Origin of the sequence: Acinetobacter sp. GG2 (assembly GCF_000292385.1) — a bacterium.
GTDB classification, from domain to species: domain Bacteria; phylum Pseudomonadota; class Gammaproteobacteria; order Pseudomonadales; family Moraxellaceae; genus Acinetobacter; species Acinetobacter seifertii.
Genome location: NZ_ALOW01000027.1, coordinates 1 through 57,671, shown reverse-complemented (window position 1 = coordinate 57,671; position 57,671 = coordinate 1). Strand labels below are relative to the sequence as shown.

Genomic DNA, 57,671 nt, shown 5'->3' with positions numbered 1-57,671 from the left:
CAAGTCAGGCCTACGAAAAGCAGGATTTGTTTTATTTACTCAAACTCCAGTTACAGCTTGAACAGAATAAAGGGCTAGGCGCTAAAGAACCATCTGCCGAGCAGTTACGGTTTTATAAACTGGCTTTAGATGCACAAAGTCAGCAGCTCGAAAGCCAAATTGCTGAAATTTTGGATTCTTTTCAGTTAGCCAAGAATGTAAAAGCGGAGCATGTACACATTAGTGATGTGTATAAAGCTGTCGATGCTGATTGTGCTGAGCTAAAGCAGCAGGTGAAGTGGGAAAAGGAGCGTTTAAAGCATATGAAAAAGGTGAGTGGGGTAGAGATGCTGTTGGAGCATGGGGCGCTATAACCTCTCCCTAACCTTCTTCGGATAGGGGGAGAGCTATTGAGAATTAAGTTAGTTCTATAGTTTGATTATTTTCATCAATTTCTCCACTAGTAGATAGCTTATCTGAATCTAATTTTTTATTAGCTATCCCAAAAGGAATATGTACAGAAGCAATGCTATTAGCTGTTTTCTCTAAATGAGTAACTTGATCATCGAAGAAAATATGGGGGTTTAAAATCTCTAAAACTTTACGTTTTTCTATGCCACCCAAGAAAAATGCTTCATTTATTGTATCAATGTCCCATGACCTCAAAGAATTAATAACTCTTTTATGTGCAGGTGCATTTCTTGCTGTGACAATTGAAAGTCTTAATCTACTTTTATAATCAGAATTTTGTGACTGATATTTAATTTCTTCTTTCTGTAGAGCAGAAAGTTCTTTTAATAATTTATGCAAAGGACCTACATTTGCAGGTTGGTTAGCTAAATTTTCCTCATTTTCAATAAATGCCGAAAGCCCACTTCTGTTATACACTTGTTCTGAGGAGTCATCTGCTATCACACCATCGAAATCAAAGGCAATTCGTAGCTCTTCATCATGTTCAATATCAAAGATATTGCCCTTTAGAATTAATCCTGCTGGATAGCCTGCTGTAATTGCTTGGTTTACATCAGTTTCATTAGCAGATAAAAATAAACTGATATTTAAAGCATCAATATATTTATGAGGGGTTCTTCCTTGTAAAAAGATAGCTCTTTTTATACCTAAACCATAATGCTCAATAGAGTTCATGACCCTTAAACCTGTATTTGGATCATTTCTCGATAGTAAAATAACTTCTACAAATGGTTTATCTTTTGGGAAAATACTATTTAAACTTAGAAGACGTTGAATAAAAGGGAACGCTACACCAGGCTCTAAAAGTACATTTTCATTTTTACGTTGGTACTCTCTATATACAAGTTCACCGTGTGTTCTGAATACTTCATCAGATTCTTGTAAATTGAATAAAGCACTTGAAGCTAGACCAATAACGAGTTTTTGTTCTAAACCATAACCACTCATTTACTTACTCCTTTAGCTTCAATTTTTTGACCATTAATTGATAGCTCAATATTAATAGGTTGATTATTGGATAGTTGTTCTAGATCTTTAATATGAATATTTAATGGGATAGCTGTGCTACTAAGTGCTTTATCAGTTGAAAAATATATTTCTTGCTTAGCTGCTTCTTTGTGCGTCGGAAAACCTCTTAAATAAATTTCATTCAAATCTTTATTTTCTAGCCATTTATTTGGGAGCCATAATGTGGAAATAAATAATAGCCCCCACGCTATCATAAAAAATCTCCCAACACGAATGGGAATTTTACTTACAGAAGGTTTATTTAATATTAATTCTCTACTATAAATAACTTTTAAAAAAGTAAAGTAATTTATAAATTTAGAACTCAAGATTAAATGCCAAAAATTGTTTTTTTTACTTGTAAAACTATTTTCTTTAGTGTTTCTATCTAGTTGCTTTATAACATCATTATTTATTTCAGATTGTTCAGTAGAGAATAATTGATAAAACTCAGTTAGATTATTATCTACAGCAAGATTTTTTTCATCTTTTTTATAAAATGTTAAGAGATGCCGTTCTATAGTTTCTAGTTTTTTCTCCCAAAATTCTTGCCAGTATTTAGCTCCAGCTGCAACAGCAGTCTGAGAATACGCAACGTAAAATCCTACTGAGCAAAGAATGAGATGGATGTATGGGACAGTATTACTAGAATAAATTAAGCATGCAAATAAAACACCCTGAAATATCATGAAAAAATTATTTCTTTGAACTAATTGTCCAATTTCTAAGTTTCTTGTTGCTATAGTAATTTCATAAACACTTTTTAATCGACTTAGATGTTCTTCATCTTTAGATTTCTCAAATGGATTATTTTCACTTTCAATTACAATATTATTGTTAACAGTCCTATTATCATTATTAGTAATATTTTTGGTAAAAAAGTCTTGAAAAAAATCTTTCATGAAATTAAATATAAAGCGCTGAATAACTAGCCCTATATATTATAGATTAAATTGTGAACTTTAAAGATTAAAGCACATCAATCTGCTCTATATTTGCTTTAACTTTTTCTAACTGAGCAGAAAACTCAGCAAGCTTCGTTTTTTCGCCTTCAATAACTGCTGCTGGTGCATTAGATATAAAGCCTCCATTTGCAAGTTTTCCTGCGATTTGGTCGGTAGCTTCTGAAATAAGAAATCGTTGAGATTGGATTTTTTATAAAATATAGTGTGGGAATTATAAAAATTAAAAGATCGGATTTATGAATGAAAAATTTATTCAGTTATCAAGAGAACTTAAACATAGACCTATTTTAGAGAAGGCTTTAGGTCATTTTCCTAACTTACCTTTAATTGCTATAGATTGCGGCTGTGGCGCTGGCAATGAATCTGCTTATCTATTATCAAAAGGATTTAATATTCATGCTTTTGATATTTCAATTGATGCGCAAAAAGTCTGTGCTGAGCGATTCAAAGATGACTCTAAATTTATTTTCTATCATGAATCTTTTGAAGACTTTAATTTTCCGTCTGCGAGCTTAATTATTGCCTCATCAAGCTTATTCTTTTGTAATCCAAGCTATTTTTATAGCGTAATTAAACGAATGATAAATGCTCTTTCTGAAGGTGGAATTCTTGTAGTTGATTTATTGGGAATTCATGATGAGTGGGTTATTAGAGAACCTGAAAAATTTATAGGTTTTACTTATCAAGATATAGCCGACTTATTTTTATGTGATTTTAATTTGTTGTTTCATAAAGAAATGAATGAAAATTTACCTTTATTAAATGGTTGCATAAAATCATGGCATCTTCATATGCTGATTCTACAAAAAAATAATTTTTAAATATAGAAAACCCAGAACCTGCTTGCACAGATTCTGGGTTCGTTTAACTAATTAAATTAAAGCGCAGCAATTTGCTCCATATTCGCTTTAACTTTCTCTAACTGAGCAGCAAACTCAGCAAGCTTCGCTTTTTCACCTTCAACCACCGCTGCTGGTGCTTTAGAAACAAAGCCTTCATTTGCAAGTTTGCCCGCGATTTGGTCGTGTTGCTTTTGGATTTTATCCGAGTCTTTTTGCAAACGAGCAAGCTCAGCTTTAGGGTCAATTAAGCCTTTCATTGGTACAAATACCGATGCATGGCTAACAACGCTAGAGCAAGACAAAGGTGGTTCTTGGTCTTTATTCAAGAACTCAATGCTTTCAACTTTAGCCAATGCTTTGAACAATGCTTCAATACGAATGATTTGTTCACGTTCAGCATCAGATGTGTTTTGAAGTAATACTGGCAACAAGCGCGCATTACCTAAGCCCAACTCACCACGAATGTTACGTACCGCACCAATCAAACCTTGAAGCCATTGCATATCTGCTTCAGCTTGTTCGTTGATTTTTGCTTGCTCAGGAATAGGGTATTGAGCAGTCATAATCGTTGGGCCACCTTGACCAAGCATTGGTGCAAGAGTCTGCCAGATTTCTTCTGTCAAATACGGCATAAGCGGATGAGCCAAACGTAATGATGCTTCCATCACTGCAAGCAATACACGGCGTACTTCAGCTTTACGTTCTTCTGAAACTTCTGCATCGTTAAGAACTGGTTTAGTTAACTCAACGTACCAGTCACAGTATTCATTCCAAATAAAGTCGTAAATCGCTTGAGCAGCAAGGTCTAAACGGTAAGTTGCGAACGCTTGGTGTACAGCAGCTTCTGCTTTTTGCAGACGGCTCATAATCCATTGTTCTGGAAGTTCCCATAGATCAGGGCGAGCTTGTTGACCAACGGTTTGACCTTCAACATTCATCAGAACGAAACGCGTTGCGTTCCAGATTTTGTTACAGAAGTTACGGTAACCTTCAACACGTTTTAAGTCGAACTTGATGTCACGACCAGTGTTTGCAAGAGCACAGAACGTGAAACGAACTGCGTCAGTACCATAAGCATTAATGCCTTCTGGGAACTCTTTGCGCGTTGATTTTTCAATCTTCGCTGCATCTTTCGGGTTCATTAGGCCAGTTGTACGTTTTGCAACTAAGCTTTCTAAATCAATACCATCAATCAAGTCTAATGGGTCAAGTACGTTACCTTTAGACTTCGACATTTTTTGACCTTCACCATCACGTACCAAGCCGTGAACGTAAACAGTCTTAAATGGAACTTGCGATGAACCATCTTCATTTTTCATGAAGTGTAGGGTCATCATGATCATGCGGGCAACCCAGAAGAAAATGATGTCAAAACCAGTCACCAACACATCTGTTGGGTGGAAGGTTTTTAAGAAATCATTCGCTGCATCTTTTTGTGCGTCGCCAGTCCAACCTAAAGTTGAGAATGTCCAAAGTGCAGATGAGAACCATGTATCAAGAACGTCTTCGTCTTGTTTAAGTTCAACGTCAGCAGCGATGTTATTTTTAGCGCGGACTTCTTCTTCGTTACGACCTACATAGATGTTGCCATTTGCATCGTACCAAGCTGGAATACGGTGACCCCACCAAAGCTGACGTGAAATACACCAGTCTTGAATGTCACGCATCCACGCCATGTACATGTTGCTATATTGCTCTGGAACAAACTTAATACGGCCATCTTGAACTGCTTCAATTGCAGGTTCAGCAAGCGGAGCAATTTTTACGTACCATTGGTCAGTCAGTAACGGCTCAATGATCACACCTGAACGGTCGCCACGTGGAGCTTTTAAGTCATATGGTTGGATTTGGTCTAACCAGCCTTCAGCTTCAGCTTGAGCAACTAACTTTTTACGTGCTTCAAAACGCTCTAAACCAGCGTATTCGGCAGGTGCAGTAATGGTTTTAGAAATCTGTTCGCCAGCTTTTGCAATATATTCAAACTCAGCCAAAACTTCGGCATTTTTGTTGAAGATATTAATGATTGGCAAGCTATTGCGTTTACCTAAGTCATAGTCATTGAAGTCGTGAGCAGGGGTAATTTTTACACAGCCAGTACCGAAGTCTTTTTCAACGTAGTCGTCGGCAACGATCGGAATTAAACGACCCGTAATTGGCAATACAATGTTTTTACCAACAAGGTGTGCATAACGCTCATCTTCAGGATGAACAGCAACCGCAGTATCACCAAGTAAAGTTTCAGGACGAGTTGTTGCAACAACTAAATAGTCTTTGCCGTCTTGAGTTTTAACTGATTTGTCTTCAAAGAAATATTTAAAGTGCCAAAGTGAGCCTTTTTCTTCTTTGCTTTCCACTTCAAGGTCAGAAAGTGCTGTTTGAAGTTTAGGGTCCCAGTTTACAAGGCGCTTACCACGGTAAATTAAACCGTCTTCGTGCAAACGAACGAATACTTCTTTAACTGCGTTTGATAAACCTTCGTCCATCGTGAAGCGTTCACGTGACCAGTCTACAGATGAACCTAAGCGACGAATTTGTTTCGTAATTGTGCCGCCAGATTGTTCTTTCCATTCCCAAACTTTTTCGATGAACTTATCACGGCCTAAGTCGTGACGAGTTACACCTTGTAAGCCAAGTTGACGCTCAACAACCATTTGAGTTGCAATACCAGCATGGTCAGTACCTGGTTGCCACAACGTGTTTTTACCCATCATGCGGTTATAACGGGTGAGGGCATCCATAATGGCATTGTTAAAGCCATGGCCCATGTGCAAACTACCAGTGACGTTTGGTGGTGGAATCATGATACAGAATGATTCACCGTGACCAGAAGGTTTGAAGTAACCTTGTTCTTCCCACGTTTTGTACCACTTCTTTTCGATCTCGGTTGGATCGTATGTGGTTGCAATATTTTGAGCGGTTTGAGCGTCAGTCATAGTAGCTTAGATCGAATATGCATAAAAAATTGCATCTATTGTAGCAAAAAAATGCCTCGAAATTAATGTGCTGAAAACAGATAAACGGTTTTGTATTTTTTTCAAAAAACGGTAGATTTATGAAGCATGGATCACAATTTAATCGTGTAGCGGCACGGCATAAAAATTACAAAAGAATTGATAAGGGATGCGACTCATGAGCTACAAAGTTTTTTTAAAGATTTCCGACTCGACCTATACGCAATTTGCTGCGATTCGAGAGAAATTACACGCTGGCGTAAGAGAAAGCCAGTCCAAAGTATTAGGTAGTGTTCTTTCCGATTTATCTTGCGAAATTATTGAGCAAGTGTTCTCCGTATTGTTACAAGGAGAGCAAGGCAACTCGACTATGACTGAAAAGCAGCGCCAAGAGTCTGAGAAAGTTCTTCAACAAATTTTAGATACTTTCCGAAAGTATATGCCTTGGTCAGTTTCTTTTTTTGGTAATGATCGACTATTACCTTTGGTTGATTATATGACCTCACTCATGAAAGAACGTGAGCAAGATGTTTATATTACGTACCCGATCACACCTCAACTTGTGCAACAAGCCCAAACACTGACCGAACAAATACGCGCGGGCAATATGCAAAGCGTAGAAGAAGCTTTTCAAACCTTGATTCAAATTGTGGATTTAGGCGTAACAAGCCTAGTACGTGAACCTAAAAAACGTTTAAAATTTAATTTAGTTGTCGATAAAACCCTAAATGGGGTCATTAATATGACAACGCATTTGGGCTATAAACGTTTGGAAAAATTGGGGACGCAGGTTGATCAGACCACAGCAACTCACTATATCAACCACTTTTTGGCCTTCATGCATCAAGCAGCATAATTTAAAAAGATAATAGGAATTTAAAGCATGGCCAAACTTGATACTTTGCAAAATAAAGTGGTGTGGATTACTGGAGCATCTTCTGGTTTAGGGAAAGCTTTAGCTGGTGAGTTTGCTCTGCAAGGTGCTCAAGTGATTTTAACTTCACGCCGCTTTGAAGAATTAGAAGAAGTTCGCGTTGGTTTACTCCATCCAGACCAGCATTTGTCGGTAGTTGCAGACATTACCAATCAACAGCAAGTTCAAGAAGCGTATGAGCAGATTTTAAAAGCCAAAGGCCGAATCGACTGGCTTATTAATAATGCAGGTTTAAGTCAACGTGCTTTGATTCAGGACACCACAATGGAAACTGAAAGAGCCATTATGGAAGTCGATTATTTCTCACAAGTGGCATTAACCAAAACTGTGCTGCCGACGATGCTCAAACAAAAGTCTGGCCGAGTTGTATTTGTCTCTAGTGTAGCAGGGCTATTAGGTACGCAGTATCGTGCAAGTTATTCGGCTGCTAAAGCTGCAATTCACATGTGGGCTAACAGTTTACGTGCTGAAGTTTCAGATCAGGGCGTTGAAGTTTCTGTGATTTTCCCAGGCTTTGTAAAAACCAATGTTTCATTTAATGCGTTAAATGGTGCAGGGCAGCCTCAAGGCCATCAAGACGAAGCAATTGAAAATGGATTAGAAGCAGATGTTTTTGCAGAACAGTCAGTTAAGGCGTTAATGCAAGGGCAAGAGTATATAGTAGTGGGCGGAACTAAAGAAAAATTAGGTGTTATGGTTTCCCGTATGTCCCCGAAATTACTCTATAAAATGATTCGAAAAACAAAAGTGAAATAAAAAAGAGATTTCGCCGTGCTAAATTGATGGGAAAACCCACATAGAAGGTTCACCATGGATCAAGACTACCATCGTATCTTAGACGTTGTAACGCGTTTTCAATTGGTCTTTGACCAGAAAAATTGGGATGCGTTTGATGAGTTATTGGCCGATCAACTTGAGGTGGACTATTTCCAGTTTAGAGGAGAACCTTTATGTGTGGTGTCTTGTCATGAATATAAAGGTTCACGGCAACAAGCTTTGTCACATTTGCGATTACAGCACAATTTGAGTAATCCTCTTATTCGGATTGAACAAGACCAAGCATGGCTAGAGTGTAATTATCAAATTTATCGTTTTTCGGAAAATGATTATTTTCATTCTTTTGGTCGCTATTATTTTACGTTGGCGAAACAACAGGACAAATGGAAAATTACCGGAATTTGCCAACATTTAACTAAAAATATTGGCAATCCGCGTATACATTTTTCTGCTATGGGGCAGTGCTAGTCTTTGACTGCTGTACCATAAGCAAAAACTTCAACCATTCCACCTTGCATACCGAGTTCGGTTGTACTCAGCCGAACTCCCATAATATGGTTAGCACCTATACTATGTGCTTGTTGTTTTAAACGAATAATCGCTTCGCGACGAGCACGCTCAACAATACTTTCATAACTGCTAAGACGTCCACCTAATACGTTTTTTATAGAAGCCAATACATATTTAAAATAGTCATGTGAAATGACTACATTACTGCTAATAAAATGACCTAACTGATCACTTGTTGCAAAACGGTTGGTATCAATTCTGATATGGGCAAATTGTTGCTCTTTTTCTAGAAGTTCATTCAAATGTTTTTGTTCAATATGGCGGCCAAAAGCCCACCCAATGCTAAAAAGAATGAGGAAAACAACAAGCTGAAAAATAAGATCGTCCATTTTCTACCTATACTTTAAATGGGTCTGGTAGATGTGGAGTTTGAGGTTGCACAACGACTGCTGTGCCATATACAAATAGCTCGGAAGCGCCTTGGGCAATGTTTGAAGTTGAAAAACGAATACCAACAATTGCATTCGCACCAAGCTGTTGGGCTTTTGCAATCATACGATCCATAGCTTCTTGGCGGGATTCTTCTAAAAGTTCGGTGTATCCTGTAAGTTCACCACCCACAATATTTTTTAAACTTGCCATGAGGTCACGGCCTACATGTTTGCTACGAACAGTGCTTCCATACACAACATCGAGTTGTTTTAAAATTTGATGGCCTGGAACGCTTTCTAAATTACTTAATAACATTGTTCTTTATCAATCGATATTTCTTAAAGACTCAAGATAGAAAATATTCAGATGAGTTGCAATAAAAAAGCCCACCGAAGTGAGCTTTTATGAAAATCAGATTTAAAGCTTATTGCTTTTTCAGTTCAGCACTTGATGGTTGATGTACCACTGTATCTGAAGAGTTTGATTTTAAACCACCACCTAGAGTTTTATATAACTCGATTTGGTTGTTTAAGTTTGCTTGTTGAAGCAATAACAAACCTTGTTCTGCTGAATAAGATGAACGCTGTGCATCAAGAACAGTCAGGTAACTATCAATACCAGCACGGAAGCGAGCATTTGAAAGTGTGTAGTTGCGGTTAGTTGCTTCTACCAAACGTTGTTGTGCTGTTAAACGGTCACCAATGTTGGCACGTGTAGCAAGTGCATCATTCACTTCGCGGAACGCAGATTGAACTGATTTTTCATAATTAGACAATGCAATTTTCTGATCAGTTTCAGAAATTTTTACATTGGCACGACGAGTGCCCCAGTCAAAGATTGGTAAATCTAAACTTGGGCCAATTGACCATGCAAAACCACCAGACTTAAATAGATCACTTAAGTCAGTTGATGCATAACCAGCTGAACCCGTTAAGCTAATGGTTGGGAATAAACGTGCTTTTGCAGCACCAATATTCGCACCTGCAGCGCTCAAGTTATATTCAGCCGCTTTTACATCTGGACGGTTGTTTAACAAGTCACTTGGTAAACCAGCAGTGAATACATTTTGCTGAGCAACACGTTTTACTGGTTGTGTAGGCAACAAGTTTTGTGCAACTGGTTGACCCACAAGTAAGTTCAACAAGTTTTGTGCTTGGGCAATCTGTGTTTTGTAGTTCGCTACGTCATTACGTGCAGTTTCTACAGAAATCTGTGCCTGACGTAATGGAACTTCACTGTCGATACCTACATCAAAACGTTTTTTGTTGAGATTGTAAGAGTCTTGCTGTGCTTTAAGTGTTTGCTCTGCAAGTCGTAAGTTTGCTGTTGCAAACGAATAATTTAACCATGCTTGAGCAACTTCGCTAATAAGACTGATTTGAGTCGAATCGCGAGCACTTTGAGTTGAAAGATAACTATCTAAAGCAGCATCTTTTAAACTACGAACACGACCCCAAAAATCAAGCTCGTAAGCAGTTACACCCAAACCTACTTGATAAGTAGAGTAGGGGTTATTTGGATTACTGCTTGGAGTAACTTGACGAATCGCACTAGCGCTTGCACCAATAGTTGGAAGCTGATTGTTCTTTGTAATCTGATATTGCTCTTGAGCACGTTCAATATTGAGCGTTGCTGTACGCAAGTCACGGTTGTTGGCAAGAGCCAAGTCAATCACTTCGAGCAAACGAGGATCAGCAAAGAACTGCTTATAACCTTGTTCAGCAATAGACGTACCAGAAGCGCTGTTATATGCATAGCTTTGTGGTATATCGGTTTTCACGACTGGTTCTGGGCCGCGCATGCTTTGACAAGCTGCCAAAGCAAGCGCAAGTGCAGATACCGCAATGCTACGACCTGAAATAGACCATACTTTTTGCATCACGATTTATGCTCCTGAGTGTTTATGGTTTTTGGTTTGTACTTAAAGATACTACGAATCCACACATAGAATACAGGGATAAAGAAGATACCTAAGAACGTTGCACTGAGTACGCCACCAAGTACACCAAAGCCTACCGAGTGTTGACTTCCTGCACCAGCACCTGTTGAAAGAGCAAGTGGAAGTACACCGAAACCGAAGGCAAGGGTCGTCATGATAATTGGGCGTAAACGCATTTTTGCAGCATGTAAAGTTGCATCAAGCAAGTCTTCACCTTTCTCTTGCAGCTCTTTTGCGAACTCGACAATCAAGATCGCATTTTTTGCAGAAAGACCGATCACCGCAATAATTGCTACTTGGAAGTAAATGTTATTTGAGAGATTTGGATCTCCTTTAATAATCATACCCAAGTAAGTCAATACGATTGCACCAATGACACCAAGTGGTACCACCAGTAAAACCGAGAATGGAATTGACCAGCTTTCATAAAGTGCTGCTAAGCAAAGGAATACGATTAACAATGAAAGCGCATATAAGAATGGAGCTTGAGCACCAGACTCACGTTCTTCAAGTGATAAACCTGTCCATTCATAGTCGAAACCTTGTAAGCCCATAGATGGTAACTTACCAATAATTTCTTCCATTGCTTTCATGGCATCACCAGAGCTCACGCCAGTTGCAGGAGTACCTTGAATGTTAACCGATGATACGCCGTTATAACGTTCAAGACGAGGAGAACCATAAGTCCATTCACCAGTAGCAAATGCAGAGAATGGAACCATTTCACCTTTGTTATTACGTACATACCACTTGTTTAAGTCTTCAGGCATCATACGGCTACCCGCATCACCTTGAACATAAACTTTTTTCACACGACCACGGTCAACGAAGTCGTTAATGTATGAACCACCCCATGCAATACGCATTGTATTGTTGATGTCAGCAATGCTCACACCCATTGCGCCAGCTTGAGCCTGATCTACATTAATTTGATACTGAGGTGTATCTTCCTGACCATTTGGACGTACACCCATAAGGCGTTTATCTTGTGATGCAAGACCTAAAATCGTGTTACGAGCGGCGATCAGTTTCTCATGGCCTTGACCACTTGAATCTTTAAGCTGTAAGTTAAATCCGGCAGTTACACCCAATTCAGGCATCGCTGGTAGTTGTAATGGCATGATATAAGATGCGTCTTTAACGATCATATTTAATGCCATACCACGTTTAATTAATGCACCGATTTGAGTTTCTGGTGATGTACGCTTGCTCCAGTCTTTTAACTTAATAAATCCAATACCAGCATTTTGACCCACACCTGTGAATGAGAAACCAGAAACGGCAAAGACAGACTCAACAGTGTCTTTTTCATTCATGAAGAAGTTTGTCATGGTATCAATCACTTTACCTGTGCGGTCAAGCGTTGCATTTGGAGGTAGTTGAACAAGTGTCATTACAACGCCCTGATCTTCTTCTGGTAAGAATGAAGATGGGAGTTTTTGGAACAAGAATACTAAAAGGGCAACTACAACAGCATAAAGAACGCCAGAGAAGATTTTGCCTTTAAGCATGCGACTAACACCATTTTGGTAGCTATGCGACATGCGGTCAAAACCATTGTTAAAGCTTCTAAAGAAACGAGCAAAGATATTATTGCTTGGTTCTTTGTTCGGATCATGCTGTTTTAAAATAGTTGCACAAAGTGCAGGGGTGAATGTTAACGCTACAATTAGCGATAGAACCATTGCTGTTACAAGGGTAATCGAGAATTGACGGTAAATTACACCTGTTGTACCACCAAAGAAGGCCATTGGTACGAATACCGCTGTCAATACACTGGTAATACCAACTAACGCACCAGAAATCTGCTGCATTGAACGAGAAGTTGCCGTAACCGGATCGGTATGGTCTTCGCTCATTACACGTTCAACGTTTTCGACTACAACAATGGCGTCATCGACCAGAAGACCGATTGCCAATACCATAGCAAACATGGTTAAAGTGTTAATCGAGAAACCGAAGATATTAATAACAGCAAATGTTCCTAATACAACTACTGGAACTGCAAGCGTTGGAATAATCGTTGCGCGCCAGTTTTGTAAAAATAGGAACATGACGATGAATACCAAAATCACAGCTTCAATTAATGTGTGTACTACACTTTCAATTGAAAGACGGATGAATGGAGTCGTGTCATAAGCTAATTTATCAGCAAGACCTGCTGGATAGTTCTTACGTAATTCAGATAAACGTTGTTCAACAGCAGCAGCTGTATCTAGTGCGTTCGCACCTGTTGCAATTTTAATTGCAAGACCGCCTGCTGGTTTACCATTAAATTTTGAGTCGAACTGGTAGTTATCAGAACCTAACTCTACGCGAGCAACATCTTTTAAACGAACTTCAGCACCAGATGCTGTGTTCTTTAAGAAGATATTTTTAAACTGCTCAGGAGTCTGTAACAAGCTTTGTGCGTTTACTGTTGCGTTAAGTACTTGACCTTGTACGGCAGGTGCGCCACCTAATTGACCTACAGCAACTTGCGAGTTTTGTGCTTGTAACGCAGTCGCAATGTCACTTGGAGTGAGTTGATAACTTGTTAATTTGGCCGGATCAAGCCAAATACGCATTGCGTATGAACCACCAAATACTTGTACCTCACCAACACCAGCAACACGGCTAAGCGGTTCTTTAATTGTCGAGTTTACATAGTCTTTAATGTCTGAGTCTGAAAGGCTGTTATCTGGTGAGTAAAATGCAATAACTTGCAAGAAGCTTGCACCAGATTTAGTAACAGTTACACCTTGACGTTGTACATCTTCAGGTAGAAGAGCAGTTGCAGATTGCAATTTGTTTTGAACCTGAACTTGTGCAATATCAGGGTCAACCCCTTGCTCAAAGTTTAACTGAATAGATGCCTGACCATTACCAGCACTGTTAGATGAAATATAGCGTAAGCCATCAAGACCATTCATTTGTTGTTCAATGATCTGGGTTACGGTATTTTCAACGGTTTCAGCCGATGCACCAGGGTAAGTCGCAGCAATTGTGACTGTCGGTGGTGCAATCGTTGGATACTGTGCAATAGGCATTTTTGTTAGCGTGAGAATACCCGCCAACATAATGACTAATGCAATCACCCACGCAAAGATGGGGCGATGAATAAAAAATTGTGCCATTCAATCTACCCCTTATGCATTTGAAGCTGCTTTCTGTTCTGCTTGAGGTTTACCTGATTGAGCCGGTTTAGCAGCATTTGGTGCTGCACCTTGAGGATTTGCTGGTTGAGCTTGATAAGGTTTTGCCGATACTTCTTGCCCTTCTTTAACTTTGGCAACACCATCAACAATGACTTTATCACCGGCTTTTAAGCCGTTTGTCACAATCCAGTTTTGTCCTTGAACACCTGAGGTTTCAACAGGACGACTCTCAACAGCCCCTTTAGCATTAACAAGCATTGCTACAGCTTGACCTGTAGGTAGACGTGTAATGGCTGCTTGTGGGATCAGATAAGCATTTGGAACAACACCCTGAACAATTTGTGCAGTGGTATACATACCCGGAAGCAATAAATGATTCGGGTTAGAGAATACGGCACGTAATGTAATTGTTCCTGTATCTTGGTTTACAGAAGCATCAGAGAAAGCAAGCTGGCCTTCGATCGGGTAGGTAGAACCATCTTCAAGCTTTAATTTTACTTTCGTGTTGTTACTATTATTCAGACTGCCTTTACTCAATTGTTGACGTAAACGCAATAATTCAGCACTAGACTGATTAATATCAACATAGATTGGATCTAACTGTTGAATTGTCACTAACGGATCAGTCTGATTTGCAGTAACCAAAGCACCAGCTGTTACTGTCGAACGTCCAGATTGCCCAGAAATAGGAGAGCGAATTGTAGAATAACCAAGATCTACATTTGCATTTGTTACTTGAGCCTTAGCTGCAGCAACTTGTGCTTCTGCAACATTGACTTGACCAAGTAAATCATCATATTCCTGTTTAGACACAGCATTACTAGAAACAAGTTGCTTATAGCGATTTAACTTGGTACGTAGTGAAGCTAGATTTGCCTGTTGTTGTAGGAGAGATGCTTTTGCATTTTCTAACGTTGCGCGGTTCGTTCTAGAGTCAAGCTCATAAAGTGCCTGACCTTCACGAACGTAGCTTCCTTCAGCAAATAAACGTTTTAAAATCACGCCACTTGTTTGAGGGCGAACTTCAGAAATTTGATATGCTGAAGTACGGCCTGAAAGCTCAACGCTTTGTTCAACACTTTGCGGTTGAGCAACAATAACACCTACTTCTGCAGGCGGCATTTTCTGAGCAGCAGCAGCTTGCTGTTTCTCATCGGAGCCTTTGCTACAACCAACAAGTGCGATACTTGTTGCTAATGCGCAAGCAGTAAGGGCTGGTGCCCAAAGCTTAGCCGACATCATTGTTCCACCTCGTTTAGATAAAATCTAAAAATATATTTGTTTTCTACTTAACCTACTTTGTGTTTGTAATAACCAGAGCCAAAGCAGTGCAATCCAAATAAAACCAATGCCCCAACCAGCGAGTACATCTGTTGGGAAATGAACTCCTGCATATATTCTTGAAAGCCCCATACACACAAACCAAAGACAGGAGATCAAAACAATATAAGGAGAGTTAGTGTTGTGCTTATGGCATAACATAATCATTGCCAGACAAGCCAGTGTTGATGCATAAACACTGTGTGCACTTGGGAACGATGCACCGTAACTTTCAACAATATGATATGCCGCAGGAGGTCTAGGCCGGTTAACACACCATTTGAGCAGCCAACCAATGGTGATACTGCCGATAACTCCCAAGCTAATGAAAATAACAGTAATAAATTTTTTATACCATGCTAAATATACACATACTAGAAAGGATAAAAAACATACAAAAGGCATGCCGCCTACGCGTGCAAGAAAGGTAGTTATACTATTAAGATAATCTAAACGATGATGACTCAATGTTTGAACGGTGAGCAAGTCCAAAGATTGAAGACTTGGTACAAAAAGACCAAGAACACCTAATCCTAAAAAAACACAACCAATACAAAGCAATAGATAGGGCATAAACACACCTTTGCTCATTCATATAGTTTTTTCACTATTGAACGCCGTTGAAAGTGTACTTGCCAGTACACTTTTTTTCAAGCCTGATAGATCATCGTAAATTCATTTTGAAATTTTTTTAACATTTGGAAAAACAATCACAACAAAATTGACGAAATTCACATTTTATGTACAAAGCAAAACTCAGTGTTCTGCTTTTTTACCGCTACTGGCTTGTGTATTTTCTTCGAGTTCTAGTGGCTGTTTGGGTGGCCAAAAGAAATCGCTTGGACGTGTAAGAAAATGGGTCATGACCAGTTTGGCTAAAGGTTTCCATTGTTCAAAGCGAACTCGGCGTGCGCGTAGGGCTACAATAATCGTTAAGGTGAAACTTACGAATAAGTTGGTGAGGCCGATACATAGCACACCTAAAAACGAAACTATAATCAAACCAATATCAGGGCTACCATTAATGGTCATTAAACCTTGTATGAAGTTCGCTGAAGCAAAGGCAATATGTCGAATATCAAGAGGTAGACCAAGGATGAAACCTATGGTTCCCATACTTCCTAGCATGACACCAAATAGAAAGTTACCCGCAAGAGCGCCTAAGTTACGTTCAATATATTCAGCAAAACGATTAAGACGTTCTTGTCCAAATAAGTTCCTTAAACGTCGGTGTGCTTTTAAACGCGGCCCTACTTTTCTATAAACAGCCATATTATCGAAATAGCCTGCGATAAGCCCTGACAAGAACAAACACACACCTGCGATTGCTGCATGTGGAACTGCTAACGACGTAAAAGGATTTAAGCTATGTAATAAATAGGTTGCTTTGGTGTGGGTTAATAAAGGCTCATCTAGGTAAAACTGCCAAGCAAAAGTAATCAGGGCAGCAGTGGGAATCGCAATTGAGATGTTACCCAAAATAGCAATAAACTGAGTTCGAATAATATTGATAATAAGTGCTGCTAATTCTGCAATTTGTGCAGTTTTAGAGCCTTTACGCTGCTGTACAGTTGCAGCGAGTGCAGCAGCGGTCATTGCTGGCTGTTTTGTTGCAACTGTAAAGTGCAGTACGTGAATTAGAATAAAGCCAAGTGAATAGTTCATACTGAACGTAAAGGCTTGCATGAGCGGTGCCATTGTCATTCGTGCAGCAAGAATCTTTAATGTTGCCATGCAGGCAATAATGACACCTGCACCAGCAGCAGCTTTGTACATTCCCCAAAAGCCTTTAGTGTCTGTACTTACATAATGTTCACCGGTACGGCTCGCATTTTCTGTAACCTGAAACGCGATGAGTTCACTGGTGGTGCTTAATAAAGAGCGAACACTTTTTTCACTATAATGAGCTTTAGTTAAGTCCGAAATTAGGTTTCCTAAAGAAACGTAGCGTCCTTCACTGTCGTCTACAACTAGATAAAGTAATAATTCAATTCGATCTAAACATTGCTCAAGCAAAGACAACAAATAAGTCAAACTTAAACTAACACCGATTCTTTTGGTGGCCCGACGTATTTTTAAAACAACATCTCGACATTGTTCTAACATTACAAAGGCTTGAGAAGCATCTGGAGGCACTGTTACGACAGTGTCATGTTGAGAAATATCTTGTTTTTTATATTTTTCGATAAACTCAATGATTTCGCGGTTTTGTACCAAAAAAGGTGATTCGTATTCAGTTAGTTCTGGTTGAGCATTAATAAACTCGGGATAAAGCCCAATACCGCTAATCCGATAAGACAAGACGGTAATAGCCTTAATCATCTCTCGTTGAATAGCGTGTTTTTCATCGACGTTACTATTACTTTGTCCAATAAGTCCGAATAATGTTGCCCAATTTTTATCATCAATATGATTCAACCAGATTGAATCACTTTCTAAATAGAAAATTTTCCCAATCAAAATTTTGAGTTGACTTGAATCTTCAATAAGTGGCAGGAAATGACCACCGAGTCTTTGCCCAAGCTGATTCCAGAAACCATCTAAAGACAGAATTCCGCTATCTGCATATAAGCTCACTTGCTTATATTGATTAATTAAACGTAATAAAAAGGATTGTAAGAGAGCTGACGCGGTAGGTGTAAGTAAAAGGCTGTCAATAAATGCTTGTATTTTTTGTTGTATCTCCTCCGTATCGTGAGGATCGGATGGCCGTAAAGCATTGACTAAATCAATAAGTATATTTTCATCAATAACAGCTTGAGGATTTTCAAGCTGTTTCTGGATTTTTAAAAAATGATCTGAAAAATTTATATGCATAGGCAAAATAGTATCTACTGTATTCGATGTAATGCAAGCCGAGTTAAATTCATCAATGCCTGACGATAAGGTGTATCAGGTAAGATGGATAAGGCTTGCAGTGCTGCTTCTGTTTCTTCTTGGGCACGACGCTGGCAATAATCTAAAGCGCCAGACTTTTGTACAATTTCAATGACTTTTGATAATTGGTCAACCCCACCAGTCGCAATACTACGACGAATAATGGCGTGTTCTTCACCTGTTGAATGTGCTAATGCTGAAATTAACGGTAAAGTCGGTTTACCTTCCATCAAATCATCACCAATATTTTTACCTAATGTTTCAGCATCCGACGTGTAGTCTAAAATATCGTCAATAATTTGGAAGGCATTTCCAAAATGACCTGCAAATAATCTTAAAGGTTCACGATAGGCTTCTTGGCCCGCCAAAATAGCAGCACCTTCAGTTGCAAGTTCAAATAAGCGAGAAGTTTTACCGTGAATAATTTTTAAATATGTTTCTTCAGTTGTATCTGGTTGATGCTGAGATTGAAGCTGTAATACTTCACCTTCTGCAATTTCACATGTACCTGTTGAGAAGTCTTTTAATAAGGTCATGTTGTTTAAGTCGACCAATAGGTCAAAAGCCCGAGCAATAAGGAAATCACCCACTAACACGGCAGTTTGGTTGTTCCAAGTTGCATTGGCAGTAGGACGGCCACGGCGAAGCCCCGATTCATCGACCACATCATCATGCACTAAAGTTGCTGTATGGAGCATTTCAATAATGGCTGCTAGACGCTGTGCATTTGCCATGTTCTCTAAACCACAAGCACGTGCTGCAAGTAAACACATGATTGGGCGCATACGTTTGCCACCAGCTTCAACAACATGTTTACTTACCGACATGACCAAGCCGACTTTTGAGCTAATTCCTTCATTAATCAAGTGATCCATCGCAGCAAAGTCTGTAGCAACAGGAGCGAGAATGTCTTGCTTAAAATCGATGACCATATGAAGAAAAACCCCGTATAGGTAATAATTGGCGTTAGTGTATCAATTAAAAGTGCATTAAACAGGGAAACAAGCAATTGATATTCATCATTGTATATTCATGAAGAGTTCTTTGTTCTTTATTTCGGCAAAACGATGTGTTTCCGACAAAACAATAAATTTTAATAACGTCAACATGAATACAGCTTGTTCTTGTTGCAAGTTGTGATTGGAACTTTATTTTAAATTCTATTCAGAATCAATGAAAAGTACCAAATTCGAATCGAAGCTGTTTTTATTGTGTAAGAATAACCCCTTCTAGTTGTATAGATAAAGATAAAGCACTTGTCGTTTGATCAAATTTCACTTAAAATCTGTCGCCTTGTATAACCCCAGTGGCGTTCGTTTTAAGATCGATATATCCCTTTATCGACACGACGACACGGGCTGATTGGAGTACATTATGTACGCAGTAATCCAAAGCGGTGGTAAACAGCACCGTGTAGTTGAGGGTGAAACCCTTAAAGTTGAATTATTGAAAGCTGAGTCTGGCGCAACTATTACATTTGATGATGTATTAATGGTTGTAAATGGTGACAGCATTCAAATCGGTGCTCCAGTTGTAGCTGGCGCTAAAGTAACTGCAGAAGTGATTGGTCATGGTCGTCACGACAAAATCCGCATTATCAAAATGCGTCGTCGTAAACACTACCGTAAGCAACAAGGTCACCGTCAATGGTTCACTGAGTTGAAAATTACTGGTATTTCAGGCTAATCACGAGGAGTAAGAGACATGGCAACTAAAAAAGCCGGTGGATCGACGAAGAACGGTCGTGATTCAAACCCAAAAATGTTAGGTGTTAAAGTTTACGGTGGTCAAACTGTAACTGCTGGTAACATCATCGTTCGTCAACGTGGTACTGAATTCCACGCTGGTGCAAATGTTGGTATGGGCCGTGACCATACTTTATTTGCTACTGCTGACGGCGTAGTAAAATTCGAAGTGAAAGGTCAATTTGGCCGTCGCTACGTAAAAGTTGAAGCTGTTTAAGTTTTAGCTTTAAAAAAAAGCCCACATTTTGTGGGCTTTTTTTATGGAACTTCATTAATTTTATCTTCATCATGATGAATGAAATTCTACAAACAATATGAATAACATAACAAAATATCTTATTTTCTCAATGATTAGCACTGAGTTTGTCGGTTAATATGGGTCATGAAATGAAGAGCTTATTCTGCTTGTTCTAATCAAAGCTTAATAGGTTATCTTACAGCAACTAAAAAGGTGATGACATGAATATGCTTCGTAAAACCATGTGTGCTATTACACTCAGCGCGTCAGTGCTTGCTCCTGTAATGAGTACTACAGCGTTCGCTGCACCAGTAGCAGCACCGGAGCAACAGGCAATTGGTAACTTGGTAAATCAGTTGTCAGGATTACAACGTTTAACTGCCGATTTTGAGCAAACAACGAAATCTAATACAAAAACTGTGGTACAGAAAAAAGGTTTAGGTGCTCAGCATATGAACCAGACGTTTAAGGGGTCTATGAAGGTTGAACGTCCAGGGAAATTTTATTGGGAAACTGTGAGCCCGTCTAAACAGACTATTGTAACTAGTGGTAAAACAGTCTGGATTTATGATCCTGATTTACAACAAGCCGTACGTCAAAGTTTAGATTCACAAGTAGCCGATACGCCAGCTTTATTGCTTTCAGGTAATACCAATCAAATCATGAAGTCTTACCGAGTGACTCAGCCAGATAAGTCTAAGTTATACTTCACTTTATTTCCTAAAAAAGAAGATGGCGCTTTTCAAAGTTTAACGATTAGTTTTGGTGCAAACAAAGCACCGACGTTAATGGTGCTACAAGATTCTTTAGGTCAAACCACTTACGTGAAATTTAATAATGTGAAAGTGAATGTTTCAATTCCAGCTTCTACTTTTAATTTTACGCCTCCTAAAGGCACCGATATTATTGACCAATAATTATTCTGACTCTTTAAGAAAGCCACCATTTCAGGTGGCTTTCTTTTTATATATCAACCCTAGATACATTTTTTAACCCCGTCTTATTCTTACGCTTTGTATAGTGATAAAAGAGAATATACGGGGATTAACATGCGACTTTACGATAAGAAAATTATTTTCATTCTTCCTATGGTAGCTGCCATGGTGGCAGTAAGTGGTTGTCAGCCAAAATCTGCAGCTAAAGATGAGCAACCTGCATCTAGTGCTTCCGTAAAAGAGCAAAAACAAGTTGAAGTTCCTGTTATTCAGGCAAAAGTAATTCCAGTAAAATTACCAAAGTCTAAAGTTTGCCTTGAAGATGGTTGTACTGAATATGATTTCCAGACAGTACAAACGAATCAAAAATGGATTAATGATTATTTTACGAACCGTATAAAAAAAGCTGATCCGAATGCTTTTGCAAACTTGGCTGATAAACCTGTTGAAGTACCAGAGGGAGAGCCTCGTTCAAGTCAAAGTGCAATTTATGTTCGTTATTTAGGACAAAATTATAATCTTGCAACCTTTGCCTTACAGACATACTCATACTCCGCAGGTGCAGCACATGGCATGTCACATCAAGAATTTGTAAATTTCGATTTATTAAATAAAAAGCACATTACTGTGGCTGAGCTTATTAAGCCAGATGTAGAAAAACAACTTGTTGATGCACTTTTTGATGCGAATACCAACTGGCTTCAAGACCACAATATTACCCGTGAAAAACTGCAGTTAAGTGATAATTACTACTATGGTGCCAATGGGATTGTTTTTGTTTATCCAGTCTATGAGTTAGCTTCTTATGCAGAGGGTATGACTGAATTAACACTGCCGTATTTTGAGGCAGCTAAGTTCATTAAACCTGAGTATTTACCAAGTGTGCCAAATTACAACATGTAAAATATGTGGTCTCTTCTTAGAATTGTGTGAAAGCTATTCGATATGAAGATGATCACTATATTTTTTAGTGCTAAGGGCTTACACTATAGCCAGTTTTTTACCCATATTATGATTAATTATGATCGACCCTAAGTTACTCAGAAATAATATTGAAGTCGTTAATGCAGCTTTAGCAAAACGTGGTGTTCAGCTAGATGTCCAAGAATGGGCATCTTTAGAAACTCGCCGTAAAGACTTGCAATCAAAAACTGAAAAGTTACAGGCAGAGCGAAATGCCGGTGCTAAACAAGTGGGTCAGATTAAAAAATCCGGTGGCGATGCTTCTGAAATCATGGCACGTATGCAGGCCATTGGTGATGAGATTAAAGCTGCTGAAGTTGCTTTATCAGAACTACAAAACGAGATTGAGCAAAAAGCACTAAGCATTCCAAACTTACCAGATGAGTCTGTTCCAGTTGGTAAGGATGAAAGTGATAACGTTGAAATCTCAAAATGGGGTACACCTCGTCAGTTCGATTTTGAAATCAAAGATCATACTGATTTAGGCGAGTGGATGGGCGGCCTAGAGTTTGAAACTGCGACCAAACTTACTGGTTCACGTTTCAGCGTGTTGAAGGGGCCTTTAGCGCGTCTACAACGTGCTTTAACTCAGTTCATGCTTGATACCCATACTTTAAAGAATGGGTATACTGAAGCTTACGTGCCTTATTTGGTTAATGCTGACTCACTTCGTGGGACAGGACAATTACCAAAATTTGAAGAAGATTTATTTAAACTTCAAGGCGAAAAAGAATACTACCTTATTCCTACAGCTGAAGTTCCTGTCACAAATTTTGTTCGCGACGAAATCATTGATGCAGACCGTTTACCACTAAAATATGCAGCGCATACACCATGTTTCCGTAGTGAAGCTGGTTCTTATGGACGTGATACACGTGGCTTAATCCGTCAGCACCAATTTGATAAAGTTGAAATGGTGCAAATCGTTAAACCTGAAACATCTATGCAGGCACTTGAAGAACTCACTGCACATGCCGAGGGCATTTTGCAGGCACTTGGTTTGCCATACCGCAAAATTTTGCTCTGTGGTGGTGATATGGGCTTTGGTGCGATGAAAACTTACGATTTAGAAGTGTGGGTTCCAAGCCAAAATACATATCGTGAGATTTCAAGCTGCTCTAATATGGGTGATTTCCAAGCACGTCGCATGAAAGCGCGCTTCCGTATGGATCAGAAGAAGACTGAATTAGTGCATACGCTAAACGGCTCAGGTCTTGCAGTAGGGCGTACTTTGCTTGCGGTAATGGAAAATTACCAACGTGAAGACGGCTCAATCGAGATTCCAGAAGTATTACGCCCATATATGGGTGGTGTAACGTTTATTGACTAAACTTTGCATCTAAATTGTGCACGTTTTTTGCTTAAACATAATCAGATGATTGATGTAGAGGTTTAAGGTGGATATTTTTCCAATCTCTTTAAAGTTGCAGCAGCAACGTTGTCTGATTGTGGGCGGAGGGCATATTGCTTTACGCAAGGCAACCTTATTAGTTAAGGCGGGGGCAATAATTGATATTGTTGCTCCTGAAATTGAAGAACAGCTTCTGCAATTAGTAACAACAACAAATGGTCAGCATTTTGTTGAAGTTTTCTCTGAGAAGTTTTTAAGTACACCATATCGACTCGTCATTGCCGCGACCAATGATCCGCAAGTCAATAAAACAGTTTTCGAGCAATGCGAAGTACGTAATTTACTCGTAAATAGTGTTGACGATATTCCACATTGCCGCTTTATGGTTCCTGCGATTATTGACCGTTCACCTTTAGTGATTTCGGTTGCTTCAAATGGGACATCTCCTGTTTTATCTCGTCAAATCCGTACACAGTTAGAGACATCCATTCCGCATGGAATGGGGAAGTTAGCTGAGTTTTCAGGAAAATGGCGAAATCAGGTTAAAGAAAAAATTTCTAATCCCGATGAACGCCGTATTTTTTGGGAAAACTTGTATGCAAGTCCCTTAAAAGAGCAGGTTTTTAACGATAATCTAGATATTGCGGATAGCATGCTTGAACAAGCATTGCAGGAGTGGAAAGCACCTAAAGGTGAAGTTTATTTAGTGGGTGCAGGTCCTGGTGATCCTGAACTGCTTACCTTAAAAGCTTTACGTTTAATGCAGCAAGCTGATGTGGTCATTTATGATCGTTTGGTATCTCAACCTATTTTAGAGTTATGCCGTCGAGACGCGACAAAAATATATGTCGGAAAAGCTCGCTCAAATCATTCGGTTCCCCAAGATGGGATCAATGCTTTACTCGTTGAATATGCTCAACAAGGAAAGCGTGTTTGTCGTTTAAAAGGCGGTGATCCGTTTATTTTTGGGCGTGGTGGTGAAGAGATCCAAGAATTATTCCAAGCTGGTGTGCCATTTCAGGTGGTTCCGGGTATTACAGCAGCATCTGGCTGTTCAGCTTATGCGGGTATTCCGCTCACTCATCGTGATTATGCGCAGAGTGTACGTTTTCTAACTGGCCATTTAAAAGAAGGCTCTCCTGAGCTTCCTTGGAATGAGCTGGTATATGAGAACCAGACTTTAGTTCTCTATATGGGCTTAGTAGGCTTGGAACGTATTTGTGAGCAATTAATCGCTCACGGACAGCGCCCAGATATGCCAGTTGCATTAATTTCAAAGGGTACAACCCCTGAACAAAAGGTTGTGGTGGGGTCACTTGCTGATATCGCATCTAAAGTGACAGAACATCAAATTCATGCGCCGACTCTCACGATTATTGGTGAGGTCGTACGTCTGCGTGAACAGTTACAGTGGAACTAGTGGGCTAATAATTATCTTCGATTAAGTTAATGATTGCCTGAGCTAACCAACAAGTAATTTAAGTGAGTAATTAAGTGATTCATGTTGTTCTATACGAGCCTGAGATTCCTGCAAACACAGGAAATATTATTCGACTATGTGCGAATACAGGGGCTCAATTGCATTTGGTTAAGCCTTTAGGTTTTGAGCTTGATGATAAAAAGCTTAAACGTGCAGGGCTTGATTATCATGAATGGGCAAGAATGCAGATTTGGGACAATATTGAAGCATGCCTCGCAGACTTAAAGTCAAAAGGTGTTGAGCATGTCTTTCCTCTAACGACGAAGGGTTCTGCAACTCCGCATACAGTTGATTTGAATCGACCTGTGGCTTTACTGATGGGGCCAGAAACACGCGGCTTGCCTGAGCATGTTCGTTTGATGTTCCCTCAAGAGCAGTGGATTCGCTTGCCAATGGCTGAAAACTCTAGAAGTTTGAATTTGTCTAACGCAACGGCTGTAATTGTTTACGAAGCATGGCGTCAGCAAGGTTTTAAAAATTTAGGTTAGTTTCCTAAATACAAAAAAACAAGGCCCTTGGTGGCCTTATTTTTTTGATCTAATTTTAATTTAAGCTTGTTCTAGTACTTTTTCATCATAGGTGATTTGTGCTGCTAAAACTTGCTCAATGTTTGTTTCAGCCCATTCCTTTAATTGGAATGCCATTGAAGCTACATTTTGCCCTAAAGCAGTAAGTGAGTAATCAACACGGATAGGTGAGGTATCTTGAATTTTACGTTCGATAAAGCCATCTCTTTCTAGCATTTTTAACTTTTGTGACAAGACTTTAGGTGAAATACCCTGAATATTCTTTTTGAGTAAATTGAAGTGCTGCGTTTCTTCCTCAAGAATATTTAAGATGAGTAAAACCCACTTATCTGCAATTTTTTCAAAAAATAAACGAGCAGGGCAATGTTGTTGAAAAATATTGTATTTTAGACATTCATTCATACCATTTACCTACTTATTTCTAAAAAAATATACTAGTTACCAAGTGGTAACTAATTGACACCTAGTTTCTAAAATATATCATAAAATGGAATTTAATAAAACACAGGTTTCTCCCATGTCTAATTCTAATATTGCGGTTGTATATTTCTCTGGTTATGGCCACACGAAAGTAGTTGCTGAAACTTTTGCTAATGAAATTAATGCTCAACTTATCCAGATTGATCAGGAAGGTAATATTACTGAGCAAGATTGGGAAACATTAAACAATGCAAAAGGTATTGTTTTTGGTGCTCCGACTTATATGGGTACGGCACCATGGCAGTTTAAAAAATTTGCTGATGCAACTTCAAAAGTTTGGTTTACACGTGGTTGGGAAGATAAAGTATTTGCAGGCTTTACCAACAGTGCAAGTCTAAATGGTGATAAGCAAGTTACGCTTATTCAATTACAAACTTTAGCATCACAACATGGTGGTATTTGGGTGAGTCTTGGATTGCCGCCATCAAATACAAAAAGTGCAACACGTGAAGATGTAAATAACCTAGGCGGTTCAGTAGGTCTACTTGTTCAGTCGCCATCAGACGCAAGCGTTGATGAGATTCCAACAGGGGACTTGGAAACAGCAAAACTTTATGCAAAACGCGTACAAGGTATTGTAAATAAAATATTTGGATAATAAGTCCATAAAAAAGGCGCTTTAAGCGCCTTTTTTATTATTCATGCTCGTTGTGTTGAGGAGCATTGTATTTAAAGCCTTTGGTCTTGTAAGCAAGATAACCTACACCAACCACTGCCCAAGCCAAGCCAATTTGTAAAGCAAGCTTGTCAATTTCTAACCACATTAGGAACACACTGGCAAAGCCAAGCGTCGGTACAATAATGTAATTAATAATATCTTTAACAGATTTGTTTTTACCATCTCTAAGCGCATAGCGCGAAATTACAGAGAAGTTCACAAAACTAAAAGCAGTTAAGGCCCCGAAACTAATTAAGTTAACAATATGTTCAAGGTCTAAAAAGCCAGCAGACAGCGCAACTACACCAACAATAAGAATGTTGTAAGTTGGAGTATGTAGTCTTGGGCTAATATGACCAAACAACTTTTTATTGATAACGCCATCACGTCCCATAACATACATTAAGCGAGATACACCAGCATGTGCTGAAATACCCGATGCCATTACTGCAACCACGGCAAAGTATAAAACTAATGTTTTAAATGCGATGCTACCAATTGCTGCAACCATCACAGGTTGTGATTCATCTAAAGGCTTAAAGTACGTATTAGGGTTGCTCGGGAAATACAGCTGGATAAAGTAAGTGCTTATGATAAAAATGACACCAGCAAGAAGTGCTGTTGAAAAAATCGCTTTTGGAAGGGTTTTTTCTGCATCTTTTGTTTCTTCAGCAAGTGAAGATAAAGCATCAAAACCTGTAAAAGAAAAGCACAGTACTGTTGCACCACCAATCAAAGCACTAATAGAGGTCATATCATTCCAAAAAGGAGTGAGTGACCATAATTCAGCTTTATCCGGATTTAACGTACCGTCAGCATATACACCTTGGGTCAGCAAGGTATACACTTGATAAACAAAGTAAAAGATTACACCAAGTTGAATAACTACAATTGTGCTGTTAAAGCGAGCAACAAAACGTGCGCCGAATAAGTTAATAACAGTCATTAGTGCAGTTAAGCCAATAACCCATAACCAATTATTTACTTCCGGAAACAATGCTCTTAAATAAATATCGGCCAAAATGATATTGACGAGTGGTGAAAGTAAATAATCTAGCCAAGATGACCAACCCACCATAAAACCAACATTAGGGTGAATTGACTTTTGGGCATAGGTATATGCTGATCCTGAAGAAGGATAGCGTTTGATCATGTGTCCATAACTGATTGACGTCAATAAAATCGCAACTAACGCAAAAATATAAGAAGTAGGTACATGACCACCACTTCGTTCTGATACTAAACCAAAAGTATCAAATAAAGTTAATGGTTGAATATAAGCTAAACCAATAATAATGATGTGCCATAGCACAAGATTCTTTTGGAGCTTAGCTGTTGGTTTAGTCCCAGATAAGTTTGTCAACGGCGTTATCCTCATAATCGTTGATCAAGGATCAGCTTGGTGTTAAGGATCGTTTGAGACGAACGATCCCCCCTACATAAAAGATAAAGTGCGCCAATCTATCCTAAATTGATGCAAATTGTCAGTACTTTCGTGGAATTTTTAGCAAATTTTTTGCCATATTTCCAAAGAAAATGATGAATAAAAATTCATAGATATAAAAAAGGTCTGATTTGTCATAAAAATCAGACCTTTAAGTTTTACTTTAAATATCTAAAACTTAAGTTACCAAGCTTTTTGTAAGATCTCGCGTATGTCTTTTAAGCTTGCTTCCTTAGGATTATAAATAATAGAGCCATCATTTAGTGCTTTTTCAGCAACTTCATCAAGTTGAGCTTCAGTAACCTTACCAGTTTCGCGCAAGGTACGAGGTAACTTGGTTAGGCTAAACAAGTGATCACGCATTGCTAGAATAGTCGTAATTGCTCTATCTGCACGTTGGGTTGCTGGAGTTTGGGCATAAATATCTGCACCAGCTAGAGGTAATAGTAACTCACCAATTTTCTGACCATTTACTTGTTTGTTGTATTCAAGCACATAAGGTAAGAATAGGTTCATACATAAACCGTGGGGCAGGTGAGCGACCGCACCTAATGCATGTCCTAAAGAGTGTACAAGACCTACCATCGAATTGGAAAATGCGATACCTGCCATTGTGGAAGCTTGTGCAAGCTCTAAACGACCTTGTGAGTCATTTGGATTTTCTAAAACGTTAAATAGATTTTCGCTAATCTTTTTAATACCTGCACTCGCATAAGCATCGCTGAGTGGATTGGCTGCCATACATGTATATGCTTCCACACAGTGTGTTAATGCATCCATACCAGTCATTGCCGTCAAGTGAGGTGGCAATGTTAATGTCATGCGTGGATCTAAGATTGCAGCATGTGGCATTAAATAGTATGAAGCAAATGCCAATTTAACATTCTTTTGTGTGTCGGAAACCACCGCAACCATAGTCACTTCTGAACCAGTACCTGAAGTGGTCGGGATCACAAAAAATGGCTTTAATGGTTTTGGTAGGTTATGAGCGCCAGAATATTGAAGAAGGTCATTTCCACCTTCTGAGACTAAAATATTGGTTGCTTTGGAGGTGTCAATAACAGAGCCACCACCAACAGCAATAATCGCATCACATTTATTTGTGCGATAAGCTTCAGCAGCAAGACGAACTACTTCAAGACTTGAGTCTGGTGGAACATCATCAAAAACATGACCAATCACAGCATCAGTCGTGCTAAATGCAGCTTCAATAGGGTTGAGTAAGCCATTTGCGCGAACGCCTTTATCTGTAATGATAAGCGGACGCTTTGCACCTAAAGTTGCAAGTTCAAACGGAATATGTTCTAAAGCAGCATTACCGGCAATGACTTTTACAGGACAAAAGAATTCGTAATATGGTTTAGCCATGTTATGCGCTCCGCTTGAAGTAAGACTTAGCTACTTTTAAGTAAATATTTGCAGCTTCGTTGAATTTTTCTTTTAGGGTGAGTTCGGTTGGATATTCTTTAACTGCAAGTGACGCTACCAATTTCGGTAAAATGAGAGATTCCATTTTATTTAGGCAGCGCACTAAACGAATTGCTGCGGATACATCGCCATCAGCAATCATGCGGTCATTTGCAAATGCTTGAGCGGTACTTTCCTGAAAAGAGAACACCAAAAAAGCATGAGTTACATGCTTAAACGTAATGGTTAAATCAGGCTTTTTTTCCGCTCTTTTCAGCAGTTCTAATTGTTTATCTTCTGTCACTCGTGCAAAAAATGCTGGTCCATTTGGGAAAACATTCATTGAAAGTACAAAGTGAACAGGAAATTTAGACACTTCCTCTTGTATTTCACTATCTACCTGACTTGCCATGACTAAGCCTCGACCAACAACGTCCATCATGAGCTTAACGTAGGCAAGTTGCAGAGTGGGCTTTACAGCTTTTGTCGAAATCACTTGCTATCCCTTCTTAAAATTATGCAAAAGCAAATTTAGAGTAATTACTCTAATATATTTTTATTCCATCTCAAAATCATTTATTCAATTTTGACTTCAGGGTCATTAAAGTGACCAGATGTCTTAATATACTCAATAAAGTCCTGACAAAGTTGTTCAAATGATGGATATGGAGTCACCAAATCTTGTATGCGAACCATTTCCAAACCAGCATAACCGCATGGGTTAATGGTTTGAAAACCAGTTAATGCGCAGTCTAGGTTTAAGGCTAGACCATGATAACTACGACCACGACGAATTTTGAAACCTAAGGAACCTATTTTTCTGTCATTTACGTATACACCTGGAGCATCAGGTTTTGCATATGCTTCAATATTATATTTCTTTAAAACATCTATCATAAATTGTTCAGCAAAACTGACTAATGTACGCACATTCCACTTCAGACGATTAAGATCAAACATGAAGTAAGCAACGAGTTGACCAGGTCCATGCCATGTCACTTGCCCACCACGGTCAGTTTGAACCACAGGAATGTTAGATGGAATTAGAATATGCTCAGGTTTTCCTGCCTGACCTTGAGTTAGAACTTCGTGATGCTGGAGTAACCACAGCTCGTCGGGTGTATTTTCATCACGTTGATTGGTCAGGTTTTTCATCAATTCGAATTTGCTTTGATAATCTTGTAAATCGTTCCACTGACGAATAATCAAAGTGGGTTTATCAAGGCTCATTAAACATTTTCCTGTGCGATGTACTTAACAGAAGAGCAACTTCACTTTTAGGTTGTGAAAATATGCTCTTGATGAGTTTAAAGTATTTTGCTTAAACGATTCTAAATATTTGTAATTATTTATAATAAGCTTGATAGAAATAAAAATGCCATGACACGAAATTTGTCATGGCATCTTAAAATTAAAGTGCAGTTCTGATCTGCGGGCAAGCAGCCAAGTCTGCATACAAAGCATGAACTTGTTCCAATTCATCAAAACGTAATTGTGCGGTTAATGAATGGTATTTGCCTGTACGAGATTCTTGTACTTTTAACGTTGATTGGTCAAAGTCAGGAAAATGTTTCACTAGAATATCAACTACAGCTATACGTAATTCTTCACCCGCATCGCCAATCAGTTTAATTGGATAGTCCATTGGAAATACCCAAAGGTCTTCACGGAGTTCGCGAGATGGAGTGCGGTCTAACATAAGTAACCTCATCATGTGAAACGCCTGCATCATCGCAGGCGTTTGTAGCTCTTTCTATTAAATGGGGACTAGTGCCGAAATTTCAAGATTTCAGAACTTAGTCATTCTCTAAGAAAGAACGCAAGTGTTCAGAACGAGAAGGGTGACGTAATTTACGTAATGCTTTCGCCTCGATTTGACGAATACGTTCACGCGTTACATCAAACTGTTTACCAACTTCTTCTAAAGTATGGTCAGTTGGCATATCGATACCAAAACGCATTTTCAATACTTTAGCTTCACGTTCAGTTAAGTTTTCTAGAACTTCACGAGTTGCTTCTTTTAAGCCTTCTGAAGTCGCAGCATCAATTGGAGAAGTGATGTTCTGGTCTTCAATAAAGTCCCCAAGATGCGAATCTTCATCATCACCAATTGGAGTTTCCATTGAAATAGGTTCTTTAGCAATTTTAAGAACCTTACGAACTTTAACTTCATCCATTTCCAAACGTTCACCTAACTCTTCTGGAGTAGGTTCACGGCCCATTTCCTGCAATAACTGACGAGAAACACGGTTAATCTTGTTAATCGTTTCAATCATATGTACAGGAATACGAATTGTACGTGCTTGGTCTGCGATAGAACGGGTAATCGCCTGACGAATCCACCAAGTTGCGTAAGTCGAGAATTTATAACCGCGACGGTATTCAAACTTGTCTACAGCTTTCATCAAGCCAATGTTCCCTTCTTGAATCAAGTCAAGGAACTGTAAACCACGGTTGGTGTATTTCTTCGCAATCGAAATTACCAAACGAAGGTTAGCTTCTACCATTTCTTTTTTAGCACGACGAGCTTTGGCTTCACCAATCGCCATACGTTTAGAAATATCTTTAATTTCAGCAACGCTTAAATTAAGTTCTTTCTCAATATCTGCAATCTTTTGCTGGAATGCTAGAACATCTGGACGAACTTTTTCTAAATGCGCCTTAATTTCAGCAGGAGCTTTAGCAATTTGTTCATCTAACCAAGCTGGATTAGATTCTTGTTTTGGGAAAGATGTACGGAATTGAGTACGATCCATACGACCACGACGTACTGCATAACGCATAATTTCACGTTCATTAGCACGGATTTGTTCGTGAGTGCCACGAATCATTTCTGAAATGATGTCAAATAAACGTGGAGTAAATTTAAACATCATGAATACAGTTGCCAAAGACTCAAGTGCTTCATTTGCTTCACGGCTATTACGGCCATGTTTTTCAATAATAGCTTTTGTTTGAGTCCATGCTGCTTCTAATTCAGTAAAACGAACTTTTGCAACTTCTGGGTCAGGACCTGAATCACCTTCAGAGTCATCATCACCTTCAGATTCTTCTTCCTCATCGTCATCATCAAGCTTAACTTCTTTTGTTGATTTTGAAGATGATTCGTCTTCTTCCTCAAGTTCCTCAACGTCTTCCAAAACTTCAGGAATATCTTCATCAGTTTCAGGATCGAGATAACCAGATAAAATATCTGCAAGACGACGTTCGCCAGTTAAAAAATCATTATATTCTTTTAATACAACTTCAACCGCATTTGGCCAGTAAGCAATTGAATTCAGGACATCACGAATCCCTTCTTCAATACGTTTGGCAATGCTGATTTCACCTTCACGGGTTAATAGTTCTACTGTACCCATTTCACGCATGTACATACGTACAGGGTCTGTCGTACGTCCAGGCTCATTTTCAACCGATGCAAGTACGGCAGCAGCTTCTTCTTCAGCAACTTCATCTGCTGTGTCAGTTGACTCACCGAACATAGTATCGTCAGATTCAGGTGCACGCTCGTGTACAGGAATACCAACGTCTTGAAGCATCTGAATAATGTCTTCAATCTGTTCGCTTTCAGTAATCGAGTCCGGCAGATGATCGTTAACCTCAGCGTAAGTTAAGTAACCTTGTTCTTTGCCTCGGCTAATCAGAGCCGCTACTTGAGAAGTAGGGGAATGCATATCGCTCATCTTTGCTTACTCTTTGTTGAATCTGTGGCAGTGAAAAACCGTGCATGATAGCACAATTTGCTTGAAATGTTTTGGCTTTGATCGATGACCGTTAAATAAAAAATATCTTTGAATTCACGACTATTTTTTGAATATTGGGCTAAAATCATTTTTTTCAAGTTTAAATCATGGAAAAATTTATATAAATCTTCGCTTATCGAAAGATTATGGTGTTTTATAAATACACAATTTTTTGGGTGAAAAACAGTACAAATGAGCAATTAAATGAAAAAAATATAAATAAAACTTGACAAGGAAAAGTAAGAAAGATAAATAGCGGCTAGACCCATTCACATTTTTTCATTATGAGGTAGTTTTAGTGTCTTCTACAGATTTTGAACTAGATGATAACTACGGCGATGATGATGATGTCGGTTTTGATGAGTCATCAGGCAAAATCAGTGCAAAAGAATCGTTGGAAAAACGTAGATTAATTGATGATCTATTGGCACAGCGTCGTTTAGAGCGTGAGTTAAAAGATTTCGATTATGATTTAGACGATGATGATCTTGATGATGAAGACTGATCAAAACTAAATAGGGCATCGTCGGCTTAAGTGCTATGCTATCGTCAATTTCTTTTAAAGTCAGGTAACACAATGAGTGCATTAGATTTAGACCAGTTAAGTGAATATCTAGATGGAGACCACAATGAGTATGGTCTAGACTTTGCTGCAACTCATGGTTTTTTGTGTGCAATTGCAGTAGGTCCTCAATTTGACCGTTGGTTAGATGAATTATTTGATAGTAACCATAAAAAGGTTCCTGCAGAGATCATTCAGCAAATCAAACTTTGGTTAGAGTCGATTCGTCAAGATTTAGCAAATGAAAATGGAATTGAATTTCCATTTGAAGTTGAGGAAGCGGATGTTGAGTCAAGTCTAGGCGATTGGAGTGTTGGGTTTGTTGATGCAATGTTCTTAAACGAAGAAGCATGGTTTGCTCCTGAGTATGAAGAACAATTGGTTGATTTAACTTTACCGATCATGGTTTTTAGCGGAATTGATGAAGAAGATCCACAGATGGAATCTTTCCGTCGCAATGGACAGTTAATGGATGAACTGGCAGAAGAAATTCCAGATAATTTGAATGAATTATATTTGATGTATCACACTCCAAATTAATTTATTAGAAGAAATAATAAATAACGTCCTTTCTAGGGCGTTTTTTATGTTTTAATTACTTTTAATACATAATTAAATATAATATTTTGACATTAATTTTATTTCTATATAATCACGTGCAAATTTTTTGATATCAATTTCTTAATCAAAAAATTAATTTATTTCGCCATGAATATTTTTATTGGTGATATGAAAATCTTTAATGCTTTAATAACGTGATTTAATATGAAAATAATTTTTAAAATTACTGGCGTACTCTCAGTAATATTACTTGTAGCCTGTGGTAATGAAAATAGCAAAAGTGTCAGTGAAGAAAAAATTGCACAATCAACCCAAAATCAAGTTGCTTATAAAGTAATCTCTGGTACTGCATTTTCAACTTCTGCTTTAAATGGGGCAAATGTAACAGCAATTTGTAAAGATGGGTTTGGTTTTAAAGATAATGTAATTGTTAATGCACAAGGACAATGGCAAGGAGAAATAGACACCAGTAAATTTCCTTGTCGTCTAGAGGTGAAAGCTAATGGGCAAACTTATCATAGTTATATCGACCATGAGGGAAGTGTAAATATTAACCCGCTTACGGATATGGTTGTTGCCTATGCAAGTAACCAGGTTCCTGTAATGTGGTATCAATCTGGAAGCATAACTAAAGAAAAGTTAAATTCGGCAAATTCTGCTTTGGTAGCTGAACTTATTAAAAAGGGATACGGTATTAATAATGATATAGATCTATTTAATGCTGAGATGAAAGCAAATAAGCCTACTCCTCAAGCTATTCAAGAGTTGTTGGAAACTATTAAGAATAATGGAAGTATTAAAGACTATGATGCACTGTTAATGTTAATTAAAGATGGAAATTTATCTCAAATACCTGAGAAAATAGAATTTCTAAATAATAGTGTAGCAAAAGTTTTTAGCTTTAATAAAGATGCTTGCCAAGCACTTCCGAAAAAAGAAAATATGGAACAATATAATAAATGCTCTGAGAAGGTTATTGATGATTTTTCAGAAAGTAATTTAGTTGCTACTGATTCTGATGAAAAATGTATTTTAGTTAAACAAGGCAATAAAGTAAGTTTAACTAAAGGGAATCAAACAGTATCAGCATTATTAGATAAAGAACAAGAGGATGGCATGGACTTCACTTTTGATGAAGGTGAACTAGAAATTGTAGATCTTATAATTAATACAGGGCCTTACACAGATATAAATACTTATAGTCAGATTGGATTAGACTTTTCTGGTGATGGGAAGTTGAGGGGTGTTGTTGGAAAGTCTCCAACAGTGCCTTCAATGAATTGTGCTAGCCCAGAGTTTAAAAAGCTAATGGAGCTTTATAAGTAAATTAAAAAAAGGGCATCATTTGATGCCCTTTTCTAAATTATAAGCGTTTGCGTTTAGCTGCGGCAATTTGTGATTGGCGCATGCGGAAGCCAGCTTTTTGTTTTTCAGTTGTTTTGTCGATGCAATACACGCATGAAACACCATGTTCATAGCTTGGTAGAGCAGACTCTTCTGGAGTTAAAGGCCAGCCACAAGCATGACATTTAATGTTTGCACCTTCTTCAACACCATGAGTTACAGCAGTACGTCCATCAAATACGAAACATTCACCTTCCCAAAGGCTTTCATCTGCTGGAGTTTCTTCTAAGTATTTAAGAATACCGCCTTTTAAGTGGTAAACCTCTGTAAATCCTTCTTGAAGAAGTAAAGATGTTGATTTCTCACAACGAATACCGCCAGTACAGAACATCGCAATTTTTTTGTCTTTGTGTTGTTCTAGCTCTTTTTTAACGTATTCTGGAAACTCACGGAATGTTTCTGTTTTAGGGTCAATCGCACCTTTAAAGGTACCAGCCTTATATTCATAATCATTACGTGTATCGATTAGAATAACATCATCACGTGCAATTAAATCATTCCATTCTTTAGGATCAAGATAGTGACCAACTAAATCGCGAGGTTTTACTTCTACCCCTAAAGTTACAATTTCTTTTTTTAGTTTAATTTTCATTTTACGGAACGGTTTGTCGGAGCTATGGGACTCTTTATATTCCATCGCTTTAAAACCTTCGTTTAACAAAAATTGATGAATTTTATCAATTGCCTCACGGTCCCCAGCCACGGTACCATTAATTCCTTCGCCTGCTACAATTAGAGTTCCACAAAGGTTGATTGTTTTCACTAAGTCTAAAAGACGTTGTTGAAGATCGGCAGGATCTTGAACTTCTTTAAATTGATATAGTGCTGCAACAACCCAACCCGCGGTCGCTTGCTGTTCTACAGGTGCAAGCTGTTCTACAGTAGCGTTCATGGAAAACTCCAAATGTATTAAGATAGAAATTTAAGGCGCATATTTTAGCGCGAAAATGAGTAATAAGCGAGAAAACCATAAAAAGTATATGGTTTATTTAAGGAGTTTGTTTTGAGTAATGATCATCGAACGCTCTCTCTCACCCCATGTGCAGGGCGTTGTTCAACAGTTTTTGGTGATCAGGTATGTCGTGGTTGTCGCCGTTTTAACCATGAAGTCATTCAATGGAATACTTATACAGCAGAGCAGCGTTTGGCTGTCTGGAAACGCTTAGATGATCAATTGAACCAAATCTTGGTACCTATGCTGCCTCATGCAAATCTCCAGCATGTCGAGGGTTTTATTCTAAGTAAACGTGTTCGTTTGATGGAAGGGGCGAGTAAAGGTCGTAAGCTTTATCATGCCTTAAAAATCTGTGAGAAAAATAAACATCTTGCCTCAGAAAGTGGTTTGGGTATTTTAGATTCTCAAGTTAAGACAATTTGGGATGAATTTGAAAGACGCGTCTTGGCTTTGGCTAAAGCAAGTTATGAATTGGCTTGGTTAAGAGCTGATGGTATTAGTCATCACTTGTTAAATATGTTTGAAGAAGAATAATTTTTAAAAAACTTATTTATAAAAAAAGCTGCCAAGAGGCAGCTTTTTTACATTAATGTTCTTTCGAATATTAACGCTTGATGTCACGTTGTACTTCACCAGTGTAAAGCTGACGTGGACGACCAATTTTGTAAGGGCCGCTGTGCATTTCTAACCAGTGGCTGATCCAACCAACTGTACGTGCAAGAGCGAAGATTACAGTAAACATTTCTGTTGGAATACCAATCGCTTTAAGGATGATACCAGAGTAGAAGTCTACGTTAGGGTAAAGTTTACGCTCAACAAAGTACGGGTCGTTTAGTGCAATGCGCTCAAGTTCCATAGCAAGTGCTAATTGAGGATCATTGATACCTAAAGCTTCAAGTACTTCGTCACAAGTTTGTTTCATGACTTTAGCACGTGGGTCGAAGTTTTTGTAAACGCGGTGACCGAAGCCCATAAGTTTAACTTCTTTACGCTTAACTTTTTCCATGAATTCTGCAACGTTTTCAACGCTACCGATTTCATCAAGCATTTTAAGAACTGCTTCGTTTGCACCACCGTGAGCAGGTCCCCAAAGAGCAGAGATACCAGCAGAGATACATGCATACGGGTTTGCACCAGTAGAACCAGCAAGACGAACTGTAGAAGTAGACGCGTTTTGTTCATGGTCAGCATGAAGCGTGAAAATACGATCCATTGCACGAGCAAGAACAGGATTAACTTTGTAATCACGGTCAGCAGGGGTAGCAAACATCATGTGTAAGAAGTTTTCCGCATAACTTAAATCGTTACGTGGATAGATGAATGGTTGACCTACTGTGTATTTATAACTCCAAGCAGCAAGTGTTGGAATTTTTGCAATTAAACGAATTGCAGTGATTTCACGGTGGTTAATGTCTTCGATGTCAAGATTGTTGTGATAGAACGCAGATAATGCACCAACAACACCAACCATGATTGCCATAGGGTGAGCATCACGACGGAAACCATTGAAGAAACGGCTAACTTGATCGTGAACCATAGTGTGAGCACGAACTTTCGTATCAAACTCAACTTTTTGTTCAGCAGTTGGGAGCTCGCCATTTAATAATAAATAACAAGTTTCAAGATAGTCTGCTTGAGTTGCTAGTTGGTCAATCGGGTAACCACGGTGTAATAAAATACCTTTGTCACCATCAATGAAAGTAATTTTAGATTCGCATGCGGCTGTCGCCATAAAACCAGGATCGAAAGTAAAATGACCTTCTTTCAGTATGCTGCTCACATCAATTACATCTGGACCTAAAGTGCCACTGTAGATTGGTAATCCAATTTCTTTGCCATCAAGATGTAATACGGCTTTTTTGCCATTTGCTTCAGACATTCAATAGATCTCCTGTCCTGGTGAATGATTATCTGACTCGAAATCCTAATTTTCTCATGTGCGAATCAGACGGTGTCAAAATTTGCTATAAGATTAGTGAGTACTGAAATTTTGTCAATTATACTTATGGATAAAAAATGACGTTCCCACAGAGAGTTAGTCATTAAGACCCGAGCAAAAAAGTCAGTAAAATCACTGCATCGGGATGGTATCATAAGTCAATTCAATAAGAACGTGCAGAAAAAAAATGAAGGGTGAGTACAATTGTAAGCAAATTTATAAATAAAAAATTAGAATCAGAACTGGTTATAAAATGCCAATTCGCTTAAAAAAATCATAAAACTCAGTCTGTAATTTTAAATTGTGATTCAAAAACAACCTAATTATCACCATTTGATAATTCCAAAAGTTGTACTTTTTTTAAGTTTGATTGTTTAAAAAATAGCTTGTTGATCATGTTGGACAAATTAAAACTCACTTTTTGTAAAAATAGTGCTCATTGTTAAGAGTCAAGTGGCTCTTTATTGCTTTTAATATAAAAAGGGTGTTAATTTTTTTAAAATAAAGTCATTAAAATTAGGGTGTAAGCGCAATTTTGGTTTATCCTTTTGATTAGACTTGATGAATTATTAACTTTATCTTTAGTCTAAAACGCACTTATTTTAAATAAAGCAGTAGAAAAGATTTTTTTTGTAAAAGATGAGATTAAACAAGCACATGTTTTGTTTAATTTTAACTTTTGTACAGGGAGGAGTGCTGTTTAGCTGTGTGAATGATTCTTATTTAATGGGTTTTTGCGGAAAAGGCAAAGTGGATTGTTTGTATTTTGATATTTCGCGTTTTATAATTCAGTGTCGTTTATAGGTTAGGCATGAGCTGTGCTTGCCTAACAATGCCAGCTTTCCTTGGAATTAATTCAACAAACTCCGGTCGGAGTTTCTACCTACAGGATGCCCGCTGTGAAAAGCAACAGACCTGTCAATTTGTCCATGGGTCAGGTGTTAGCGGTAAATTTACGCTCACCCGTGGCTATTGCATCAATTTTACACCGTTTATCAGGTGTCATCGTTTTCTTATTAGTACCAGTTCTATTATGGATTTTAGATAAATCATTATCTTCACCAGAAGGATTTGACTACGTTAAAAATGTCGTGTTTGGGAATATCCTTGTACGTTTTATCGTTTGGGTATTTGTAGCCGGCTTATTATTCCACTTTATTGCTGGAGTAAAGCACTTACTTGCAGATTTAGGTTTTGCTGAAGAACTGCAAAGTGGTCGTATTGCAGCGACAATTTCATTGATCTTATCTGTGGTAGCCATTATCGCAGCCTTTGTATGGATTATGTTCTAATGAAAAGTGCTACAGGTTTAACAGGTTCAGGTTCTCGTGATTGGTTTATCCAGCGTGTAAGTGCTGTAGTCTTGGCAGCTTATACTGTTGTTCTTTTTGGTTGGATTCTCTGCAAAGGCGGATTTGACTATCAACAATGGGCTGGCTTCATGATGACATTACCAATGAAGATTTTTTCTTTATTGGCAATTTTGTCGCTTATCGCACACGCATGGATTGGTATGTGGCAGGTTTTCACTGACTATGTCACTACTCGTCAAATGGGTCCTTCAGCGAAAGGTTTACGCCTTGTACTGACGACGGCTGTCATTATTGCAGTGTTTGTGTACGCAATCTGGGGTATCCAGATTTTCTGGGCGAATTGATAGGAAGATATCATGGGCGCGATAACCCCTAAAGAAGATTATTCAAATATTCAAAACCTCACTTTCGATGCTGTTATCGTTGGTGGTGGTGGTTCTGGTATGCGTGCATCTTACCAACTCGCTCAAGCGGGTTTAAAGGTTGCAGTACTTACTAAAGTTTTCCCGACACGTTCGCACACTGTAGCTGCTCAAGGTGGTATCGGTGCGTCGTTAGGTAATATGCAAGAAGATAACTGGCATTTCCACTTTTACGACACAGTAAAAGGTTCTGACTGGTTAGGTGACCAAGACGCAATTGAGTTTATGTGTCGTGAAGCACCAAAAGTTGTATATGAACTAGAACACATGGGTATGCCGTTTGACCGTAACGCCGATGGTACAATTTACCAACGTCCGTTTGGTGGTCACTCTGCGAACTATGGTGATAAACCAGTTCCACGTGCTTGTGCTGCTGCTGACCGTACTGGTCACGCATTATTACACACGCTTTATCAAAGCAACGTGAAAATGGGTACTCAATTCTTCGTTGAATGGATCGCGCTTGACTTGATCCGTAATGAAGCAGGTGATGTGTTAGGTGTAACTGCAATTGACCAAGAAACTGGCAACATTGCAGTATTCCAAGCCAAAGCAACATTGTTTGCAACAGGTGGTGCTGGTCGTGTTTACCGTGCATCAACGAACGCGTATATCAACACTGGTGACGGTCTTGGTATGGCTGCTCGTGCTGGTATTCCATTACAAGATATGGAATTCTGGCAGTTCCACCCTACAGGTGTTGCGGGCGCAGGCGTATTGTTAACTGAAGGTTGTCGTGGTGAAGGTGCGATCCTTCGTAACAAAGACGGCGAACCGTTCATGGAACGTTATGCACCGACTTTAAAAGACTTGGCTCCACGTGACTTCGTATCACGCTCTATGGACCAAGAAATTAAAGAAGGTCGTGGTTGTGGTCCAAAAGGCGATTATATCTTACTTGATATGACTCACTTAGGTGCTGACACAATCATGAAGCGTTTACCATCTGTATTTGAGATTGGTAAAAAATTCGCGAACGTTGACATTACTAAAGAACCAATTCCAGTAGTACCAACAATCCATTACCAAATGGGTGGTATTCCTACGAATATGCATGGTCAAGTGTGCTTACCAGAATCTGGTACAGACAACTACACTAAACCTGTAAAAGGTTTCTATGCAATTGGTGAATGTTCTTGCGTATCAGTACATGGTGCAAACCGTTTAGGTACTAACTCACTTCTTGACTTGGTTGTATTTGGTAAAGCTGCTGGTGAGCACATTATCGACTACGTAACTAAGCACCATGGTGATGAATATGCACCGCTTCCAACAAACGTATTAGAGCAAACTTTAGAGCGCGTGCGTAAGTTGGATGACTCAACTACTGGTGAAAACGCTCAAGAAGTTGCTGATGCAATTCGTGATATCGTTCAAGATCACGCGGGTGTATTCCGTACTCAAGCTTTACTTGATAAAGGTGTTAAAGAGATTCTTGCTCTTGAGCCACGTGTACGTAACATCCACTTGAAAGATAAATCTAAAGTATTTAACACTGCGCGTGTTGAAGCGCTTGAAGTTGAAAACTTATATGAAGTTGCAAAAGCTACATTAATTTCAGCTGCTGCGCGTAAAGAATGTCGTGGTGCGCATACGGTAGTTGATTATGAATTACCAGCTGATCACCCAACTTATTCATACGGTCGCCGTGATGATGAGTGGATGAAACATACTTTATGGTATTCATCAGATAACCGTTTGGAATATAAGCCAGTGCGCTTCAAGCCGTTAACTGTTGATGCAATTCCACCAGCACCACGTACATTCTAATCGGGAGTATAAAGATGAGTAGAGGTACTCGTACATTCGAAATCTACCGCTATGATCCTGATAAGGATAAAGCGCCGTACATGCAAACTTTCAAACTTGAATTGACTGATAAGCACCGTATGTTGCTTGATGCATTGCTTGCTTTGAAAGTTCAAGACGAAACGTTAACATTCCGTCGTTCATGCCGTGAAGGTATTTGTGGTTCGGATGGTGTGAACATCAATGGTAAAAATGGTTTGGCTTGTTTATGGAATTTAAACGACCTACCTGAGAAAATTGTAATTCGTCCATTGCCAGGTTTGCCGGTTATTAAAGATTTGGTTGTTGATATGAACCAATTCTATGATCAATATGACAAAATTCAGCCATTCTTGATCAATAACCAACCAGCTCCACCTAAAGAGCGTTTACAGTCTCCTGAAGAGCGTGAACACTTAAATGGTTTGTATGAATGTATTCTTTGTGCATGTTGTTCAACTTCATGTCCATCATTCTGGTGGAACCCTGATAAATTCTTGGGTCCTTCAGCATTGTTGAATGCATACCGTTTTATTATCGACTCTCGTGATACTGCAACAGCAGATCGTTTGGCTCGTCTTGACGATCCATTCAGCTTATTCCGCTGTAAAGGTATTATGAACTGTGTGTCAGTATGTCCTAAAGGTTTGAATCCAACAAAAGCAATCGGTCATATCCGTAACATGTTGTTAGATCAAGCGGGTTAATTCTGCGCAAATAGGAAACGCACATCCTTGATGTGCGTTTTTTTTTAACTTTATAATACGCACCTTATACTTTAGTCGGTAAAATAGGGGTTTTTATATAAAGCACCATATATTAATAGATAAAATTGGATATGTATTTCGCCAATTTATAGATGGTATGTGTCAAAAAAATCAATCGTTCGTTAAGAACATGATACGATTTGCCACAAAGTTATAGGTGAAAAAAGCGTATACTAGTGAAATTAAATTAAGTGGCACGATCTTAGATCAGTGCTTAATTTTTATGGTCAAAGTCATTTTAGAAAAGTTAATTGTATAGTTAATTTTTCTAAAAAGATTTGCAAAAAATTGCTCGGTTTTAATCGAGTATAAGGTGAGTGATGATGCCATTGAGGGCGTTGTGATTCATTAATTACCTATGGAGTTTTCTCTCTAGGTAGTATGACGCCCCATGGTCGTAAAGACCTGTTGGGTAAGTAGTGTCATTTTTACCGATTTGACATTATGCATCATGGGTGTGCTTAAAAGGCAGCCTGTAATATTTTTTGCAATAGGAAATGGGTCCACAAATGCAAGAAGTTGCTGACGCATTGCGTCTTGACACTGAACTTTCCGCTGATAGTGCAGCGTATATTGAAGAACTTTACGAGCAGTACCTGACTTCCCCAACCTCTGTAGCTGAGGACTGGCGCCAATATTTCGATAAATATCCAAAAGGTGACCAACCACACAGCGCTGTGCGTGAGCAATTCCTATTACTAGGACGTAATGCTAACCGTGTTCAACCTGTTGTACAAAGTACTGTAAGTACTGAGCATGAGCGTCGTCAAATTGGCGTTTTACAACTTATTGCTGCTTATCGCAATCGCGGACATCAAAAAGCTAAATTAGATCCATTAGGTCTTGCTAAGCGTGAAGATATTCCTGATTTAGATCTTTCAGCACATGGTTTAACCAAATCAGATTTAGACACAGTATTCAACACAGGCAATCTTGAGATTGGTAAGAGTGAAGCAACTCTTGCTGAAATGATTGAAGCAATGGAAGCGATCTATTGTGGTTCAATCGGTGTTGAATACATGCATATCGTGGACACAAAAGAAAAGCGTTGGATTCAACAACGTCTTGAAAGTGCCCGTGGTAAGTTCAATTACTCAAATGATCAAAAGAAAGGCTTCTTAGAGCGTTTAACTGCTGCTGAGGGTCTAGAAAAATATCTTGGTAATAAATACGTCGGCGCTAAACGCTTTGGTGTTGAAGGCGGCGAATCTTTTATTCCTATGGTAAACGAGATTATCCAGCGTGCTGGTGCTGTAGGTTGTAAAGAAGTTGTTATCGGTATGCCACACCGTGGCCGTTTGAACCTTCTTGTTAATATTATGGGTAAAAATCCTGCGGACTTATTTGGTGAGTTCGAAGGTAAATCAATTCATAAAAAAGGTTCAGGTGACGTTAAATACCACCAAGGTTTCTCAAGTAATGTAATGACTCCAGGTGGCGAAGTTCACTTGGCATTGGCATTTAACCCATCTCACTTGGAAATTGTTGGTCCTGTAGTTGAAGGTTCTGTACGTGCACGTCAAGTACGTCGTAGAGACATCGGCGGTGATGACGTATTACCAGTTATTGTTCATGGTGATGCTGCATTTGCAGGTCAAGGCGTGAACATGGAAACCTTCCAAATGTCACAAACTCGTGGCTATACGGTTGGTGGTACGGTTCATATCATTGTGAACAACCAAGTTGGTTTCACAACTTCTGATCCGCGTGATGCGCGTTCTACAGAGTACTGTACAGACGTTGCTAAAATGATTCAGGCGCCGATTTTCCATGTAAATGGCGATGATCCTGAAGCAGTTATCTTTGCTACTCAATTAGCACATGATTTCCGTCACGAATTCCGTAAAGATGTTGTTATCGATTTGTTCTGTTATCGCCGTCGCGGCCATAACGAAGCAGATGAGCCATCTGGTACACAACCATTGATGTATCAAGTAATTGCGAAGAAAGCAACTACTCGTACACTTTATGCTGATCAACTTGTACAACAGAAAGTACTTGATCGTGCTGAAGCGGATCAAATGATTGAAGATTACCGTTCTGACTTAGAAGCGGGTAATCATGTAGCAAACGCATTGATTCTTGAACCAAATACCAAAATGTTTGTTGATTGGACTCCATATTTGGGCCATGACTACACAGACGATTGGGATACTTCATTCGACTTGAACCGCCTTAAAGAATTAGGCGAGGGCATGAGCAAACTTCCTGAAGGGTTTGTAATGCAGCGTCAAGTTCAAAAAGTAATTGAAGATCGCGTGAAAATGCAAACTGGTGAAACTCCTTTGAACTGGGGTGCAGCAGAAACTTTAGCTTATGCAACTTTATTAGATGAAGACTATTTAGTTCGTATTACTGGTGAAGACGTGGGTCGTGGTACTTTCTCACACCGTCATGCGAAATTGCATAACCAAGCTGATGGTTCAACTTACATTCCACTTTGTCATGTTAAAGAGAACCAACCACGTTTTGCGATTTACGATTCTTTATTATCTGAAGAAGCAGTTCTTGCATTCGAATATGGTTACGCAACTACAATTCCTAAGAGCTTGATTATTTGGGAAGCACAATTTGGTGACTTCGTAAACTGTGCTCAAGTTGTGATTGACCAGTTTATTGCTTCTGGTGAGACTAAGTGGGAACGTGTTTGTGGTTTAACAATGTTGTTACCACATGGTTTCGAAGGTCAAGGTCCAGAGCATTCTTCAGCTCGTTTAGAACGTTTCTTACAGTTATGTGCTGAAGATAACATGCAAGTGATCACTCCAACGACACCTGCACAGATTTTCCATGCATTACGTCGTCAAGCTGTACGCCCAATTCGTAAGCCATTGATCGTAATGTCACCAAAATCTTTACTTCGTCATAAACTTGCAACTTCTACTTTAGAAGAACTTGCAAATGGTTCATTCCAAACTGTAATTGACGAAATCGATCAAATTAACAAGTCAGATGTAACTCGTCTTGTACTTTGTGGCGGTAAAGTTTATTACGACTTACTCGAAAAACGTCGTGAACAAAACTTAACTAATGTTGCAATCGTACGTATTGAACAGTTGTATCCATACCCAGAGCAACGTCTTGCGGAAATCTTGGCTGCTTATCCAAATGTGAAAGAACTCGTTTGGGCACAAGAAGAGCCGAAGAACCAAGGCGCATGGTTGTTTATTGCACCGCGTTTATATGACGATATCTTAAAATCTGGCAAACAAATCCGTATCAGTTTTGCAGGTCGTGAAGCTTCTGCTGCACCAGCTTGTGGCTCACCGTACTTGCATGCAAAACAACAAGCTCAGCTAATTAATGATGCATTGGCAATCGAAGCTGAACAATCAGGAGATTCTCAATAATGGCAACCGAAATTAAAGCACCGGTATTCCCAGAGTCTGTTGCAGATGGCACCATCGCAACTTGGCATAAAAAGGTGGGTGAACCTGTATCACGTGATGAAGTAATCTGTGATATTGAAACCGACAAAGTTGTTTTAGAAGTTGTTGCTCCTGCAGATGGTAGCTTGGTTGCAATCATTAAAGGTGAAGGCGATACAGTTCTTTCTGACGAAGTTATTGCTCAATTCGAAGCTGGTGCTGGTGCAGCGGCTGCTGCTCCTGCTGCGGTAGAACAAGCAGTTGCTCAAACTCAAGCTGGTGCAGCTCCTGTTGTTGAACGTACAGAAACTGTATCTGATCAAGCTCCTGCGGTTCGTAAAGCTTTAACTGAATCTGGTATTGCTGCTGCTGACGTACAAGGTACTGGCCGTGGTGGTCGTATCACTAAAGAAGATGTTGCAAACCATCAAACTAAACCAGCTGCTAACGTTACTCCGTTAAGTGTTGCTGTTGGTGAGCGTATCGAAAAACGTGTTCCAATGACTCGTTTACGTAAGCGTGTTGCTGAGCGTCTTCTTGCTGCAACTCAAGAAACTGCAATGTTAACTACATTTAACGAAGTTAACATGAAGCCAATCATGGAATTGCGTAAGCAATATAAAGATGCTTTCGAAAAGCGTCATGGTGCTCGTTTAGGCTTCATGTCATTCTTCGTTAAAGCAGCAACCGAAGCGCTTAAACGCTACCCAGCTGTAAATGCTTCAATTGATGGCGACGATATCGTTTATCACGGTTACTATGACATCGGTGTTGCAGTATCTTCTGATCGTGGTCTTGTTGTTCCAGTATTACGTGATACTGACCGTATGAGCTATGCAGAAGTTGAAGCAGGTATTGCTGCTTATGCTGGTAAAGCACGTGACGGTAAATTATCTATCGAAGAAATGACTGGTGGTACTTTCACAATCACTAACGGTGGTACTTTCGGTTCATTGCTTTCAACTCCTATTTTGAATCAACCGCAAACTGGTATCTTGGGTATGCACAAAATCCAAGAGCGTCCTATGGCGGTAAATGGTCAAGTTGAAATCTTGCCAATGATGTACTTAGCGCTTTCTTATGACCACCGTATGATCGATGGTAAAGAAGCTGTAGGTTTCTTAGTAGCAATCAAAGAATTGTTAGAAGAGCCAGCTAAACTCATCCTTGATCTTTAATTTCTTCGAATAAATACCTACCAGGATAGAGCGATCCTCTATCCTGGTTTATGGAGATAAAAATGTCTCAACAATTTGATCTTGTTGTCATCGGCGGTGGTCCTGGTGGTTATGAAGCTGCGATTCGTGCTGCTCAACTAGGTTTCAAAGTCGCTTGTATTGAAAAACGTATTCACAACGGTAAGCCTTCTTTAGGTGGTACTTGCTTAAACGTAGGTTGTATCCCTTCTAAAGCTTTGCTTGATTCTTCTCATCGTTATGAAGATACAGTGCATCACTTAGCTGATCACGGTATTACAACTGGTGAAGTGAATTTCGATCTTGCAAAACTTCTTGCTCGTAAAGACAAAATTGTTGACCAATTAACTGGCGGTATCGATCAATTGCTTAAAGGCAACGGTATTGAGTGGTTAAAAGGTACAGGTAAATTACTTGCTGGTAAAAAAGTTGAGTTCGTTTCTCATGAGGGTGAAACTCAAGTTTTAGAACCTAAATACGTAATTCTTGCGTCTGGTTCTGTGCCTGTAAATATTCCTGTAGCTCCTGTAGATCAAGACATTATTGTTGATTCAACTGGTGCATTAAACTTCCCAGAAGTACCTAAGCGTTTAGGTGTGATCGGTGCTGGTGTAATCGGTTTAGAGCTTGGTTCAGTATGGCGTCGTCTTGGTGCTGAAGTTGTTGTATTTGAAGCAATGGATGCATTCTTGCCAATGGCTGATAAAGCTTTGGCAAAAGAGTACCAAAAGCTTTTAACTAAGCAAGGTCTTGATATTCGCGTTGGTGCTAAAGTTTCTGGCACTGAAGTTAATGGTCGTGAAGTGACTGTTAAATACACTCAAGGTGGCGAAGAAAAAACTCAAACTTTTGACAAATTAATCGTTTGTGTTGGCCGTAAAGCATATGCAGAAGGTTTATTGGCTGAAGATTCAGGCATTAAATTAACTGAACGTGGTTTAGTTGAAGTAAATGATCACTGTGCAACTTCTGTAGAAGGTGTATACGCGATTGGTGACTTGGTTCGCGGTCCAATGCTTGCTCATAAAGCAATGGAAGAAGGTGTAATGGCTGTTGAGCGTATTCACGGTCACGCAGCTCAAGTGAACTATGACACAATCATTTCTGTTATCTATACACACCCTGAAGCGGCGTGGGTAGGTTTAACTGAAGAGCAAGCTAAAGAAAAAGGTCATGAAGTAAAAACTGGTCAATTCGGTTTTGCTGTAAATGGTCGTGCTTTAGCGGCTGGTGAAGGCGCAGGTTTTGTTAAGTTCGTTGCTGATGCAAAAACTGACCGTTTATTAGGTATGCATGTCATTGGACCTGCAGCATCTGATATCGTTCACCAAGGTATGATCGCTCTTGAATTTGTATCTTCAGTTGAAGATCTTCAGTTGATGACTTTTGGTCACCCAACATTCTCTGAAGTTGTTCATGAAGCTGCACTTGCTGTAGATGGTCGTGCAATTCACGCGATTCAACGTAAGCGTAAATAAAATTAAAGAGCGGTTCTCCGCTCTTTTTCACATTCGATGGTGTGATTAAAAAATCATCAAGTTGATAGACGTAGACAGCAATTTGCATATACAACATGAGAATGTTGCGCAAATTGAAGACAACAAACAAAGTTAAGTAGGTAACTAAATGAACTTACATGAGTATCAAGCTAAAGCGTTATTGAAAGAATATGGTATGCCGGTACAAGAAGGTATCTTGGCAACCAATGCAGACGAAGCAGTTGCTGCATTTGAACAGCTTGGTGGTAAATTCGCTGTAATGAAGGCGCAAGTTCATGCTGGTGGTCGTGGTAAGGCTGGTGGCGTTAAAGTTGCAAAATCTAAAGAAGATGTTATCGAATTTGCAAACAATATCATTGGTACTCGTCTTGTAACGTATCAAACTGATGCAAATGGTCAGCCAGTAAACAGCATCATTGTTGCTGAAGACGTATATCCAGTTGAGCGTGAGCTTTACTTGGGCGCGGTTGTAGACCGTTCTAGCCGTCGTATTACTTTCATGGCTTCTACAGAAGGTGGTGTAGAAATCGAGAAAGTTGCTGAAGAAACTCCAGAAAAAATTATCAAAGTTGAAGTTGATCCATTAGTTGGCTTACAACCATTCCAAGCACGTGAAGTTGCGTTTGCTTTAGGTTTGAAAGACAAACAAATCGGTCAATTCGTAAAAATCATGACAGCTGCTTACCAAGCATTTGTTGAAAACGATTTTGCTTTATTTGAAATTAACCCACTTTCAGTTCGTGAAAATGGCGAAATTTTATGTGTAGACGCGAAAGTAGGTATCGACTCTAACGCGCTTTACCGTTTACCTAAAGTTGCTGCTTTACGTGACAAATCTCAAGAGAATGAGCGTGAATTAAAAGCATCTGAATTTGATCTTAACTATGTTGCTTTAGAAGGTAACATTGGTTGTATGGTTAACGGTGCTGGTCTTGCAATGGCAACTATGGACATCATTAAACTTTATGGTGGTCAGCCTGCAAACTTCCTTGACGTTGGTGGCGGTGCAACTAAAGAGCGCGTAATCGAAGCGTTCAAAATCATCCTTGCTGATACATCTGTACAAGGTGTTTTAATCAACATCTTCGGTGGTATCGTACGTTGTGACATGATTGCTGAAGCAATTATTGCAGCGGTTCAAGAAGTAAACGTAACTGTTCCAGTTGTTGTTCGTTTAGAAGGTAACAACGCTGAGTTAGGTGCTAAATTACTTGATGAATCTGGTTTGAAATTAATTTCTGCGAACGGTTTGTCTGATGCCGCAGAAAAAGTTGTAGCTGCAGTTAAAGCGTAAGGGGAGTATCAATCATGAGCGTATTAATTAATAAAGACACTAAAGTATTGGTACAAGGTTTTACTGGTAAAAACGGTACTTTCCACTCTGCACAAGCTTTAGACTACGGTACAAAAGTTGTTGGTGGTGTTACTCCAGGTAAAGGTGGTACAACTCACCTTGACTTACCAGTATTCAACACAATGAAAGAAGCTGTACGTGAAACAAATGCAGATGCATCTGTAATCTATGTACCAGCTCCATTCGTTTTAGACTCAATCGTTGAAGCGGTTGATTCAGGTGTTGGCCTAATCGTTGTGATCACTGAAGGTGTTCCAACAATCGACATGCTTAAAGCAAAACGTTATTTAGAAACTAACGGTAACGGTACTCGTTTAGTTGGTCCTAACTGCCCAGGCGTGATCACTCCAGGTGAATGTAAGATCGGTATTATGCCTGGTCACATCCACCAACCAGGTCGTATTGGTATTATCTCACGTTCAGGTACATTGACTTATGAAGCGGTTGCTCAAACAACTAAGCTTGGTTTAGGTCAGTCTACTTGTATCGGTATTGGTGGTGACCCAATCCCAGGTATGAACCAAATTGAAGCTCTTCAATTGTTCCAAGACGATCCAGATACTGATGCAATCATCATGATCGGTGAGATCGGTGGTACAGCGGAAGAAGAAGCTGCTGAATTCATCAAATCTAACGTGACTAAGCCTGTAGTAGGTTACATCGCTGGTGTAACTGCTCCTAAAGGTAAGCGTATGGGTCACGCTGGTGCGATCATTTCTGGTGGTCAAGGTACTGCTGAAGAGAAATTTGCTGCATTTGAAAAAGCAGGTATGGCTTACACTCGTAGCCCAGCTGAGCTTGGTTCAACTATGTTGCAAGTATTAAAAGAGAAAGGTTTAGCTTAATAGCTTCCTTAAATCTTTAAAAAAATACCGCATCTGAAAAATGATGCGGTATTTTTTGCATCATTGAAAAGTAGCATAAAATGAAATAAGAAATAATAAGGCTAAAAAAAGACAAAAAAATACGCAATGATTGGGGTGATCACTGCGTAGAACAACGAATCTGTTAAAAACAGTTTCGGCTTAAGGAGAAATGTCGTGAGGTTCGTATCAACCTACTTGAGCTATATTAGTTAAGGTTTAATATTTCTTCATTAAGGTTCGCGTTAATTAGTGTTACTTCACGTTAAAAGGGTAAGTGCATGTGAATCATTATAAATATATTAACAATGTAAAATTTTAAACTATTGAATCTTAATGTAATTATAAAAAAAAGCCCCGTAGGGCTTTTTACTTATATGTTTACTCTAGAGTTAAAACTTAAATAAGCCTAAGCCATCTTTAACTTCATCTAAAGTTTGTTGAGTAATGATTCGGCATTTGTCAGTACCTTGACGTAAAACATCCATAATGTAATCAGGATCTTTAGCAAGTTCTTCACGGCGTTCACGAATAGGTGTAATTAATTCTTTTAACACACCTTCAAGACGTTTTTTAACAGTACCGTCACCAAGACCACCGCGGCGATAATGCGCTTTTAATTCTTCAACTTCTTCTTTATTTGGATCAAATGCATCTAAATAAGTAAATACAATGTTTCCTTCAACTTGACCTGGATCTTCAATACGAAGATGATTTGGGTCTGTGTACATCGCATTTACAGCTTTCTTAATGTCTTTGTCAGAAGCATTTAAAACAATGGTATTGCCTAATGACTTAGACATTTTCGCTTTACCATCAAAACCTGGTAAACGAGCCATATTAGAAAGTAAGGCTTTACATTCAGGTAAAAGGTCTTGACCAATTTGGCGATTCACACGACGGACCACTTCATTGGTTTGTTCAATCATTGGAATCTGATCTTCACCCACTGGTACTACAGTTGCTTTAAAAGCCGTAATATCAGCAGCCTGTGCAACAGGGTAGCAAAGGAAACCAGCAGGAATGTCACGTTCAAAACCACGCATTTGAATTTCAGATTTGATGGTTGGGTTACGTTCTAAACGAGCTACAGTTACAAAGTTAAGATATAACATTGTAAGCTCATTCAATGCTGGTAAACATGACTGTACGCAAATCGTGGTCTTAGTTGGATCAATACCAACTGCTAAATAATCTAGAGCAACTTCCAAAATATTGCGACGTACTTTATCTGGGTTATCTGCATTGTCAGTTAGGGCTTGTGCATCTGCTAATAAGAGATGTTGATGATGGCTATCCTGTAAACCTACACGTGAACGCAAAGAACCGACAAAATGCCCAAGATGAAGTTGTCCGGTTGGGCGGTCGCCTGTCAAAATAATTGGACGCTGATCAACATTACTCATTATTTATTCCACTATCGTATTGGCTTAATCAGGGATAGTAAGCCCTGTAATATAAAGATTGGCATTATTGTACGGGAAATAAAATTTTTTCGTCAGCGATTGGTTAAACTTTCTTAAAATAATATTGTGAATTTATTCAGTAAAATTACAGAAATTAGAATATTTCATCTTACAATAGTCAGATAAATACAAACTTGGATAAGAAATGGCAAGTGGCTTACTTTTATTACTAGATGATATTGCAACAATTTTAGATGATGTCGCTTTAATGAGCAAAATGGCAGCAAAGAAAACTGCTGGTGTTTTAGGAGATGATTTGGCTTTAAATGCACAACAGGTAACAGGTGTGCGCGCTGATCGTGAACTGCCTATTGTGTGGAAAGTCGCTAAAGGTTCATTAGTTAATAAGCTTATTTTAGTACCTTTGGCTTTATTAATTAGTGTGATTGCTCCTTGGCTGATTAACCCGCTATTGATGCTAGGTGGCTTATTTTTATGTTATGAAGGTGTTGAAAAGGTTCTTCATACCATCATGCATAAAAAAGCTTCGACCTCTGAAGAAGCAGAAAAAGAGTTTAATAATGAAGAGTTGGATTTAGAAGCTTTTGAAAAAGAGAAAGTAAAAGGAGCTATTCGAACTGACTTTATTTTATCTGCTGAAATTGTTGTTATTTCTTTAGGTACGGTTGCTACTGCTGCTTTAATGACAAAAATAAGTGTACTTAGCATTATTGCTGTCGTGATGACGCTAGGTGTTTATGGCTTGGTTGGTGTGATTGTTAAAATTGATGATTTAGGATTATATTTAACCAAACAAGCTGCTTCTTTCAAACAAACATTAGGGCGTGGATTACTTGCTTTTGCTCCTCTTTTGATGAAGTTACTTTCTATTGTTGGAACTATTGCAATGTTTTTAGTAGGTGGAGGGATTATTAACCATACGATTCCTTTACTTCATCATATTACTGAAGATACGGTCGATCATTTAGAAACTATACCTGCGGTCGGAAATATTATTGGTGCTTTAACACCAACATTGATGAACTTTGTGATAGGAATGATTGCTGGTGCAGTTGTATTACTTATCGTAAGTTTAATACAAAAAATTTGGCCTAAAAAAGCATCGAACTCTTGATGCCATTCTAAAATAAGAGGGAAATTATGCGTTGGAGAGATCGTAGAGTCAGTACCAATGTTGAGGACCGTCGAGGTGGGGGCGGTGTTAAAGCAGGTGGTATTAGTATTATTGGTTTGGTCGTAGCATTTGTTGCATGGAAATTTTTTGGCGTTGATCCACAAATGGCCTATCAGGCAACGCAGCAGGTTACTGCTTCACAACAATCAAATGAAACTGCACCGCAAACTTTGACACCTGAGCAAAAAGAAGCTTCAGATTTTGTTGGAACAGTATTAGCTGATACAGAAGATACCTGGACACCTATATTTAAACAGTTAGGTAAAACTTATACGCCACCAAAGTTGGTTTTATTTAGTGGAATGACTCGTTCAGGTTGTGGCACTGCTCAATCTGCTATGGGGCCCTTTTATTGTCCGGCTGACCAGAAAGTTTATATTGATACTGAATTTTTTAAAGATATGCGTGAGCAAATGGGTATCTCGGGTGAGCAAAATAAATCAGAGCTATCTCGCCAAGATCAGGCAGGTGATTTTGCACAAGCCTATGTTGTTGCGCATGAAGTGGGCCATCATGTTCAAACCTTGCTTGGTATTTCTTCGCAAGTGCAACAAGCTCGTTCGCAAGTCAGTCAGAAAGAAGGTAATCAGTTATCTGTTCGTCAAGAGTTACAAGCTGACTGTTTAGCAGGTATATGGGCAAATCATAATCAACAGCGTACTCAGTTTTTAGAGGCAGGCGATGTTGAAGAAGCAATGGATGCTGCTCAAAAAATTGGTGATGACTATTTACAAAAACGTGCAACAGGTCAAGTTGTGCCTGATAGTTTTACCCATGGCACCAGTGAGCAAAGGATGCATTGGTTTCAAGTGGGCTTAAAGTCAGGTGATATTAATCAATGCGATACTTTTAATAACGCTATTTGAACTACAAAGATGAGTTTGCCATAGGTTCAGGTGAACTCATTTTTTATAATCTCTCTGATTCATAATTAATGTTAAGAAATTTAACTGATTGCTATAGTACTTAGCGTAATTCGTTAAACTTATATTCTAACTTTTAACTGCTTGGGCACACATGTAGTGCCCATTTTTTCGCTCTGTTCAGTTTAGCTGTCTAGGTTTTTATTTGGTCATTGACCCAGAAGAAGGGTGTTCATGGGTAATTTTTTCTTATTACAAGCATTTACGGTTGTATTTGCCTTATCAATTGCAACCACTATATTCAATAAGCGTATTTTAGGCTTTCCTCAAGCGATTGGCGTACCTCTTGTTTCTGCAATTTTTGTCTTCATTTTGCAATGGGGCGCCAGTCTCTTAAATGGTAATCAGTTCATTAGCATTAATATTCATAATATTGAAAATGCAGTTCGAAATATTGATTTCTATGACTTTTTAATTAATGGTGTTATTTGTTTTATTCTGACATCTTCAGCACTTAAATTTAAAATTTCAGATTTAAGAAGTTATTGGAAACAGATTAGTATTTTAGCAACGATTGCACTCGTTATCTGCGCAGTATTGTTTGGTGGTTTACTTTATGGTTTCCAATTGTTGATTGGCCATCATGTACCAATATTGGTTCTTCTATTGTTAGGTGCTGCCTTGGGTGCAACAGACCCCATTGGTATTAAGGGCGTTTTAAGTTCGATTCGGGCACCTCATCATCTTATGGTGAAATTAGAAGGCGAGTCTTTATTTAATGATGCGATGTGTATTGCATTATTTATGACACTGCTTAATGTTTTACAGGGTGAACATTTTTCATTAGTTACAACGTTGGAAGCTTTACTTTATGAAATTGTGGTCGCCATTGGTATTGGATGGGCATTTGGTATAGGAACATTACGTCTATTACGTGGTAAGCACGAAATGGAATCCTTGATTTTAACGACGGCATTGCTGGCCAGTGGCGCATATCTGGTAGCTTTATTCGCCCATGCATCTGCACCAATTGCTTGTGTGATTGGGGGGTTAATTGTTGGAAATAAATGGAAAGAAATTCGTGAAGAACGTGAGATTAGAGAAGTTAACCATTTTTGGCATACAGTAGAAGGAATTATCAATTCATTTTTATTTACTTTAATTGGTCTTGAATTATTTATTCTAGATTTAAACTTTAGTCTGATTTTGGGTGGAATTGTTGCTTTCCTTATTCTGCATATTTCGCGTTTTGCGGCAAACTTTATGTCTTTTGCCTTCTTCCCAACAATGCGAAAGACCAAAAGTTACAATGGTAGTTTAACCATTTTATCTTGGGGAGGGGTTAGGGGTGGCATTTCACTTGCTTTAATTTTAGCAGTTGCAAATATTCCCGCGCTTAGCCCTTACAGTAGTATTCTCATTGGATACACCTTTATTAGCGTATTGTTATCTGGTGTAGTGTGTGGTCTGGGCTTACCAGCGGTAATGAATGCCTTTTATTATAATCCAAATGAAGAAAAGGAAGGGCTTAAAGGTTTTTATCAAAAACTATGTCATAAAATGAACCGCCGTGGTTTTCAATATGTAGTTGGAGAAGATGTGTTGGGAAGAGAAACAATCACAATCTTTAATCCAGATGTTATTGTTGATCAAAAAACTGAAGATGGTATTGCAACTATGCATGATCCAAATAAGTTACAAGAAGTAAAACGCTTTGAAAGCCCTGACAATTTTTAGAACAACTTAAAAGTGCATTTAATTAAAATTAAAAAGTATGGCTTTAGTGTAATAATAAAATATTCACTAAGGCCATTTTTTTTCTATATATATCATTAATAATATATTTTATTTTGTTTAAATATTAAAGGTTGTTATATAAAGATTTGAATTGAGATAACTTTCAATAATTAAAAGCTAAATTTGTTTTATATATAAAACATTTAATTTATGTTTATTTAAAATTATAAGAATAAGAACGAGAATTTTATTTATATAAAATTTGTATTAATTAGTTTTTTTTCTTTGAGGACTTTAGTATTTGTTTTTTTTATTTTAAAGTGGTTAATGTAAAAATGATCACATTACTTAATGTTTTTAAGTTGTAGGTCAAAAAACTCAAAAACGTTAAGTGAAAAAAATTATCATAAAATCATTTAAATCAATAATATAAAAGGAATATAGATATGCCTGAAATACAAATTATTGCCAAGGAAAGTCATAATACCTTGTCAACAATAAAAGGGACTTCTGCCAAACTCTCAGAAGCTTCGGTGGTATTGGTAAAAGTAGCTGCTAGTGATGTATTAGTAGTGAATAGGGAGGGTACCAATGCAGTAATTCGTCTTAAAAATGGCGAAACTATTGTTATTGAAGACTTCTTTAGTGGCACAGCTGAACCTGCTGACAATAGTCTTGTTTTCCAAGACCAGAATGGACAGTTGATTTGGGCAAAATTTAAAGATGCTGAAAATGATGCGGATGCAGACAGCGATGCAGATGCGGATGCTGACAGCGATGTGGAACCGCAGGCCCTGTTAGGTGAGGATTTACCAGCAGCATTACCAGCAGAAGCTCCTCAAGCGCTAGTATCTGATGTTATTTATCAGCCTATTTCTTCAATTGAGCCGTTACTTTATCACGATGCTGGTTTGAACCCATGGTTGTTGGCAGCCATACCTTTGGTTGCGGGTGGTATTATTGCTGCTGCGTCCAATAGTAGCAATGATTCTTCAAATCCTGCGGATACTACTCCTCCAAACACAAATGGTGTTACTTTTTCAGTTGATCCTATTACTTCAGACAATGTCATTAATGCTTCAGAAGCATCAGGTAATGTTACGGTTACAGGTGTATTGAAAAATGTTCCATCAGATGCGGCGAATACGGTCGTAACTGTTGTAATTAATGGGGTTACGTATACAGCAACTGTCGATAAAGTAGCGGGGACATGGAGTGTAAGTGTACCGGGTAGTGGTCTGGTTGCAGATGCAGATAAAACGATAGATGCCAAAGTAACGTTTACAGATGCGGCAGGTAACAGCAGCAGTGTTAACGATACACAAACTTATACAGTAGATACGACAGCACCGAATGCACCGGTATT

At 38.7% G+C, this 57,671-nt stretch carries 51 protein-coding genes and 3 pseudogenes (1 of these 54 running past the window's edge); 31 read left to right on the top strand and 23 right to left on the bottom strand.

Going from position 1 to position 57,671, the window contains the following annotated elements; genetic code table 11:
• Positions 1-353, top strand: the 3' end of a protein-coding gene (locus B554_RS0105095; RefSeq protein ID WP_019457201.1) for a molecular chaperone DnaJ. Its footprint begins 664 nt before the window's first position; the window shows 353 of its 1,017 coding nt (coding positions 665-1,017); its start codon lies beyond the left edge, outside the window; its stop codon occupies positions 351-353.
• Between the two features lie 43 nt (positions 354-396).
• Here the strand turns inward: B554_RS0105095 and B554_RS0105090 are convergent, their stop codons facing one another.
• The 3 genes and pseudogenes from B554_RS0105090 to B554_RS19265 all read right to left on the bottom strand — a co-directional run.
• Positions 397-1,398 carry a 5'-nucleotidase gene (locus tag B554_RS0105090; RefSeq protein ID WP_019457200.1) on the bottom strand — a complete coding sequence of 334 codons (1,002 nt, stop codon included), beginning with the start codon at positions 1,396-1,398 and terminating at the stop codon, positions 397-399.
• Positions 1,395-2,360, bottom strand: coding sequence for a hypothetical protein (locus B554_RS0105085; protein WP_019457199.1), 966 nt, complete (start codon positions 2,358-2,360; stop codon positions 1,395-1,397). The genes B554_RS0105090 and B554_RS0105085 overlap by 4 nt, the downstream gene beginning before the upstream one ends.
• Before the next feature lie 67 nt (positions 2,361-2,427).
• Positions 2,428-2,580: pseudogene (locus B554_RS19265) on the bottom strand (hypothetical protein); the annotation flags it as partial.
• Positions 2,581-2,659: 79 nt separating this feature from the next.
• On the opposite strand from B554_RS19265, the gene B554_RS0105080 reads away from it, so the two are divergent.
• The gene (locus B554_RS0105080; RefSeq protein ID WP_019457198.1) at positions 2,660-3,244 is read left to right on the top strand and encodes a class I SAM-dependent methyltransferase; all 585 of its coding nucleotides are present in this window, start codon (positions 2,660-2,662) and stop codon (positions 3,242-3,244) included.
• Between the two features lie 56 nt (positions 3,245-3,300).
• On the opposite strand, the gene B554_RS0105075 is transcribed toward B554_RS0105080, so the two are convergent.
• Positions 3,301-6,198 carry a valine--tRNA ligase gene (locus B554_RS0105075; protein ID WP_019457197.1) on the bottom strand — a complete coding sequence of 966 codons (2,898 nt, stop codon included), beginning with the start codon at positions 6,196-6,198 and terminating at the stop codon, positions 3,301-3,303.
• 196 nt (positions 6,199-6,394) lie between these two features.
• Between B554_RS0105075 and B554_RS0105070 the strand changes: the two genes are divergently transcribed.
• From B554_RS0105070 to B554_RS0105060, 3 genes are read left to right on the top strand one after another with little or no spacing between them, the layout of a single operon-like run.
• Positions 6,395-7,072 (top strand): hypothetical protein, encoded by a 678-nt coding sequence (locus B554_RS0105070; protein WP_019457196.1) that lies wholly within the window; start codon positions 6,395-6,397, stop codon positions 7,070-7,072.
• 27 nt (positions 7,073-7,099) lie between these two features.
• Positions 7,100-7,906 carry an SDR family NAD(P)-dependent oxidoreductase gene (locus tag B554_RS0105065; RefSeq protein WP_016803828.1) on the top strand — a complete coding sequence of 269 codons (807 nt, stop codon included), beginning with the start codon at positions 7,100-7,102 and terminating at the stop codon, positions 7,904-7,906.
• Between the two features lie 54 nt (positions 7,907-7,960).
• Positions 7,961-8,395, top strand: coding sequence for a nuclear transport factor 2 family protein (locus tag B554_RS0105060; protein ID WP_016803829.1), 435 nt, complete (start codon positions 7,961-7,963; stop codon positions 8,393-8,395).
• Here the strand turns inward: B554_RS0105060 and B554_RS0105055 are convergent.
• The 9 genes and pseudogenes from B554_RS0105055 to B554_RS18490 all read right to left on the bottom strand — a co-directional run bounded on the left by B554_RS0105055 (position 8,392) and on the right by B554_RS18490 (position 19,420).
• Positions 8,392-8,826 carry a YbjQ family protein gene (locus B554_RS0105055; RefSeq protein ID WP_019457195.1) on the bottom strand — a complete coding sequence of 145 codons (435 nt, stop codon included), beginning with the start codon at positions 8,824-8,826 and terminating at the stop codon, positions 8,392-8,394. The two genes, B554_RS0105060 and B554_RS0105055, sit on opposite strands and share 4 nt — an antisense overlap.
• Before the next feature lie 7 nt (positions 8,827-8,833).
• A complete protein-coding gene (locus B554_RS0105050; protein WP_019457194.1) occupies positions 8,834-9,184 on the bottom strand; it encodes a YbjQ family protein in 351 nt (116 codons plus the stop codon).
• 109 nt (positions 9,185-9,293) lie between these two features.
• Entirely contained in the window at positions 9,294-10,748 is a 1,455-nt protein-coding gene (adeK, locus tag B554_RS0105045) for a multidrug efflux RND transporter outer membrane channel subunit AdeK (protein ID WP_004705863.1), read from the bottom strand.
• Positions 10,748-13,924, bottom strand: a complete 3,177-nt coding sequence (gene adeJ, locus B554_RS0105040; protein ID WP_019457193.1) for a multidrug efflux RND transporter permease subunit AdeJ — start codon at positions 13,922-13,924, stop codon at positions 10,748-10,750. The genes adeK and adeJ overlap by 1 nt, the downstream gene beginning before the upstream one ends.
• Before the next feature lie 12 nt (positions 13,925-13,936).
• Entirely contained in the window at positions 13,937-15,187 is a 1,251-nt protein-coding gene (gene adeI / locus B554_RS0105035) for a multidrug efflux RND transporter periplasmic adaptor subunit AdeI (RefSeq protein WP_004705865.1), read from the bottom strand.
• A gap of 24 nt (positions 15,188-15,211) precedes the next feature.
• Positions 15,212-15,838 (bottom strand): phosphatase PAP2 family protein, encoded by a 627-nt coding sequence (locus B554_RS0105030; RefSeq protein WP_004705866.1) that lies wholly within the window; start codon positions 15,836-15,838, stop codon positions 15,212-15,214.
• Positions 15,839-16,021: 183 nt separating this feature from the next.
• Positions 16,022-18,082 (bottom strand): site-specific recombinase, encoded by a 2,061-nt coding sequence (locus tag B554_RS0105025; protein ID WP_019457191.1) that lies wholly within the window; start codon positions 18,080-18,082, stop codon positions 16,022-16,024.
• A gap of 14 nt (positions 18,083-18,096) precedes the next feature.
• Entirely contained in the window at positions 18,097-19,074 is a 978-nt protein-coding gene (gene sdsA, locus B554_RS0105020; protein WP_019457190.1) for an All-trans-nonaprenyl-diphosphate synthase, read from the bottom strand.
• A 46-nt stretch (positions 19,075-19,120) separates the two neighbouring features.
• Positions 19,121-19,420 (bottom strand): annotated as a pseudogene (locus B554_RS18490) (hypothetical protein).
• 96 nt (positions 19,421-19,516) lie between these two features.
• On the opposite strand from B554_RS18490, the gene rplU reads away from it, so the two are divergent.
• From rplU to B554_RS0104985, 7 genes are all read left to right on the top strand, one after another.
• Positions 19,517-19,828, top strand: a complete 312-nt coding sequence (gene rplU / locus B554_RS0105015; protein ID WP_004705870.1) for a 50S ribosomal protein L21 — start codon at positions 19,517-19,519, stop codon at positions 19,826-19,828.
• 18 nt (positions 19,829-19,846) lie between these two features.
• Complete coding sequence (gene rpmA, locus B554_RS0105010) at positions 19,847-20,104, top strand: 50S ribosomal protein L27 (RefSeq protein WP_004705871.1); 258 nt, start codon at positions 19,847-19,849, stop codon at positions 20,102-20,104.
• Between the two features lie 242 nt (positions 20,105-20,346).
• Positions 20,347-21,042, top strand: a complete 696-nt coding sequence (lolA, locus tag B554_RS0105005; RefSeq protein ID WP_019457189.1) for an outer membrane lipoprotein chaperone LolA — start codon at positions 20,347-20,349, stop codon at positions 21,040-21,042.
• A 132-nt stretch (positions 21,043-21,174) separates the two neighbouring features.
• Positions 21,175-21,963 (top strand): RsiV family protein, encoded by a 789-nt coding sequence (locus B554_RS0105000; RefSeq protein WP_025465092.1) that lies wholly within the window; start codon positions 21,175-21,177, stop codon positions 21,961-21,963.
• A gap of 118 nt (positions 21,964-22,081) precedes the next feature.
• Complete coding sequence (gene serS, locus B554_RS0104995; protein WP_004705874.1) at positions 22,082-23,353, top strand: serine--tRNA ligase; 1,272 nt, start codon at positions 22,082-22,084, stop codon at positions 23,351-23,353.
• 67 nt (positions 23,354-23,420) lie between these two features.
• Positions 23,421-24,794, top strand: a complete 1,374-nt coding sequence (cysG, locus tag B554_RS0104990) for a siroheme synthase CysG (RefSeq protein ID WP_019457187.1) — start codon at positions 23,421-23,423, stop codon at positions 24,792-24,794.
• A 74-nt stretch (positions 24,795-24,868) separates the two neighbouring features.
• The gene (locus tag B554_RS0104985) at positions 24,869-25,342 is read left to right on the top strand and encodes a tRNA (cytidine(34)-2'-O)-methyltransferase (protein WP_002051239.1); all 474 of its coding nucleotides are present in this window, start codon (positions 24,869-24,871) and stop codon (positions 25,340-25,342) included.
• A 60-nt stretch (positions 25,343-25,402) separates the two neighbouring features.
• On the opposite strand, the gene B554_RS0104980 is transcribed toward B554_RS0104985, so the two are convergent.
• Positions 25,403-25,783: a winged helix-turn-helix transcriptional regulator gene (locus tag B554_RS0104980; protein WP_019457186.1), complete on the bottom strand. Its 381-nt coding sequence runs from the start codon at positions 25,781-25,783 to the stop codon at positions 25,403-25,405.
• A gap of 115 nt (positions 25,784-25,898) precedes the next feature.
• Between B554_RS0104980 and B554_RS0104975 the strand changes: the two genes are divergently transcribed.
• Positions 25,899-26,459, top strand: coding sequence for a flavodoxin family protein (locus B554_RS0104975; RefSeq protein ID WP_019457185.1), 561 nt, complete (start codon positions 25,899-25,901; stop codon positions 26,457-26,459).
• A 37-nt stretch (positions 26,460-26,496) separates the two neighbouring features.
• Here the strand turns inward: B554_RS0104975 and B554_RS0104970 are convergent, their stop codons facing one another.
• From B554_RS0104970 to rpoD, 6 genes are all read right to left on the bottom strand, one after another.
• Positions 26,497-27,882, bottom strand: coding sequence for an APC family permease (locus tag B554_RS0104970; protein WP_019457184.1), 1,386 nt, complete (start codon positions 27,880-27,882; stop codon positions 26,497-26,499).
• A 264-nt stretch (positions 27,883-28,146) separates the two neighbouring features.
• On the bottom strand, positions 28,147-29,331 hold the full coding sequence (locus B554_RS0104965) for an iron-containing alcohol dehydrogenase (protein WP_019457183.1): 1,185 nt from the start codon (positions 29,329-29,331) through the stop codon (positions 28,147-28,149).
• Position 29,332: 1 nt separating this feature from the next.
• Positions 29,333-29,866, bottom strand: a complete 534-nt coding sequence (locus tag B554_RS0104960; protein ID WP_004705882.1) for a hypothetical protein — start codon at positions 29,864-29,866, stop codon at positions 29,333-29,335.
• Positions 29,867-29,946: 80 nt separating this feature from the next.
• Positions 29,947-30,600, bottom strand: a complete 654-nt coding sequence (lipB, locus tag B554_RS0104955) for a lipoyl(octanoyl) transferase LipB (RefSeq protein WP_004705883.1) — start codon at positions 30,598-30,600, stop codon at positions 29,947-29,949.
• Positions 30,601-30,781: 181 nt separating this feature from the next.
• On the bottom strand, positions 30,782-31,069 hold the full coding sequence (locus B554_RS0104950; protein WP_002051390.1) for a YbeD family protein: 288 nt from the start codon (positions 31,067-31,069) through the stop codon (positions 30,782-30,784).
• A 97-nt stretch (positions 31,070-31,166) separates the two neighbouring features.
• The gene (rpoD, locus tag B554_RS0104945) at positions 31,167-33,053 is read right to left on the bottom strand and encodes an RNA polymerase sigma factor RpoD (protein WP_004705884.1); all 1,887 of its coding nucleotides are present in this window, start codon (positions 33,051-33,053) and stop codon (positions 31,167-31,169) included.
• A gap of 358 nt (positions 33,054-33,411) precedes the next feature.
• On the opposite strand from rpoD, the gene B554_RS0104940 reads away from it, so the two are divergent.
• From B554_RS0104940 to B554_RS0104930, 3 genes are all read left to right on the top strand, one after another.
• Complete coding sequence (locus B554_RS0104940; protein ID WP_000099358.1) at positions 33,412-33,618, top strand: PA3496 family putative envelope integrity protein; 207 nt, start codon at positions 33,412-33,414, stop codon at positions 33,616-33,618.
• 72 nt (positions 33,619-33,690) lie between these two features.
• The gene (locus tag B554_RS0104935) at positions 33,691-34,215 is read left to right on the top strand and encodes a YecA family protein (RefSeq protein ID WP_019457182.1); all 525 of its coding nucleotides are present in this window, start codon (positions 33,691-33,693) and stop codon (positions 34,213-34,215) included.
• 225 nt (positions 34,216-34,440) lie between these two features.
• Positions 34,441-35,562, top strand: a complete 1,122-nt coding sequence (locus tag B554_RS0104930) for a hypothetical protein (RefSeq protein ID WP_019457181.1) — start codon at positions 34,441-34,443, stop codon at positions 35,560-35,562.
• 37 nt (positions 35,563-35,599) lie between these two features.
• Here B554_RS0104930 and B554_RS0104925 read toward each other — a convergent pair whose 3' ends face one another.
• Entirely contained in the window at positions 35,600-36,532 is a 933-nt protein-coding gene (locus tag B554_RS0104925) for a rhodanese-related sulfurtransferase (protein ID WP_004705888.1), read from the bottom strand.
• Positions 36,533-36,643: 111 nt separating this feature from the next.
• On the opposite strand from B554_RS0104925, the gene B554_RS0104920 reads away from it, so the two are divergent.
• Positions 36,644-37,129 (top strand): DUF1289 domain-containing protein, encoded by a 486-nt coding sequence (locus B554_RS0104920; protein ID WP_004705889.1) that lies wholly within the window; start codon positions 36,644-36,646, stop codon positions 37,127-37,129.
• A 70-nt stretch (positions 37,130-37,199) separates the two neighbouring features.
• Here B554_RS0104920 and gltA read toward each other — a convergent pair whose 3' ends face one another.
• The gene (gene gltA / locus B554_RS0104915) at positions 37,200-38,474 is read right to left on the bottom strand and encodes a citrate synthase (RefSeq protein WP_004705890.1); all 1,275 of its coding nucleotides are present in this window, start codon (positions 38,472-38,474) and stop codon (positions 37,200-37,202) included.
• 950 nt (positions 38,475-39,424) lie between these two features.
• On the opposite strand from gltA, the gene sdhC reads away from it, so the two are divergent.
• From sdhC to sucD, 10 genes and pseudogenes are all read left to right on the top strand, one after another.
• Positions 39,425-39,826, top strand: coding sequence for a succinate dehydrogenase, cytochrome b556 subunit (gene sdhC / locus B554_RS0104910; protein ID WP_003655453.1), 402 nt, complete (start codon positions 39,425-39,427; stop codon positions 39,824-39,826).
• Positions 39,826-40,191: a succinate dehydrogenase, hydrophobic membrane anchor protein gene (sdhD, locus tag B554_RS0104905; protein WP_000833672.1), complete on the top strand. Its 366-nt coding sequence runs from the start codon at positions 39,826-39,828 to the stop codon at positions 40,189-40,191. The genes sdhC and sdhD overlap by 1 nt, the downstream gene beginning before the upstream one ends.
• Positions 40,192-40,203: 12 nt before the next feature.
• Complete coding sequence (gene sdhA / locus B554_RS0104900; RefSeq protein ID WP_019457180.1) at positions 40,204-42,039, top strand: succinate dehydrogenase flavoprotein subunit; 1,836 nt, start codon at positions 40,204-40,206, stop codon at positions 42,037-42,039.
• 14 nt (positions 42,040-42,053) lie between these two features.
• Positions 42,054-42,764 (top strand): succinate dehydrogenase iron-sulfur subunit, encoded by a 711-nt coding sequence (locus B554_RS0104895; RefSeq protein WP_004705893.1) that lies wholly within the window; start codon positions 42,054-42,056, stop codon positions 42,762-42,764.
• 283 nt (positions 42,765-43,047) lie between these two features.
• Positions 43,048-43,176, top strand: a pseudogene (locus B554_RS18485) (hypothetical protein).
• Between the two features lie 157 nt (positions 43,177-43,333).
• Positions 43,334-46,174: a 2-oxoglutarate dehydrogenase E1 component gene (locus B554_RS0104890; protein ID WP_025465091.1), complete on the top strand. Its 2,841-nt coding sequence runs from the start codon at positions 43,334-43,336 to the stop codon at positions 46,172-46,174.
• Positions 46,174-47,370 carry a 2-oxoglutarate dehydrogenase complex dihydrolipoyllysine-residue succinyltransferase gene (gene odhB, locus B554_RS0104885; protein ID WP_004705895.1) on the top strand — a complete coding sequence of 399 codons (1,197 nt, stop codon included), beginning with the start codon at positions 46,174-46,176 and terminating at the stop codon, positions 47,368-47,370. The genes B554_RS0104890 and odhB overlap by 1 nt, the downstream gene beginning before the upstream one ends.
• Before the next feature lie 62 nt (positions 47,371-47,432).
• Positions 47,433-48,866: a dihydrolipoyl dehydrogenase gene (gene lpdA / locus B554_RS0104880; RefSeq protein ID WP_002051272.1), complete on the top strand. Its 1,434-nt coding sequence runs from the start codon at positions 47,433-47,435 to the stop codon at positions 48,864-48,866.
• A gap of 148 nt (positions 48,867-49,014) precedes the next feature.
• Positions 49,015-50,181, top strand: a complete 1,167-nt coding sequence (gene sucC, locus B554_RS0104875) for an ADP-forming succinate--CoA ligase subunit beta (protein WP_001048573.1) — start codon at positions 49,015-49,017, stop codon at positions 50,179-50,181.
• A 14-nt stretch (positions 50,182-50,195) separates the two neighbouring features.
• Positions 50,196-51,086 carry a succinate--CoA ligase subunit alpha gene (sucD, locus tag B554_RS0104870; protein WP_000114637.1) on the top strand — a complete coding sequence of 297 codons (891 nt, stop codon included), beginning with the start codon at positions 50,196-50,198 and terminating at the stop codon, positions 51,084-51,086.
• A 410-nt stretch (positions 51,087-51,496) separates the two neighbouring features.
• On the opposite strand, the gene trpS is transcribed toward sucD, so the two are convergent.
• Complete coding sequence (trpS, locus tag B554_RS0104865; RefSeq protein WP_004705897.1) at positions 51,497-52,510, bottom strand: tryptophan--tRNA ligase; 1,014 nt, start codon at positions 52,508-52,510, stop codon at positions 51,497-51,499.
• Between the two features lie 205 nt (positions 52,511-52,715).
• Between trpS and B554_RS0104860 the strand changes: the two genes are divergently transcribed.
• The 4 genes from B554_RS0104860 to B554_RS0104845 form a co-directional block, all read left to right on the top strand.
• On the top strand, positions 52,716-53,645 hold the full coding sequence (locus tag B554_RS0104860) for a DUF808 domain-containing protein (RefSeq protein WP_019457178.1): 930 nt from the start codon (positions 52,716-52,718) through the stop codon (positions 53,643-53,645).
• Between the two features lie 26 nt (positions 53,646-53,671).
• On the top strand, positions 53,672-54,571 hold the full coding sequence (locus B554_RS0104855; RefSeq protein ID WP_004705901.1) for a neutral zinc metallopeptidase: 900 nt from the start codon (positions 53,672-53,674) through the stop codon (positions 54,569-54,571).
• A 231-nt stretch (positions 54,572-54,802) separates the two neighbouring features.
• Positions 54,803-56,305, top strand: a complete 1,503-nt coding sequence (locus B554_RS0104850; RefSeq protein WP_019457177.1) for a cation:proton antiporter — start codon at positions 54,803-54,805, stop codon at positions 56,303-56,305.
• 446 nt (positions 56,306-56,751) lie between these two features.
• A partial coding sequence (locus tag B554_RS0104845; protein WP_019457176.1) for a BapA/Bap/LapF family prefix-like domain-containing protein occupies positions 56,752-57,671 on the top strand: 920 nt, incomplete at its 3' end.

Excerpts from the sequence above, each read along its gene's own strand:
- B554_RS0105090 (WP_019457200.1), bottom strand. The coding sequence starts at position 1,398 with ATGAGTGGTTATGGTTTAGAACAAAAACTCGTTATTGGTCTAGCTTCA.
- B554_RS0105085 (WP_019457199.1), bottom strand. The coding sequence starts at position 2,360 with ATGAAAGATTTTTTTCAAGACTTTTTTACCAAAAATATTACTAATAAT.
- B554_RS0105080 (WP_019457198.1), top strand. The coding sequence starts at position 2,660 with ATGAATGAAAAATTTATTCAGTTATCAAGAGAACTTAAACATAGACCT.
- B554_RS0105075 (WP_019457197.1), bottom strand. The coding sequence starts at position 6,198 with ATGACTGACGCTCAAACCGCTCAAAATATTGCAACCACATACGATCCA.
- B554_RS0105070 (WP_019457196.1), top strand. The coding sequence starts at position 6,395 with ATGAGCTACAAAGTTTTTTTAAAGATTTCCGACTCGACCTATACGCAA.
- B554_RS0105065 (WP_016803828.1), top strand. The coding sequence starts at position 7,100 with ATGGCCAAACTTGATACTTTGCAAAATAAAGTGGTGTGGATTACTGGA.
- B554_RS0105060 (WP_016803829.1), top strand. The coding sequence starts at position 7,961 with ATGGATCAAGACTACCATCGTATCTTAGACGTTGTAACGCGTTTTCAA.
- B554_RS0105055 (WP_019457195.1), bottom strand. The coding sequence starts at position 8,826 with ATGGACGATCTTATTTTTCAGCTTGTTGTTTTCCTCATTCTTTTTAGC.
- B554_RS0105050 (WP_019457194.1), bottom strand. The coding sequence starts at position 9,184 with ATGTTATTAAGTAATTTAGAAAGCGTTCCAGGCCATCAAATTTTAAAA.
- adeK (WP_004705863.1), bottom strand. The coding sequence starts at position 10,748 with ATGCAAAAAGTATGGTCTATTTCAGGTCGTAGCATTGCGGTATCTGCA.
- adeJ (WP_019457193.1), bottom strand. The coding sequence starts at position 13,924 with ATGGCACAATTTTTTATTCATCGCCCCATCTTTGCGTGGGTGATTGCA.
- adeI (WP_004705865.1), bottom strand. The coding sequence starts at position 15,187 with ATGATGTCGGCTAAGCTTTGGGCACCAGCCCTTACTGCTTGCGCATTA.
- B554_RS0105030 (WP_004705866.1), bottom strand. The coding sequence starts at position 15,838 with ATGCCCTATCTATTGCTTTGTATTGGTTGTGTTTTTTTAGGATTAGGT.
- B554_RS0105025 (WP_019457191.1), bottom strand. The coding sequence starts at position 18,082 with ATGCATATAAATTTTTCAGATCATTTTTTAAAAATCCAGAAACAGCTT.
- sdsA (WP_019457190.1), bottom strand. The coding sequence starts at position 19,074 with ATGGTCATCGATTTTAAGCAAGACATTCTCGCTCCTGTTGCTACAGAC.
- rplU (WP_004705870.1), top strand. The coding sequence starts at position 19,517 with ATGTACGCAGTAATCCAAAGCGGTGGTAAACAGCACCGTGTAGTTGAG.
- rpmA (WP_004705871.1), top strand. The coding sequence starts at position 19,847 with ATGGCAACTAAAAAAGCCGGTGGATCGACGAAGAACGGTCGTGATTCA.
- lolA (WP_019457189.1), top strand. The coding sequence starts at position 20,347 with ATGAATATGCTTCGTAAAACCATGTGTGCTATTACACTCAGCGCGTCA.
- B554_RS0105000 (WP_025465092.1), top strand. The coding sequence starts at position 21,175 with ATGCGACTTTACGATAAGAAAATTATTTTCATTCTTCCTATGGTAGCT.
- serS (WP_004705874.1), top strand. The coding sequence starts at position 22,082 with ATGATCGACCCTAAGTTACTCAGAAATAATATTGAAGTCGTTAATGCA.
- B554_RS0104980 (WP_019457186.1), bottom strand. The coding sequence starts at position 25,783 with ATGAATGAATGTCTAAAATACAATATTTTTCAACAACATTGCCCTGCT.
- B554_RS0104975 (WP_019457185.1), top strand. The coding sequence starts at position 25,899 with ATGTCTAATTCTAATATTGCGGTTGTATATTTCTCTGGTTATGGCCAC.
- B554_RS0104965 (WP_019457183.1), bottom strand. The coding sequence starts at position 29,331 with ATGGCTAAACCATATTACGAATTCTTTTGTCCTGTAAAAGTCATTGCC.
- lipB (WP_004705883.1), bottom strand. The coding sequence starts at position 30,600 with ATGAGCCTTGATAAACCCACTTTGATTATTCGTCAGTGGAACGATTTA.
- B554_RS0104950 (WP_002051390.1), bottom strand. The coding sequence starts at position 31,069 with ATGTTAGACCGCACTCCATCTCGCGAACTCCGTGAAGACCTTTGGGTA.
- rpoD (WP_004705884.1), bottom strand. The coding sequence starts at position 33,053 with ATGAGCGATATGCATTCCCCTACTTCTCAAGTAGCGGCTCTGATTAGC.
- B554_RS0104935 (WP_019457182.1), top strand. The coding sequence starts at position 33,691 with ATGAGTGCATTAGATTTAGACCAGTTAAGTGAATATCTAGATGGAGAC.
- B554_RS0104930 (WP_019457181.1), top strand. The coding sequence starts at position 34,441 with ATGAAAATAATTTTTAAAATTACTGGCGTACTCTCAGTAATATTACTT.
- B554_RS0104925 (WP_004705888.1), bottom strand. The coding sequence starts at position 36,532 with ATGAACGCTACTGTAGAACAGCTTGCACCTGTAGAACAGCAAGCGACC.
- gltA (WP_004705890.1), bottom strand. The coding sequence starts at position 38,474 with ATGTCTGAAGCAAATGGCAAAAAAGCCGTATTACATCTTGATGGCAAA.
- sdhC (WP_003655453.1), top strand. The coding sequence starts at position 39,425 with ATGCCCGCTGTGAAAAGCAACAGACCTGTCAATTTGTCCATGGGTCAG.
- sdhD (WP_000833672.1), top strand. The coding sequence starts at position 39,826 with ATGAAAAGTGCTACAGGTTTAACAGGTTCAGGTTCTCGTGATTGGTTT.
- sdhA (WP_019457180.1), top strand. The coding sequence starts at position 40,204 with ATGGGCGCGATAACCCCTAAAGAAGATTATTCAAATATTCAAAACCTC.
- B554_RS0104895 (WP_004705893.1), top strand. The coding sequence starts at position 42,054 with ATGAGTAGAGGTACTCGTACATTCGAAATCTACCGCTATGATCCTGAT.
- B554_RS0104890 (WP_025465091.1), top strand. The coding sequence starts at position 43,334 with ATGCAAGAAGTTGCTGACGCATTGCGTCTTGACACTGAACTTTCCGCT.
- odhB (WP_004705895.1), top strand. The coding sequence starts at position 46,174 with ATGGCAACCGAAATTAAAGCACCGGTATTCCCAGAGTCTGTTGCAGAT.
- lpdA (WP_002051272.1), top strand. The coding sequence starts at position 47,433 with ATGTCTCAACAATTTGATCTTGTTGTCATCGGCGGTGGTCCTGGTGGT.
- sucC (WP_001048573.1), top strand. The coding sequence starts at position 49,015 with ATGAACTTACATGAGTATCAAGCTAAAGCGTTATTGAAAGAATATGGT.
- sucD (WP_000114637.1), top strand. The coding sequence starts at position 50,196 with ATGAGCGTATTAATTAATAAAGACACTAAAGTATTGGTACAAGGTTTT.
- trpS (WP_004705897.1), bottom strand. The coding sequence starts at position 52,510 with ATGAGTAATGTTGATCAGCGTCCAATTATTTTGACAGGCGACCGCCCA.
- B554_RS0104860 (WP_019457178.1), top strand. The coding sequence starts at position 52,716 with ATGGCAAGTGGCTTACTTTTATTACTAGATGATATTGCAACAATTTTA.
- B554_RS0104855 (WP_004705901.1), top strand. The coding sequence starts at position 53,672 with ATGCGTTGGAGAGATCGTAGAGTCAGTACCAATGTTGAGGACCGTCGA.
- B554_RS0104850 (WP_019457177.1), top strand. The coding sequence starts at position 54,803 with ATGGGTAATTTTTTCTTATTACAAGCATTTACGGTTGTATTTGCCTTA.